Below are 56,821 nucleotides of genomic sequence, written 5' to 3' on the forward strand. Positions count from 1 at the left end.
GCTCAAGGCGGATCCAAGATCAAAGGCAGAAGCGGTCGCTCCGCTCGCCGGGCCCGGCCCGGCCCGGCACTACCAAACATCGTCGTGCAGCTGTGGCTCTTGACCTTGGGTCCGCCTTGAGCGAGCCGAGCATCGCAGGGGAATCAGGGGCGAAGAGGTGCCGATGTCTGAGCGCAGCGAGTTCCCGCGCCGTCCCTCGACGGGCCGAGGAGCGCAGGGTACCGGTGCGCAGCACCGGCTCGTGACTGGCGGAACGTTTCTTTTGGTTACTTTTCTTTGCGTACAAAGAAAAGTAACGCCCATGAACAGTGAAGCACCTTCAGCACGCGCCACGCGAAGAATCCGCGACGGCGTTACTTCACCGGCACCGGAATATTGCAGAGGTCGATATGCCCCGCCGGGCGCTTGTAGAAATCATCCACGCGATTGCGTCGCGCCTCCACCGTATCGGCAAAGGTCTTCGAGTCGGTACGCAGTACCTGGATCGGCGTGCGCTCGGCCGCCGGCACGTCGCTGGCGCGGCGGATCGATACGATCGGGGTACGCAGTTTCGGGTCGGTGTAGAAGCCCATCGGCGCCGGCCCACGCGGCGTCGCGCTGAGCAGCTCCATGCCCTTCAGCACGCGACCGACCAGGGTGATGTTGCGGTCCAGCTGGCGCGGCGACTGCCCGGTCACCACGTACAGTTCGGCGCCGATGCTGCTGTCTTCCTCGTTGCTGCGGCCGGCACCGAGCATGCCGTAGCAGTGCGCCAGCCAGGCCTTGCCGGCCTGCGGGTCCTGGCCGACCGGGAAGCCGTCGACGAAACCGGTCTGCGCGGCCCAGCCATCGCGATCCGGCAGCACGTTGACCTTCAGGCCGGCGCTGGCGCGCTCGAACTCGGCCGGCAGCTTGCGCGCGGCGCTGCCGAACGGCCTGGCCTTGGCTGCGTCATCGGCGTCGGCATCGCCGAACTGCACCACGAAGTTGTCCTGCGAGCGGTAGATGCTGGTGCCGTCCCAGAAGTGCTCGTGGGCGAAGGTCTGGATGTTGGCGACATGGCGGGGGGCGAACTGCGGTGCCAGCTCGATGATGACCCGACCGGCCGGCAGGTCCATGTACAGCAGGTTGGCCGGGTCCGGGGTGCGCCAGTCGCTGGCCGCCGAGGCGTCGAGGATCTGCTGAGGGCTGCGGTAGGGCGTGGCCGCGCTGGCAAGGGCGGGCAGCAGGCAGGACAGGGCGAGGGCGGTCAGGGCAAGGCAACGGCGGTGCGGCATGGGAACCCCGGAACATGAACGAGGCTTCGATTCTGCGCGAGCAATTCGGTCACGCCAACCGGCAGAGTGACTAACGACACATTCGCTATACCGAACTTCGCACTACTGTGGACTTCAACGTAGTGGAGGGCCGGTCATGTCCGAGGACGATGTCCACCTGAAGAAGTTCCAGAAGGAGCTCAGCGCCGGAACGGTGTCGCTGGCCCTGCTGGCGGTGCTGGCCCGGGCCGGGGAGCCGCTGTACGGCTACCTCATTGCCAAGGAGCTGGAGCGGGTGGGCGAGGGCGTGCTGAGCGGCAAGCAGAGCGCGCTGTACCCGGTGCTGCGCAACCTGGAGGGCGCCGGGCTGCTGGAAAGCCATGTGGAGCCATCCAGCAGTGGTCCGCCCCGGCGCTACTACCGCATCAATGAACGTGGCCGCGAGGTGCTGGCGCAGTGGCGCCAAGCTTGGAAGGCCACCCGTGATTCCGTCGATTCCGTGTTGGAGGGGGTACCGCAATGAACGACCCGAGCCTGGCAGGCCGAGCCCTGCCGACCACCATCCCGCAGTATCTGGCGCAGCTGCGCGCGGCGCTGGAAGGTGCCGATCCGGCGATGGTGCAGGACGCGTTGTACGACGCCGAGGAATACCTGCGCTCGGAGCTGGCGGCGCAGCCCGGCCGCAGCGAGGCCGAGGTGATCGCCGATGTGGCCGGCAGCTATGGCGCGCCGGACGAAGTGGCCGACATCTACCGCGAGACCGAAGTGACGGTGAACCGCGCGCTGCGTACGCCGCGTGCGGATACCGCGCCGGTATTGCGTGCCGCCGCCGAAGCCAGTGGCGTCGAACCGGCCGCGCCGCCGCCGGCGCCGGTGCAACGCTCGCTGCTGGCGCGCTTCTTCGGGGTGGTGGCCGATCCGCATACCTATGGCGCGCTGTTCTACATGCTGCTGTCGCTGGCCACCGGCATCTTCTTCTTCACCTGGGTGGTGACCGGCCTGTCGCTCTCGCTCGGCCTGTTGATCCTGATCGTCGGGATTCCGCTGACCGTGCTGTTCTTCGGCTCAGTGCGCGGGCTGGCGCTGCTGGAAGGGCGGCTGGTGGAAGCATTGCTGGGCGAGCGCATGCCGCGCCGTCCGCGCTACACCGACCGTAGCCGCACGTGGCTGCAGCGCATCGGCGACATGTTCACCGATGGCCGTACCTGGCTGACCCTGCTGTACTTCGTGCTGATGCTGCCCTTGGGCGTGGTCTACTTCACCATCGCGGTGACGTTGCTGTCGCTGTCACTGGGGTTCATCTGGGCGCCGGTGGCCGCGCTGTTCAGCGGTGACATTCCGGGTGTCTACGTCGATGGCGTGAACGTGCTGCCGATGGCCGCCTCGCCGCTGGTGGGCATCGTGATCGCAGCCGTGGGCGTGCTGCTGCTGCTGTTGACGATGCACCTGGCACGGGGCATCGGCAAGCTGCACGGGCTGATTGCCAAGAACCTGCTGGTGCGGTTGTAACAGGCCAGGGGTCGGATCCCTGTTCGCAGAACAGGGCTCTGACCCCGGATCCCATCATGCTGGGTCAGAGCCCTTTCCGTTGGAAAGGGATCCGACCCCACGGCGGGGAGTTACCCCGCCTTTCGCCGCAACGGAGTGACGTTGCTCTTCTTCTTCGTGGTCTTCGCCGCCGGTGCCTCGGCATGCGCGGCGAAGAAGTCGCGCACCTTCGGGTACACCACTTCGCGCCAGCGACGGCCGCTGAAGATGCCGTAGTGGCCGGCGCCTTCGACGATGAAATGCTCGCGGCGGTCAGCAGCAATGCCGGTGCACAGCGCCTGCGCTGCTTCGGTCTGGCCGAGTCCGGCGATGTCATCCAGTTCGCCCTCGATGCTCAGCAGCGCGGTATCGCGGATCGCCGACGGATCGACCTTCTCGCCATTGACCACCCACTCGCCACGCGGCAGCAGGAAGTCCTGGAACACCACGCGGATGGTATCCAGGTAGTACTTGGCCGGCATGTCCAGCACCGCGTTGTACTCGTCGTAGAAGCGACGGTGCGCGTCGGCGTCTTCCAGGTCGCCCTTGACCAGGTCGGTGTAGAAATCCCAGTGCGAACTGAAGTGGCGGCTGGGGTTCATCGACAGGAAGCCGGCGTGCTGCAGGAAGCCCGGATACACGCGGCGGCCGGCGCCGGGATAGCTGGCCGGCACGGTGTGGATGACGTTGTTCTCGAACCACGACAGCGGGTTCTGCGTGGCCAGGTTGTTCACTGCGGTCGGGCTGCAGCGTGCATCGATCGGGCCGCCCATCATCACCAGGGTGCGCGGTGTCGGCTCGCCACGACTGGCCATCAGTGAAACCGCGGCCAGCACCGGTACTGTCGGCTGGCACACGCTGACCACGTGCAGGCGTTCGACGCCCAGATGGCGGATGAACTCCTGGATGTAGGCGATGTAATCGTCCAGGCCGAACTCGCCTTCGTTGGCCGGCACCATGCGCGCGTCCACCCAGTCGGTGACGTACACACGGTGGTCGCGCAGCAGCGTGCGCACCGTATCGCGCAGCAACGTGGCGTGGTGCCCGGACAGCGGTGCCACGACCAGGACGAAAGGCTGGTTGAGCATGGTGTGCAGCTGTTCGGCTTCATTGCTGTGGCGCTTGAAGCGCAGCAGCTTGCAGAACGGCTTGCTCACTTCCTCGTGCACGACGATCGGCACGCGCTCGCCGTCGACCTCGATTTCGTTGATGCCCCAATCGGGCTTCTCGTAATCCTTGCCGATGCGATGGAACAGCTCATTGACCGCCGCCAGGCGATCGGCGCCGGGCATCTGCGACCACCAGTGGCCCGGGTTGGCGAAGAATCTGGCGTTGGCCTGGGCCTGGTGCACCCAGGGGGCGAGCAGGTTGCGGGTCAGTTCGTGCAGTTGATAGAGCATGACGACCGAATATGTATGGTCATATGTTGCCGCGCAGCATATCCCATCCGGGTGTCCCGCAGGTTAAGTTGGCTGAAAATAATGAATCCGGATTCACATCCGTTCCAGCGCGGCGGCATCGCCTGCCAGGGCGGGGCCGAGCCAGCAGTGCGACCCTACCGGCTGCAGGCCGTGCCGGGCCAGCGTCCGCCGATACCAGCGTGCTGGGCGGGCCTGGAAGCCGTCGTGGTCGCCTTCGAACGCGTCCTCGGCGGCGAAGGTCTCCAGGAAGGCCACACCGCCGGTCAGCTCGGCCACGCCGGACAGGCCGGCGCGCAGCTCGCGGTCGGGCACGTAGTGCATCACGTCCGAACACACCAGCAGGTCGACCGGCGCGCAGGGCCGCAGCCAGGCGAAGTCGCCGAAGCGGGCCAGGTGCAGGTTGCGGGTGCGGCCGTAGCGGCGCACAGCGTACTCGCTGCTGTCGAAGCCCAGGTATTCGACCTTCGGACGCAGCTTCAGCAGCGGCGCACGCCAGGCGCCTTCGCCGCAGCCGATGTCCAGCACACTGCGGATCGGTCGTTCCAGGTAGTACTCGGCACTGGCCACCGCCAGGACCACCTTGCGCGCCAGGCGGGCGCTGCCGCCGATGTCGGCGCGGCGGTACCAGCGTTGGAAGTAGGCGGCGTCGTAGGTCTTGTCCATGGGGCGGTGCGCGATCGGGGAGAACGGCGCCTATCGTACGGTGTTGCGCCCCCGGGTGTTGCGGACCCGCAGTAGAGCCACGCCATGCGTGGCTGTCCTGATGCGGCGATTGGACGCGGCAGCCACCCAGGAGGTGGCTCTACTGCGACAATGGGCGCCCATCTACGCCAGCCGCCGGAGCGAGCGCATGCAGAGCTACTACTGGGTCAAGACCTTCCACATCGTATTCGTGGTGGCGTGGATGGCCACGGTGTTCTACCTGCCGCGCATCCTGGTCAACCTGGCCGAGACCGCAGGCCAGCCGGCGGTGACCGAGCGCCTGCAGCTGATGGGCCTGCGCCTGTACCGTTTCGGCCACTCGATGTTCGGCTTGGCCTTTGTGCTGGGCCTGGTGCTGTGGCTGGGCTACAAGGTCATCCCGGATTTCCCGACCATGGTCGCGCCGGGCGGCGCTGGCTGGCTGCACGCCAAGCTGGGCCTGGTGGTGGTGCTGCTGGTGTATTTCAGCTGGATCGGCCGTCTGTTGAAGGGCGTGGCCAAGGGCAGGGCGCTGCCGTCGTCGCGCGCGCTGCGCTGGATCAACGAGATCCCGCTGCTGGCGTTCATTCCGATCGTGTGGCTGGTGCTGGCCAAGCCGTTCTGAACGGGGCGCGCAGCGCATCGCACAGATGCATCCACGCATGGCGTGGATCTACTGGGTGCAGCTGTGGCTTTTGATGTTCAGGTCCGCCATGAGCGAGCCGAGCATCGCAGGTGAAACAGGGGCGAAGAGGCGCCGATGTCTGAGCGCAGCGAGTTCGGCGCCGTCCCCTGATTCACCGAGAAGCGCAGGGAACCGGTGCATAGCACCGGCTCGCGTTCGGCGGCGTGTTCTTTGGTTACTTTCTTGCACGAGCAAGAAAGTAACAAGCCGATGAATCAGGCTGCTTCGTACGTGCCGTAACTGCGCAGGCGCGTGTAGCGCTGCTCCAGCAGTTGCTCGGTGGAGAGCTTTTCCAGCGCGTCCAGCTCGTTCAGCAGCACGGCCTTCAGGCGCTTGGCCATCTGCGTCGGGTTGCGGTGGGCGCCACCGGTTGGCTCGCGCACGACCTTGTCGACCAGGCCCAGGCTCTTCAGGCGCGGGGCGGTCAGGCCCAGTTGTTCGGCCGCTTCCTTGGCCTTGCCGGCGTCCTTCCACAGGATCGAGGCGCAGCCTTCCGGGGTGATGGTCGAGTACACCGCGTATTCCAGCATCACGGTGCGGTCGCCCACGCCCAGCGCCAGCGCGCCGCCGGAGCCGCCTTCACCGATCACGGTGCAGATGATCGGCACCTTCAGCTCGGCCATCTCGATCAGGTTGCGCGCGATCGCTTCGGACTGGCCGCGCGATTCGGCGTCGATACCCGGCCAGGCACCGGCGGTGTCGATCAGGGTCAGCACCGGCAGGCCGAAGCGCTCGGCCATCTTCATCAGGCGCAGCGCCTTGCGGTAGCCCTCCGGCTTGGGCATGCCGAAGTTGCGCTTGATCTTTTCCTTGGTATCGCGGCCCTTCTGGTGGCCGATCACCATTACCGCGCGGCCATTGATGCGGGCCAGGCCGCCCATGATCGCCTTGTCGTCGGCGAAGGCGCGGTCACCGGCCAGCTCCTGGAACTCATCGAACATGACGCGGATGTAGTCGGCGGTGTACGGACGCGACGGGTGCCGGGCCAGCTGCAGCACCTGCCACGAGGTCAGGTTGCGGAAGATCTGCGCGGTGCGCATGCGCAGCTTGTCCTGCAGCGCGTGCACTTCCGCCTCGACATTGACCGCCGGCCCGGCACTGGCGTTGCGCAGTTCCTGGATCTTGGCTTCCAGGTCGGCGATGGGTTGCTCGAAGTCGAGGTAGTTCGGATTCATCGGAAGCCGTCGTGTAAAGAAGGAGGCAATTCTAGCCGAATGCGTGCAAACCACCCGTACGCCTTCGTCTGGAAGGCGACGGTAGCGCAGCCGGGCAGGCGGCGCCAGTCAGCTCAGGGCACCACCAGGGCGCTGCGGCCCATCAACTGGCTGCGCCGGGAAACGAAGTCGTTGTAGGCCTCGTTGGCCTCCCGGCCCAGGCCGCTGCCCAGGGTGGCGGTAGCCGAGGTGAAGGCCATCTGCGCGTCGAAGTCCTGCTTGCGCAGGGCCTTCTGTTCATCGGCGGTGGTGGCTTTCAGCCAGCGCGCATAGACCTCGCGCAGCGGCGCGGCGTGCGCCTCGAAGGCGGGGTCGAGTGCCGGCAGGCTGGCCGGGGCCGGTTCCAGGCTGAACGCCGGGGCCACGTAGCCGGCCGGCTGTTCGCGCTTGAATGCACCGGGTTCGCCCATGCCTTCTTCGACGTAGGCGATGAAATCCGGTGCCGTGAACACCTTGGCCACGATCTGGCCGCCGCTGGCGTCGACGTGGGCCACCACCTTTTCCTTCGGGAAGGGTTCGCGCACGCCGTAGGTCCAGGTCTTGTCGATGAACAGTTCGTGGGTCTTCTCGAACGGGCCCTCGAAGTCGACGCCGCCCAGCTCGATGCCGGCCTTGCCGGTGCCGAAGTTCTTCAGCTTGCTCTCGTCGGTGACATAGACCTCGCGAGCGATCACGTACTCGCTCAGGGTCGGGTTGATCAGGCCGCCGCGGCCATCGACGTAGACGATGAAGCGCACATCGCCGAGCGTGTCGGTGTGCAGGCGATGCTCGCCCACAGCCAGCGAAACCGGGCGTGAGCCGTGCGCGGCGACCGGCAGGTCCTTGCCATCGATGCTCAGCGCCAGCGGCGTGTCGGTCGGATTGTCGATCTGGAACTCGATCTTCGACGGCGAGCAGGCGGCCAGCGCCAGTGCGGCAACGAACGGGAACAGCAGGGTCTTCATCGGCAATCGTCCTTGATGACTGGAACGGGAAAACAGGAACACGAAGCAGCCAGCCTCAGCTGGCCCACGGCGGGCTGTAGCGCACCTTCAGCGTGCGTACGGCCGGGTCGGCGCGCAGCGCCTCCATCAGCTTGGAATCGATGCGCACTGCGCTCTGCCCGGAGACATCCAGCATGCCGGCGACACCGCCGTGCGGGCCCTTCAGCAGCAGGTCCAGGCGCAGCGGCGTGCGCCCCGGGCGATGGCGGTCGAGCAGGGCATTGATGCGCTCCCAGACCGGGCGCTGCTGGCGCAGGTCCAGGCGCAGCGACAGCCGCGTGGCGTAGTTGGCGCACACTTCGTCGAAGTCCCAGCACTGGCGGATGCGCAACGCGAAGCCGCCGTTGAATTCGTCCTCACGCAGGCCACCCTTCACCACCAGGATGCGGTCCTTGGTCATCAGGTGGCCGAACTCGGCCATCGCATCGGAGAACGCGCTGCACTCCACCCGGCCGCGACCGTCCTCCAGCTGGATGAAGATCTGGCTTTCGCCCTTGCGGCGCACGCCGACCACCTGGCCGGCCAGCACGGTCTGCACTTCCGGGCGCCAGCGCTTCTCGCCGCCACCGCCGCCGCCGCTGTTGGCGCTCCAGATTTTCTCCACCGAACCCAGGTCGTTGCCTACCAGATCGCGCACATCGTCGCGCCAGGGATCGAACGGGTGGCCGCTGAGGTAGAAGCCCAGCGTGTCGCGCTCGCCGTTGAGGCGCTGCAGCAGCGGCCATTCTTCGGCTTCCGGCAGGTCCAGCTGGATCGAAACGGTGCTCGGATCGGGCCCGCCAAACAGCGAATTCTGCCCGGACGCACGCTCGCGTGCCATCTGGTCGGTGGCCTTGATCACTTCCGGCAGCTGCAGCATCAGCGAGGCACGGTTGCGGCCGAGTTCATCGAGCGCGCCACAGTTGATCATCGCTTCCAGCGTGCGCCGGTTGAGCTTGGCCGAGCCGACGCGGGTGCAGAAGTCCAGCAGATCCTTGAACGGTCCGCCCTTCAGTCGTTCCTCGACCACCGCTTCGCAGGCGCCCTGGCCGACGCCCTTGATCGCGCCCAGACCGTACTGGATCGTGTCCGGCGTGACCGCTTCGAACATGAAGGCCGACTGGTTCACCTTCGGCGGCAGCACGGTCAGGCCGAGGTTGCGCACCTCGTCGAGGAAGCCAACCACCTTGTCGGTGTTGTCCAGGTCCGAAGACAGCGTGGCCGCCATGAACTCGGCCGGGTAATGGCGCTTCAGCCAGGCGGTCTGGTAGCTGACCAGTGCGTATGCAGCGGCGTGCGACTTGTTGAAGCCATAGCCGGCGAACTTCTCCATCAGGTCGAAGATTTCGTCGGCCTTGGGGCCGTCGACGCCGCCCTTGGCTGCGCCTTCGCGGAAGATCTCGCGGTGCTTGGCCATTTCCGCCGGCACCTTCTTGCCCATCGCGCGTCGCAGCAGGTCAGCGCCGCCCAGCGAGTAGCCGCCGACGATCTGCGCCATCTGCATCACCTGCTCCTGGTACACCATGATGCCGTAGGTGTCCTTCAGGATCGCTTCGGTGCGCGGATCGGGATAGATGATCTCTTCCTGGCCGTGCTTGCGCGCGTTGAAGGAGGGAATCAGGTCCATCGGGCCGGGGCGATACAGCGACACCAGCGCGATCAGGTCTTCGAAGCGGTCGGGGCGCGCGTCCTTCAGCAGGCGGCGCATGCCCGAGGATTCGAACTGGAACACCGCGCCGGTGTTGCCGTTGGCGAAGATGTCCTTGTAGGTGGGCGCATCGTCGAGCGGGATCGCGGCAATGTCGACCGGCGGAATGCCCGCGCGTTCGTGGCGCTTGTTGATCGCCTTCACCGCCCAGTCGATGATGGTCAGCGTGCGCAGGCCGAGGAAGTCGAACTTCACCAGGCCCACTTCTTCCACGTCGTTCTTGTCGAACTGGGTGACCGGGTTCTTGCCCAGGCCGTTCTCGTCGTGTTCGGCGTACAGCGGGCAGAACTCGCTCAGCGGCTCGGGCCCGATCACCACGCCGCCGGCATGCTTGCCGGCGTTGCGGGTCAGGTCTTCCAGCTGCAGCGCCAGGTCGATCAGATCGCGGACATCGTCCTCGGTCTCATAGCGCTGGATCAGTTCCGGCGACGCCATTTCCGAACTGGGGCCTTCCTTGCCCTTGCCCAGCGCATCCTTCAGGTGGATGCCCAGGATGTTGGGAATCAGCTTGGAAACACCGTCGACCAGGCCATACGGGAAGCCGAGCACGCGGCCGGAGTCGCGCACCACCGCCTTTGCGGCCATGGTGCCGTAGGTGATGATCTGGCTGACGCGCTCGCGCCCGTACTTGCGCGCGACGTAGTCGATCACCTCGTCGCGGCGGTCCATGCAGAAGTCGATGTCGAAGTCGGGCATCGACACGCGTTCCGGGTTCAGGAATCGCTCGAACAGCAGGTTGTACGGCAGCGGGTCCAGGTCGGTGATCTTCAGCGCCCACGCCACCAGCGAGCCGGCACCCGAACCACGGCCGGGACCGATCGGGATGCCCTGGTTCTTGCCCCACTGGATAAAGTCGGCCACGATCAGGAAGTAGCCGGGGAAGCCCATCTTGATGATGGTGTTGAGCTCGAACTCCAGGCGCTCGAAGTACTCCTCACGGGTCTTGCCCGGCGCCAGCGGATTCTTCTCCAGGCGCTCTTCCAGGCCATCGCGCGACATCTTCTGGATCCAGGTGTCCAGGGTCTCGTCGTCGGGCACCGGGTAGTTGGGCAGGAAGTAGGTGCCCAGCCGCATCTCGATGTTGCAGCGCTCGGCCAGCGCCAGCGTGTTGTCGATCGCATCGGGGATGTCGGCGAACAGCGCGCACATCTCCTCGGCCGACTTCAGGTATTGCTGGTCGCTGTACTCGCGCGGTCGCTTGGGATCGTCCAGCACGCGGCCGGTGGAAATGCACACGCGCGCTTCGTGCGCGCTGAAATCCGACGGCGACAGGAAGCGCACGTCATTGCTGGCGACCACCGGCAGGCCGCGCTGGCCAGCGGCCATCAGCGCGAACTGGTTGAAGGTTTCCTCGCCCTCGCGGCCGGTACGGGTCAGCTCCAGGTGCAGGCCATCGCCGAACACGCGCTGCCAGTCGGCCAGCTGCTGCTCGGCCAGTTCATGCTTGCCGTCCAGTGCCAGGCGCCCGGCCAGGCTCTGCCGTCCGGCCAGCGCGAACAGGTTGGCGTTGCCGGCCTTCAGCCAGTCCGGGTGGATGGCCACACCGCCTTCCGGGCGATGGCCTTCCATCCAGGCGCGGGTCAGCAACCGCGACAGGCTCAGGTAGCCCTCGCGGTCGCGGCACAGCAGGGTCATCCGCCACGGGTCCTGGCCTTCCTCGGCGATCAGCACGTCGGCACCGGCAATCGGCTTGATGCCCACGCCTTCGGCGGCCTTGTAGAACTTGACCAGGGCGAACAGGTTGTTGAGATCGGTCACCGCCAGCGCGGGCAGGCCGAGCTCCACCGAGCGCGACAGCAGGTTGGCCTGCTTGGCCTTCTTCGGGTCCGCCTGGTCCGGCTTGGCCGGCACGCGGATGGTCGAGTCCGCCAGCGAGAACTCGGTGTGGACGTGGAGATGTACGAAGCGGGAGTTGGACATGCCGGACCAGGTTGGAGCGCGCGGGCCCCGGGTGCTGACGGAAGTTCGTCGCCGGGGTCGGGAAGCGCTGGAATGCCCGGTCAGGGTAGCGAGGGCAGGGGGTTGCCACAAGGCTTGACAGGGGCACGGCGTGGCGCCGGATTCAGGCGTGCGGGAGGCCGCCTTCTGTAGCGCCGAGCCCATGCTCGGCTGTCCACAGCTGCCGAGCATGAGCTCGGCGCTACAACGCCAGCAGGCTCAGGCGATGGCCGCGACAGCCGGCGCTTCCAGGCACTCGCGCACCGGGGCGAAGCTGCGCCGGTGCTCCACGCAGGGGCCGTGCTCGCGCAGGGCGGCCAGGTGGGCCGGAGTGCCATAGCCCTTGTGCTGCTCGAACCCATACTGGGGGTGGCGGGCGTGCACGTCCTGCATGTAGCGATCGCGCGAGACCTTGGCCAGGATCGAGGCGGCCATGATCGCGCGGTCGATGCCATCGCCGCCGACCAGCGCCTGCGCCGGCAGTACCAGGCCCTTGGGCACCACGTTGCCATCGATGCGGGCGAAGCCGGCCACGTGGGCGACCGCTGCAACGACGTCACGCATGCCCTGCAGGGTGGCCTGGTAGATGTTCAGGCGGTCGATGGTGTCCACGTCCACCAGCACCACATGCCAGGCCAGGGCGCGCTCGATGATGCGGTCATGCAGCTGCTCGCGGCGGGCAGCGGTCAACTGCTTGGAATCATCCAGGCCGTTGATCCGTGGCCGTGACGGATCGAATACCACCGCCGCCACCGCCACCGGCCCAGCCAGCGGGCCACGCCCGGCCTCGTCGACACCGGCGACCAGGCGCTCCGGCTCGATCACTGCCGTACCGTCGAACAGGGCCAGGCTGGCTGCTGCGGCGTGGCGGCGGCTCATGCCTGCGCCTGGTCGCGCATCAGCAGCTCGCCGACGGCATCGGCGGCACGCGCCGAGGCGTTGCGTCGCAGTCGCTGGTGCAGGCGCACGTAAGTGTCCTGCAGGTCGCTCACCCGCTGCGGGTGGTCGAACCACTGCTGGATGGCCGCGGCCAGCCTGTCCGGCGTGCAGTCGTGCTGCATCAGCTCCGGTGCCAGGTCCTGGCCGGCCAGGATGTTGGGCAGGGCGAAGCGGTCGACCTTGATCAGGCCAAGCGCCTTGACCAGTCGATAGGTCAGTTCGTTGACGCGGTAACCGACCACCATCGGCCGCTTCACCAGCATGGCTTCCAGGGTCGCGGTGCCGGAGGCCAGCACCACCACGTCGGCGGCGATCATCGCGTTGCGCGCCTGGCCGTCAAGCACGTGCGAGTAGGCCACCGGCAGCGCCGAGCGCGACAGCTGTTCTTCGATCAGCTGCCTGCAGGCCGGGTTGGCGGCAGGCACCACCACATGCAGGCCCGGAATGCGTTCGGAAACCTGCCAGGCGGCTTCGAAGAACGGTTCGCCCAGGCGCGAGATCTCGCCGAGGCGGCTGCCCGGCAACACCGCCAGCACCTTGGCCGCGGCCGGCAGGCCGAGCGCGGCGCGTGCTTCCTCGCGGTTGCCTTGCAGCGGAATGTCATCGGCCATCGGGTGGCCGACGAAGCGCGCGTCGATGCCGTGCCGGGCATAGATCGGCGGCTCCATCGGGAACAGGCACAGCACCAGGTCGGCGCTGCTGCCGATTTTCTCGGCGCGCTTTTCGCGCCAGGCCCAGACCGACGGGCTGACGTAATGCACGGTGCGCACGCCACGCTGCCTCAGCCAGCGCTCGATGCCCAGGTTGAAGTCGGGGGCGTCGATGCCGATGAACACGTCCGGCTGCCAGTCCAGCGCACGCTGGCGGAACGCCGAGCGCAGCTTGAGCAGGCGCGGCAGGTGGCGCAGCACTTCGGTCAGGCCCATCACCGCCAGCTCGCTGGCATCGTGCCAGGTCTGGCAGCCGGCGCTGCGCATGGCATCGCCGCCGATACCGGCGAACTCGGCATTCGGGAAGCGTGCCTTCAGTTCACGCACCAGGCCCGCACCGAGCAGGTCGCCGGAGGCTTCGCCGGCAACCAGCGCGATCCGCAACGGGCGCTCGCTGAGCACCCGCTGAGCGGGAACGCTGCCGGCCATCGAGGCCAGCGGGATCACCGCGGTGCCGGCCGGCGCCTGGCCGGTCGAGCTGCTCATCGCAGCAGGGGCCTCTCGGCGTGCTCGATGAAGTCCAGCATCGCCTTCACGTCGTCGCTGTCACGCGCCTGTTCGGTCAGCTGCACCTTGGCCTCTGCCAGCGGCAGGCCCGCGACATACAGCGTGCGGTACGCACGCTTGATGGCCGAAATGCGGTCAGCGTCAAAGCCGCGCCGCTTCAGGCCTTCGCTGTTGATGCCGCGCGGGCGTCCCAGCGAATCGGTGCCGACCATGGTGAACGGCGGTACGTCACCATTGGTCAGCGCGCCCATGCCGAGGAAGGCATGCGCGCCGATGCGGCAGAACTGGTGGGCACCGGCGAAGCCGCTGATGATCACGTAGTCGCCCACGGTCACATGGCCGGCCAGGGTGGTGTTGTTGGAGAACACGCAGAAGTTGCCGACATGGCAGTCGTGTGCCACGTGCGTGTAGGCCAGCATCCAGTTGTCGTTGCCGATGGTGGTGATGCCGCCGCCGCCGCCGGTGCCACGGTTGAGCGTGACGAACTCGCGGAACACGTTGCGATCGCCGATCACCAGTTCGGTGCGCTCGCCGCCGAACTTCTTGTCCTGCGGCTCGCCACCGATCGCGGCATGGCCGACGAAGCGGTTGTCGCGGCCGATCCGGGTCGGGCCGTGGATGCTGCAATGGGGGCCCACCACCGTGCCGGCACCGATTTCAACGTCGGGGCCGATCAGGGTGAAGGCGCCCACCTGGACATCGTCAGCCAGGCGTGCGGCCGGGTCGATGACGGCGGTGGGGTGGATCCGCGGTGCGTTGTCAGTCATTGCTGCCTCCAGTGGATCAGCCCTTGGCGCCGGCACACATGACCTCGGCCGACGCGACGACTTCGCCGTTGACCTTGGCTTCGCCGTAGTACCAGCCCATGTTGCGGATCAGGCGCTTCATCTGCACGTCCAGCATCAGCACGTCACCGGGCACGACCTGCTTGTTGAAGCGGGCGTTTTCCACCTTGACCATGTAGAACAGCTTGGACTGCGCATCGCGGCCGAGCGTGAGCTGGGTCATGACGCCGCCAGCCTGCGCCAGCGCTTCGATGATCAGCACCCCGGGCATGATCGGGCGGCCCGGGAAGTGGCCCTGGAAGAACGGCTCGTTGATGCTCACGTTCTTCTGCGCCAGGATCCGCTTGGCCTCGACGTCGAGTTCAAGCACCCGGTCCACCAGCAGGAACGGGTAGCGGTGCGGAAGCAGTTCCTGGATCTGGCAGACGTCGATCGGAAGCTGCAGCGAATCGTTCATTCTTTCTCCTTGCCAGCAGCCAGAACGCGGCGAGCCAATGCGTCCAGCTGCTTGAAGCGCGCGGCGTTCTTGCGCCACGTGCGGTTGTCGGTCAATGGGGTGCCGGACGAATACTCGCCCGGCTCATGGATGGAGTTGCGGACCACCGACTTGCCGGTGATCACGACCTTGTCGCAGATCTCGAGGTGGCCGACCACGCCAACGTGGCCGCCGAGCAGGCAGTAACGGCCGATCTTGGCGCTGCCGGCGATGCCGGTGCAGCCGGCAATGGCCGAGTGGGCGCCGATCTGCACGTTGTGGGCAATCTGCACCAGGTTGTCCAGGCGAACGTCCTCGGCAAGGACGGTGTCTTCCAGCGCGCCACGATCAACACAGGTATTGGCGCCGATCTCGCAATCATCGCCGATGCGGACACCGCCGAGCTGCGGCACCTTGATCCACTTGCCAGCGTCCATCGCCAGGCCGAAGCCATCGGCGCCGAGTACGGCACCGGGATGCACGCGCACGCGCTTGCCCAGCGTGACCCGGGTGACCAGGGTCACGCGGGCGATCAGCTCACAGCCGGTATCCAGGCTGCAGTCCTCGCCGATCACGCTGCCGGTGCCGATGATGCAGTTCTCGCCGACCACGCTGCGCGCACCGACCGAGACGAACGGGCCGATGTGGGCGCTGGCGGCCACCTGGGCGCTGGGGTCGATGACGGCGCTGGGATGGATGCCCGGCGGGCGGGTCGGCGCGATGTCGAACAGCGCGGCGATCTTGGCGAACGCGGTGTAAGGGTCCTTGGCGACGAGCGCGGCGCCGGGGGCAGCCTCGGCGTCATCGGCACGCAGGACCACCAGCGAGGCCCGGCTGTCGGCCAGCTGGACGCGATAGCGGGGGTTGGCAAGGAAGGTCAGCTGGCCAGGACCGGCATGGGCGAGGGTAGCCACGCCATGGATGGCGGTAGCGGGATCGCCATGGACCTGCAGGCCGAACTGCTCGGCGAGTTGCTGGGCGGTGTAGGTGGGAGTATTCACGGCGGGAGTTTAACGTGTGGCGCCATTTCGGTCATGCAGGGTCAAAAGCGGCGCCTGCCTGATGTCCCGGGGGGATGGCGCAGGGGGCTGCCCAGGACACGCCGTAAACCCATCCCTGGGGGCTCGATGGCGCCATCCATGGCGCCAACGGTCCTGGTCAGCCCCCTGCGCCATCACCAGATGATTTCACGCGAGCGCGGGAAGTAACGGCGGCGAGCAAGTAAAACGGAAACGCCGGGCAATGCCCGGCGCTTCGCACCCCGTCTGGTGGAGAGCCCCCCTTTGTTAAGGGGGGCGCGCCAGCGGCGCGGGGGATAGGTGGAATGCGGGGGCAGTTCTGGCGAACCGCCTCGCGGTTCGTCAGAACTGCCCACCGAACGTGAATTGCAGGCGTTCGATCTTGTCATCGTCTTCCTTCTTCAGCGGGAAGGCGTAGCTGATCGAGATCGGGCCGACCGGGGCGCGCCACAGCAGGGCCACACCGGTGGATACACGCAGCTCGTTGGCCTTGAAGTTGTCCACGCCGGTATACACGTTGCCGAAGTCGACGAAGGCCGATACGCGCGCCGACGGGCTGTCGAACAGGCGCGGGAAGTAGGCTTCCACCGAACCGACGGTCTTCAGCGAACCACCCAGCGGCTGGCCTTCCGGATAGCCGTCGGTTCTTTCGCGCGGTCCCAAGGTGTTGTCCTCGAAGCCGCGTACCGAGTTGGTGCCACCGGCGTAGAAGTTCTCGAAGAACGGCAGGCCGCTGGCGGTGACGGTGCGGACGGTGCCATCGGATTCAGTCAGCGTGCGGCTGTAATCCTTGCCGTAGGAATCGCCGTAGCCGATTTCGGCGCGGGTGTTGATCACCAGCGACGGCATGATCGGCCAGTACTTGCTGATCTGGTAGTTCAGCTTGTAGTACTCGATGGTCGAACCCGGCAGCGTGGTTTCCAGGCCGATGCGCTGGTAGGTACCGCGGGTCGGCATGAAGTAGTCGTTGCGCGAGTCGCGCGCCCAGCCCAGCTCGGTGCGCCAGGCATGGAAGGTCCGGCGACCGACTGCATTGATGTAGTCGATGATCGACGATGGGGTCGAACCCCGGTACGTGGTGATCTGGTTGCTGTCTATGCCGAACATCAGCGAGACGGTGTCGGTCTCGGTCAGCGGCACGCCGAACACCACCTGCGCGGCACCGTTGGTGCTGTTGTACTGCGCGGTGTTGAAGTCGGAGTAATCCAGTTCGCGCCAGGACAGGTTGTAGCCCAGCGACACGCCGTCATCGGTGAAGTACGGGTTGGTGTAGCTGAAACCGTAGCGCTGCAGGTAGCTGCTGCGCGAGGCTTCGACCGACACGCGGTTGCCGCCGCCGAGGAAGTTGTTCTGCGACAGCTGCACCGACGTGGTCATGCCGTAGGACTGCGAGTAGCCCAGGCCGAACACGAAGCTGCCCGAGGTGGTTTCCTTGACGTTGTAGACGACGTCGACCTGGTCGTTGCTGCCGCTGACGGCCGGGGTCTCCACTTCCACCGATTCGAAGTAGCCCAGGCGCTGCAGGCGGATCTTGGAGCGGTCGATCGCGGCCTGCGAGTACCAGCTGTTCTCGAACTGGCGCATTTCGCGACGCATCACTTCATCGGACGTGCGGGTGTTGCCGCGGAACAGGATGCGGCGCACCGACACGCGCGGGCCGGGCACGACCTGCATGTTGATGGCCACGGTCTGCTCGGCGCGGTTGGTGGTCGGGATCGGGTTCACCTTGGCGAACGCGTAGCCGATGTTGGACAGCGAATTGGTGATGGTGTCCGAGCTGAACTCCAGCAGGGCACGCGAGAACGTGTCGCCGGACTTCTGGATCACCATGCGCTCGACGTCCTCCTGCGGGAGGATGGTGTCGCCGCTGACCTTGATCTCGGAGATCTTGTACTGCGCACCCTCGGTCACGCCCGCGGTCAGGAACATGTCGCGCTTGTCGGGGCTGATCGAGACCTGGGTGGAATCGATGCTGAAATCGACGTAGCCGCGATCCAGGTACCAGGAGTTGAGCTTTTCCAGGTCGCCGGACAGCTTTTCCTTGGAGTACTGGTCGTCACGACGGTACCACGACGCCCAGTTGTGCTCCTTGGACTCCCAGGTCTCCAGGATGTCCTTGCTCTCGAACTTTTCGGTGCCCACCAGGTTGACGTGGCGGATCTTGGCGGCCTTGCCTTCCTTGATGGCGATGGCGATGTCCACGCGGTTGCGGTCCAGCGGGCTCACCGTCGGGGTGATGTCGACGTTGTACTTGCCACGGTCGTTGTACTGGCGGCGCAGTTCCTGGGTCACGCGGTCCAGGCTCAGGCGATCGAAGGTGCCGCCCTCGGTCAGGCCGATGTCGGACAGGCCCTTGAGCAGCTGGTCGGACTTGATGTCCTTGTTGCCGGTCACGGTCAGCTTGTTGATCGCCGGGCGTTCCTTGACGGTCACCACCAGGATCGTGCCCTGGCGGTCCAGCTGCACGTCTTCGAAGAAGCCGGTCTTGTACAGGGCGCGGATCGTCTCGCCGACCTTGTTGTCGGTGATCGTCTCGCCGCGTTCCACCGGCAGGTAGGTGAACACCGTGCCCGAGCTGATGCGCTGCAGGCCATCGACGCGGATGTCGCTGACAGTGAAGGGCTCGGCTGCCTGGGCCAGGGCGGGAGCGCCGGTGACGGCGGCGAGGGCGAGGGCCAGCAGGCGGCGATTGGGGAGTCGCGTCATGTCACGTCCGGTAGGAAGGTCGATTTCATTGGTGCGGGATGCCGACGCTGTAGACGGCAACAACGTGGAAAAGTTCATCGCGGGACCAGGCCGAGGATGTCGTTGTAGAACGCCAACCCCATCAGCCCGGCCAGCAACGCCAGGCCGATGTATTGGCCGGCGGCGATGGCACGCTCGCTCAGCGGGCTGCCCTTGACCAACTCGATAAGGTAATACAGCAGGTGGCCGCCGTCCAAGATCGGGATCGGCAGCAGGTTGATGATGCACAGGCTGAGCGACAGCAGGGCAAGGAACTGCAGGAACCAGTCGAGGCCGCGCTTGGCCGAGACATTGGCCACGCGGGCGATGGTGACCGGCCCGGAAACGTTCTGCAGCGAGGCCTTGCCGGTCACGATGCGACCCATCATGCCCAGCGAGTCGGCGGCCAGGCGGCCGGTCTCGCGCACCGCCACGGTCACCGCATCCAGCGGGCCATAGCGCAGCAGGGTGTCATAGGCGGGGCTGTAGCTGGTGGGGAAGCCGACGCCGATCTGCCAGACCGGATTGCCCTTGCCGTCCTTGCCCTGGCGCGGGGTGACTTCCAGCGCCAGGCGCTCGCCGCCACGCAGGACCTCGATCATTCCCGGCCCGCCGGCACGGCCCAGGGCCTGGATCTCGCCGATCACCTGGTCGACGCTGTCGATGCGCTGGCCGTCGATGGCCACGATCAGGTCGCCTGGCTGCAGTTGCCCTGCCACCACGGAGTCCGCAGTCAGCGACTCCACTTGCGCCGGCTGCAGCCACGACTGCCAGTGCAGGCCAGCCAGGATCGGCACCCGCCGCTCATCGAAACCCGCCGGCAGCTGCGACAGCGGCAGGGTGCGCGTGCGTACCTGATCGGCCGTATCCAGCACTTCCAGCTTCACGTCGCGGCGGTCCATCGCGGCTGCGGTCAGCGCCATGCTGGCCTCGCCGAGGGTGACCACCTGGCGGTCGTCCACGCGCAGCACGCGGTCGCCGCTGGCCAGGCCGGCACTGGCGGCGATGCCGCTGACACGGCCGATGGTGGGCGAGTAATCCTGCTTGCCGATCACGAACATCGCCCACAGCAGCAGGATGCACAGCAGCAGATTGGCGATCGGGCCGGCGGCAACGATCGCGATACGCTGCCAGACGGTCTTGTGGTTGAAGGCCTGGCCGCGCTCGTGCGGGTGGACTTCGACCTCGCGTTCGTCGAGGAACTTCACGTAACCGCCCAGCGGGATGGCGGCGATGGCGAACTCGGTGCCGTGCCGGTCGCGGCGCGACCACAGCGGCCGGCCGAAGCCGACCGAGAAACGCAGGATCTTGACCCCGCACAGGCGCCCGACCCAGTAATGCCCGAACTCGTGAAAGGTGACCAGCAGCCCGAGGCTGACGATCATCCACCAGACCGATCCGATGAAGTCAGTCATGCAGGCTCACAGTGGTGGGCAAGGGCGGCGGCGTCATGCTGGGCGAGGCGGTCGTTCAGGCGGCGTCGATGGCGTTCAGGGTGAGCTGGCGTGCCCGCTGGTCGGCGGACAACAGGACCTCCAGTGTATCGGCTGGCTGGGTCGGCAGTGTTGAAAGAGCGTTAGCAACCAGCTCCGGGATCGTCAGGAAACCGATCCGGCCCTGAAGAAACGCTGAAACCGCCTCTTCATTGGCGGCGTTCAGCACCGCCGGCGCGGTGCCGCCGGCCTGCATCGCCTGCCAGGCCAGCGCCAGGCAGGGGAAGGCGTCGGTATCCGGGGCCTCGAAATCCAGGCGGCCCTGGGCCAGCAGGTCCAGCCCGGCCACGCCCGATTCGATGCGCTGCGGCCAGCCCAGGCCAACGGCGAGGGTGGTGCGCATGTCCGGCAGGCCCATCTGGGCCAAGGTCGAGCCATCGACGAACTCGACCAGCGAATGGACCAGGCTCTGCGGGTGCACCAGCACCTCGATACGCTCGCCGGGCACGCCGAACAGGTGGTGGGCCTCGATGACTTCCAGGCCCTTGTTCATCAACGTCGCCGAATCGACCGAGATCTTCGGTCCCATCGACCACTTGGGGTGGGCAACGGCCTGGGCGGGGGTGACCTGGGCCAGTTCGGCGCGGCTGCGGCCACGGAACGGGCCGCCGGAGGCGGTCAGCAGGATCCGGCGCACGCCGGCGCCGTCGACACTGGCATCGCGCGAGCGCAGGCACTGGAAGATCGCGCTGTGCTCGCTGTCGATCGGGATGATTTCGGCACCGGCACGTTCGGCCGTACGGGTCAGCAGTTCGCCGGCCAGCACCAGCGATTCCTTGTTGGCCAGCAGGATGCGCTTGCCGGCGGCGGCGGCAGCCAGGGTCGAGGACAGGCCGGCCGCGCCGACGATGGCCGCGACCACGGTATCGCAGGCATCGCTGGCGGCCAGCTGGTCCAGCGCGGCCTGCCCGGCATGGGCCTCGGTGGCCAGTCCGGCCTCGCGCAGGCCGTCACGCAGCTCGGCGAACAGCGATGCGTCGGCGATCACCGCGTGCGCGGGTCTGTGCTGGCGGCACAGTGCCAGCAGCGCCTGCACCTGGCGGCCGGCAGCGAGCACCGTGGCCTGGTAGCGGTGCGGGTGGCGGGCGATCACGTCCAGCGTGGAGGCGCCGATCGAGCCGGTAGCGCCGAACACGGCGACCCGGCGCAGGTCTGCAGCTGCATTCATGGTCAGAACCCGAAGATTTCCTTGCCCAGCGCGAACACCGGCACGGCGGCGAGGACGCCGTCGACCCGGTCGAGCACGCCACCGTGGCCCGGGATCAGGTGGCCCGAGTCCTTGGCGCCGGCATGGCGCTTGATCAGGCTCTCGAACAGGTCGCCCAGGACCGAGGCGAACACCGCCACCACCGCGGTGATCAACAGGCCGGGCAGGTGTGCGGCATCGATGCCAGCCAGCCAGCCCAGGCCGAGGGCCACGGCGACACCGGCCAGCAGGCCGCCGAACAGGCCTTCCCAGGTCTTGTTGGGGCTGATCCGCGGCGCCAGCTTGTGCTTGCCGAAATGGCGGCCAGCGAAATAGGCGCCCGAGTCGGCCGCCCACACCAGCGCCAGCGCAGCCAGCAGCCACAGGTGGCCCTGCTGGCCCGGCGGATCGCCGCCGGCATGGATCAGCACCAGCGCGGCCCACGCCGGCACGATGGCCAGGGTACCGGCCAGCATCTTCAGGATCCGCGAGGGTGCCGACGGCTGCGCACCGAAGTTGAAGAAGCGCAACCAGACCAGCGCGGCCAGCCACCAGGCAACGCCGGCCAGCGTGGTTATCTGGAACAGGACCAGGGTGCTGCCATCGGCCCAGACCAGCAGCACCATCAGCAGCAGGTTCAGCACCAGCAGCACAGTGCGCGCCAGGGTGTCTTCGATACCGGCCAGCTTCAGCCATTCCCACAGGCCGATCAGCAGCACGGCGGCGGCGGCGGCGGCCAGCCATTGCGTAGGCAGCAGCAGGATCGCCGCAATGGCTAGCGGCGCCATGATCAGCGCGGCAAGGACTCGGGTCTTGGTCATGGGCTGGAAGTCTCGGTGGCCAGTGCGGCAATCTGGGCGCTGGTCAGGCCGAAACGACGCTCGCGACCGGCATAGGCGTCGAGCGCCTGCTGCAGCTGCCCGGCGTCGAAGTCCGGCCACAGGGCCTCGGTGAACCACAGTTCGGTATAGGCGAGCTGCCACAGCAGGAAGTTGCTGATGCGGGTGTCGCCGCCGGTGCGGATGAACAGGTCCGGCGGCGGCAGGTCGGCCAGGGCCACCTGGCTGCCCAGCAGCGATTCATCGATCTGCTCGGGCAGAAGGCGACCGGCCGCCACTTCGATGGCCAGGGCGCGCGCGGCGCGGGCGATGTCCTGGCGGCCACCGTAGCTGGCGGCGATCGACAGGGTCAGGGTGGTGTTGTCGGCGGTGCGCTGCTCGGCCAGCTGCATGCGGCTGACCAGCCCGGCGCCGAAGCGCTCGCGTTCGCCGATGAAGCGCACGCGCACGCCACGCCGGTGCAGCTCGTCCACTTCGCGGTCGAGTGCACCGAGGAACAGCTTCATCAGCGCGTCCACTTCCTCCTGCGGCCGGCCCCAGTTCTCGCTGGAGAAGGCGAACAGGGTCAGCGCCGGAACGCCCAGTTCAAGGCAGCGCTCGATGGTGCGGTTGACCGCGCGCGCGCCGGCACGGTGGCCGATCACGCGGGGGCGACGGCGCTGCTGTGCCCAACGCCCATTGCCATCCATGATGATGGCAATGTGGCGGGGCAGGGAGGCAGGCAACGGAGGCGGGACTGAAGGCATCGACTTCAGACCGACAGCAGTTCTTTTTCCTTGTCGGAAACGACCTTGTCGACGTCCTTGATGTTGGCGTCGGTCAGCTTCTGGATGTCGTCTTCGCCGCGCTTCTTCTCGTCTTCGCTGATCGCCTTGTCCTTGACCAGCTTGGCGATTTCCTTGTTCGCGTCCTGACGGATGTTGCGGATCGCGATCTTGGCGCCTTCCCCTTCCTTCTGCACCTGCTTGACCAGCTCCTTGCGGCGCTCTTCGGTCGGCGGCGGCATGTTGATGCGGATCGCGGTGCCCAGCGTGTTCGGAGTGAACTCGGCGTTGTAGAGACCCTTTTCGATCTCCTTGATCATGCCTTTGTCGAACGGGGTGACCAGCAGCGAGTGGGCGTCGGCGTTGGAGATCGACGCGACCTGGTTCAGCGGGGTGCTGGCGTTGCCATAGGCGCTGACCGTCACGCGGTCCAGCAGGGCCGGGGTGGCACGGCCGGTCCGGATGGAGGTGAGGGTGTGCTTCAGAGCGTCAATGCTCTTGGCCATGCGCGTCTGCGCGTTGTTCTTGATGTCGTTGAGCATCGCCCGGTCCTGGATGTATCTGGAATCGGGCGATTATAGGCGAATACGGGACGCTGCCGGGCCTGAATCGGCCCGGTTGTCGCTTTGCGCTCAGGCTCAGGCCGGGTCGCGGCCCTGGACCAGGGTGCCGATGTTCGCGCCGTTGAGGATCTTCAGCAGTTCGCCCGGCTGGCCCATGTCGAACACGCGCATCGGCAGGTCGCTGTCGCGGGCCAGAGCGAAGGCCGCCGTGTCCATCACTTCCAGGCCGCGGCGGATCACTTCGTCGTAGCTCAGGCTGTCGAAGCGGACCGCATCGCTGTGCTTGTTCGGGTCCTTGTCGTACACGCCATCGACCTTGGTAGCCTTCAGCAGCAGGTCGGCGCCGATCTCGATCGCGCGCAGCGCGGCGCCGGAGTCGGTGGTGAAGAACGGGCTGCCGACGCCGGCAGCGAAGATCACCAGGCGGCCCTTTTCCAGGTGGCGGATGGCGCGGCGGCGGATGTAGTCCTCGCACACGTCGTTGATCTTGATCGCGCTCATCACCCGGGCCTTGGCACCCAGCTTCTCGAGGGCGTCCTGCATGGCCAGGGCGTTGATGACGGTGGCCAGCATGCCCATCTGGTCGCCGGTTACGCGGTCCATGCCGCCGGCGGCCAGACCGGCGCCGCGGAAGATGTTGCCACCTCCGATCACCAGCGCGACCTCGGCACCGGCCTGCTGGGCTTCGATGACCTCACGGGCGAGGCGATTGATGATCTTCGGGTCGATGCCGTAGTCCTCGTCTCCCATCAGCGCCTCCCCGGACAGTTTCAGAAGGATGCGGCGATAGGCGAGCTTGGACATGGGGACCTCGGGTGCGTGGAAATCGCGGGCGATTCTACGCGCATGCGGCGTTGTGCCAAAGTGTTTTGTGCACTGCGGCGCAGAATCCGGTGGTTCGCCCGGTCGGCCGGGGCGCCCCGTTCAGCCCAGTTCGGCGCTGGCCGTGGCCGACAGCTCGTCATGGCCCAGCGCCCCCGGCGAGCGGGCGATCACCCGGTTGCGGCCCAGGTTCTTGGAGCGGTACAGCACGTCGTCGGCGGCGCGCAGCAGGTCCTGGACGTCGGCGAAGCGCTCGTAGCCGCCCTGGGTGGCCACGCCGGCGGAGAAGGTGACGAACAGCGGACCACCCTCCAGCTCGGCCATCGGCGTGGCGACGATGTTGGCCAGCACCCGGCGGATCACGTCCAGAGCCACGCTTTCGCTGGTGTTGGGCAGCAGCGCGACGAACTCCTCGCCGCCGAAGCGGGCCACGGTGTCGCTGTTGCGCAACTGGCCCTGCAGCTTGCCGGCGAAGGCGCGCAGCACCTCGTCGCCGGTCAGGTGGCCGTGGGCGTCGTTGATCTTCTTGAAGTCGTCCAGGTCGATGAAGGCCACCGACAGTGGCCAGCCCTGGCGGCCGGCACGCAGGAATTCCTGCTCCAGCACCGCTTCCAGCTGGCGGCGGTTGAGCACGCCTGTCAATGCATCACGATGGGCCTGGTCGGCCAGGCGCTTGGCGCGCGCCTCGAATTCGTCGGCACGGCGGCGTGCCTGGTCGGCATCCTGCAGTTCGCGCAGGTTGCGCAGCGTGGCCAGTTCCTGCGCGTGATCGATCAGCTCGCGCACCCGCGCCGGCGAATTGAGGCCGGCATCGAACAGGCTGGCGATGTCGGGCAGGGCCTCGCTGATGCGGGCCAGCACCTGGTCGAAGCGCGCGCTGTCCAGCTCCAGGCGGTCGTGCACCTGCTGCAGGGCGCGCTCGCGCGCGGCATCGGCATCGTTATCCAGCCAGATGTCGGCCACTGCGCCGGACAGTTGCACGCAGGCCTGGAATGGCGATTCGGCGGCGTCCTCGTCCTCGCTGTGGCTGATGCTCTCCACCAGGTAACGTGGCAGGCCCCATTGCTCGGCCACCCAGGCGCCGACGTCGGCGTGGCTGCAGCCCAGCGCCTCGCGCTCGCGGGAAACCAGGTCGATGTTGTCGCGTGCCTCGCGCAGCAGTGGCAGGTAGCGCTCCGACTCGGCCTGGGCCAGGCACAGCACGCCCAGGTCCTGCAGCAGTCCGGCCAGCATCAGCTCCTCCAGCCGGCGCAGGCCGCGCGCCTGGCCCAGCTGGCTGGCGGCCAGGGCACTGAGGATGCTGCGCTTCCACGCGCGCTGGCGCAGGTCATGATCGGCGCCACCGCCGGTCAGGCCCTGGGTGACGGTGAAGCCGAGGGCGAGGCTGATCGTGGCGTTCAGGCCCAGCATGGTCAGCGCCTGGCCGAGGTTCTCGATGCGGCGGCGGCTGGCATACAGCGGCGAATTGGCGATGCGCAGCATGCGAGCGCTCAGCGCCATGTCGATGGCGATGATGTCGGCGGCGGTGGCGATGTCCGCTTCCGGGTCCTGAGCCAGTTCGATGATGCGCAGGGCAATACCGGGTGGCGAAGGCAGGTTGCGGCAGAGCGCCAGGGCAGCTGTCAGCTCGGGAGGCATGTCGGGTCGTTCAATTCCATTGGGGCAAGAATACCTAGGAATGCATCACAGTCCGCGATTTTCGTTCCTGCTAAGTGACTGAGGATTCCCTGCGACTGAGTATCGGCTTGATTCGAGCGCAACGCAAAGGTGCCGGTTGTGCGCACCAACGGTGTGCACCCACCGATGGGCCATGGGTTAATCCCTGGGCCCATGCATAAAAAAAGAGCCGCGGTTTCCCGCGGCTCCTTCTGGTCGCTTCACAGCCGGAGGGCTGGAATCAGACCTGCATCGCCTTGGCAACTTCGGCGGCGTAGTCTTCCACCACCTTTTCGATGCCTTCGCCGACGATCAGCAGCTTGAAGCCTGCCACGTCCGCGCCAGCGGCCTTGACCACCTGCTCGACGGTGGTGTCGCCCAGCACGTAGGTCTGGCCGTACAGGGTCACGTCGCTGACGATCTTGTTGATCTTGCCGCTGATGATCTTTTCCAGGATGTCGGCCGGCTTGGCCTTGTCCTTCTCGGTCATCTTGGCCAGCTCGATTTCCTTTTCCTTTTCGACGAACTCGGCCGGAACGTCCGCAGCCTTGTTGTGCGGCGGCTTCAGCGCGGCCACGTGCATCGCCAGGCCACGGGCCAGCTCGACGTCGCCGCCGATCAGGTCGACCAGCACGCCGACCTTGCCGTTGGTGTGGACGTAGGCACCGATGTTGCCGGTGGTGTCGACCTTGACCATGCGGCGGATCTGGATGTTCTCGCCCAGGGTCTGCACGGCGGTGGCGCGGGCTTCTTCAACGGTGCGGCCGTCGGCCAGCGTGGCGGCCTTCACGGCTTCGACGTCATTGGCGCCCGATGCCAGGGCAGCGGCGGCGACGGCGTTGACGAAGGACTTGAAGTTGTCATCGTTGGCAACGAAGTCGGTTTCCGAGTTGACTTCGACCAGCACGGCCTTGCCGCCGTCCTGGGCCAGGCCCAGACGGCCTTCGGCGGCCACGCGGTCAGCCTTCTTGTCGGCCTTGGCAGCGCCGGACTTGCGCATGGCTTCAGCAGCGGCGTTGATGTCGCCGTTGGCTTCGGTAAGCGCCTTCTTGCATTCCATCATGCCGGCGCCGGTGCGCTCGCGCAGTTCCTTGACCAGGGAAGCAGTGATTTCCACGGGATTACCTCACGAAAGAAAGGGGTTGGGCCGGCATGGTGGCCGGCCCGTGTGACACGGTCCTGTCACGCGCCAGGGGCTGCGGCAGGGAGGGTGGACGCCGGGCGTCCACCCGGGGCCTGGATCAGGCCTGGGCGTCGTCGCCCTTCTTGGCAGCCTTCTTGGCCGGAGCGCGGCGGGCCGGCTTCTCTTCGCCTTCAGCAGCGGCTTCCGCGAACTCTTCCTCGCGCACCGAAGCGGCGTGCGGCGCAGCGGCCTTGCCTTCCAGCACGGCGTCGGCAGCGGCGCGGGCGTACAGCTGCACAGCGCGGATGGCGTCGTCGTTGCCCGGGATGGCGTAGTCCACCAGTTCCGGGTTGTAGTTGGTGTCGACCACGGCGATGACCGGAATGCCCAGCTTCTTGGCTTCCTTGATCGCGATGTCTTCGTGGCCGATGTCGATCACGAAGATGGCGTCCGGCAGGCGGTTCATGTCCTTGATGCCGCCCAGCGAGGCTTCCAGCTTGTCGCGCTCGCGACGCAGGCCCAGCACTTCGTGCTTGACCAGCTTCTCGAAGGTGCCGTCGGTTTCACCGGCTTCCAGTTCCTTCAGGCGGGCAACCGACTGCTTGACGGTACGGAAGTTGGTCAGGGTGCCGCCCAGCCAGCGCTGGTTCATGAACGGCATGCCGCAACGCTCGGCTTCTTCCTTGATGGTTTCGCGGGCGCTGCGCTTGGTGCCCAGGAACAGGACGGTGCCGCGCTTCTGGGCAACCGACGAGATGAAGTTCATCGCATCGTTGAACAGCGGGACGGTCTTTTCCAGGTTGATGATGTGGATCTTGCCGCGGGCGCCGAAGATGTACGGAGCCATCTTCGGGTTCCAGTAGCGGGTCTGGTGGCCGAAGTGGACGCCGGCTTCCAGCATCTGACGCATGGTGACCTGGGGCATTGCAATACTCCTGATATGGAACCAGCGATTCCGCCCGCGGGATAGGTATGCGGGACGCGTGGAAGCGCGATCGGTTCCGGGGTTGGGCTTCCCTGTTGCCTCCGTGGCCGAACTCCTCGCGGAGCACCCCGGCACGGATGGGGGCAGCAGGTGTGGATTCACCGGTGACGTCCGGTGTCGACGGGCTCCCGCGCACGCAGGTGGCAGGAATCCGGTCAATTATAGCCCGCTGGGGGCGTCCGCTGCAATTGCAGGGTCAGATGCGGCCAGATCGACCTCGCGGCCGTCCTGCAGGCGGGCCCGGAAGTGGCCGCCCACATAGCCATCGGTGCGGGCAGGCAGGGGCCAGCGGCGTTCATGGCCTGCGAGGATATAGCCGGCCAGCCCGGCCACCAGCAGCGACGATTGGCCGTCGGCCGCTATGAATCGCAGATCGTGCAGGCGGCCATGCAGCGTACTGGAATTGCTGAGTCGCAGCATGGCCTGAGGCCCATGTGCCTCGACGCGGGCCTGCAGCCGGGCATGCAGCGCTGGCGCCGCTGGGCCGCGGAACAACGGCAGCGAGTAGCGGGGCAATCCCGGCAAGGCCGGCGCCAGTACGATCCGATAGGCCTGTTCACCCACGGATGCTGGCGGACCGCCTGGCAGCAGCCAGACGCGCTGGGTGCTGCCAGGGGGCAGGTCCAGCCGCGCAGGGCTGACCCGGATCCGGTCGCTGGGCTGCAGTCGTTCGGCGTCCAGTTGCTGCTCCCAGGCCAGCACCTGCACCTGGCCCTGCCAGCGGCCGGGCCCCGGATTACGCAGCCACAGTTCGGCGCGGCCGCCTTCGGCGGGTAGCTGCAGGGTGGTCGGCAACAGCTCCAGCGCCGCCGAGGGCTGCGCCAGCAGCAGTCCAAGCAGGATCAGCAGCGCGCGCATCAGTAGATGAGGGTCACGGAGGGCATTGCGCTGTCGTCTGTCGTCGGTGGTGCGAGGTCGCGGACCTGGGGCGGCACCTTGGGGGCGTCACTGCGCTGGTGTGGCGCCGCGCAACGGGGAGCGCCGGCATCGTCGCTGCAGGATTCGACCACGGTCAGCCGGATCTGCAGCGTGCTGCTGCGCGGTTCGGCGCGGGCCGGCGTGCTGGCGACCAGCATCGCCCCGATCAGAAATGCGCGAACCACCTGCCACCCACCGTGCTGAAAGACTCGCTGCGCGGTATCGGCCGGATGCGCCGCAACTGTAGCGCCGAGCCCGCGCTCGGCACGGCCTTCGTCCGGTGGGTGCCGACCGTTGGTCGGCACGCACGTCAGTAGGTGATCGTCACCGTCACCAGGTCGTTGTAGGTGCCGGCCGGGGGCTGGCCGGTGACCGGCGGTACCCGGCCGTAGATGGTCAGCTGCTGTGCGCTTCCGGTGCCGGTGCTGCTGGCCGTGTCGACCGTCAGGGTGTTGCCCCAGCGCTGGCTTCGTGCCGGATCCCGGTACAGCTCGTAGGGGAGGTAGTAGGTGCCGCTGCCGATGGTGGTGGCCATGCGCCGGGTGGTGGTGGCGGCAGGATTGTTCTGGCCGTTGTTCAGGCCGACCTGGAAGGCGGTGTTCTTCAGGCAGGTCAGGGTCAGGGTGGCGGTCTGGTCGATGTTGGCCGGGATGCCGCCGGTGACGTTGCCGAAATTCATGTTGGTGGTGACGTAGCTGCCGCATTGCGGCAGCACGTTGGCGGTAGCGGTGAAACTGAAGGCCGCACTCGCGCTGTTGGTACCGGTGGCACCGCCGTTGCAGGTGGCGGGGACGGTGGCGCTACCGGCCAGCACCTCGTTCCAGGCCCAGGTCAGCACCACGCTGGCACCGCTGAAAGTGCTGCTGTACGCGCCGGAGGCGAGGACCTGGTTGGCCGGAATCTGACCGAACAGCTGCACAGTCTGCGCACCACTGCCGCCGGTCAGCAGCGGTACGTTGTAGCTCATGGTCAGCTCCTGCGCTGGCGGCGTGCCGCGCGGGACCAGGCCAGTGACCTGGCCGAAGCTGGCGTTGTTGTACAGCTGGAAATTCATCGTGTCGCTGGTGGAGGTGGCCATCGTGCGGAACGTGGAACTGCTGCCGCCGCCACTGCCTGCGCCGATGCCCACGCAGACGCGCACGCCGGTGGTGGCCAGCAGGCTCAGCGCGGCGGTGGTGCAGGTCACCGTGATGTTGAGGTTGGCCGTGCTCGGGCCGGGTGCATTGCTGTTGATGTTGCCGAACGGCAGGGTCGGATTGGCGACCGCCGTGCAGACCGCTGTGGCACCGGCCGGCGCCGCTGCCAGCAGGCCGGCCCACAGCAGCAGGACGAGCAGCAGCACCCTCATGGCGCCACCTCCGGGATGCACTGCTGCGGCGCCGGCTTCGGCCGCGCGCCGGACGCCACCACCTTGGGCAGGTCCGGTACCTTCACCCGGCACGGGCCATGGCTGGTGGTGACGTACAGCACGCTGCCGGCGGCGACGTCTTCCAGATAGAGCAGGCCGTCGTAGCCGACCGTGGCCTGGCGACCGTCAGGCAGCTGCACCTCGCTGCCCACCTCCAGAGGCTGGCCGTCCATCGCCAGCAGGGTCAGGCTCAGTGACGACCGCGAACGCAGCTGGAAGGTCACGCGGGTGCCGGCGCGCTGGCGCGGCGTGACCCAGTCCTCGATGCGGTCGGCACGCATGTCTTCGGGCAGGTCCAGGGTGTCGATCGAGACCCGGTTGCGCTGCCAGGACAGCAACGGACTGACCAGCAGCAGGCCGCGATCGTCGGTGACACCGATCAAGCGGTTCTCCAGCCGCACCGGGACGCCGCCGACGCCATTGGTGCTGATCACCGCGAATGCATCGGATACCTCGCGCGTGGCGAAGGTGTGCCCGCCCATCCACACCAGGCTGCCGCTGGCACTGGCGTAGGCATGGTTGAGCCCGCCCTGGCGCGAGGCACCGAATGAATAGCGGCCGACATCGTTGAGGATGCCGACCTCGGCCAGGCCGCCGTTGCCGTCCTCGCCGTGGCGCAGCTGCGCGCGCCAGCCGACGCCGCCGGCGCTGCCATCGCCGGGCACCGGCTGGGTCACGTCCGCGACCCAGCTCTGGCTGTCGCCGTTGCGCTGGCTGGAGAGGCTGGCCTGGCGATTGTTGCCCAGGCTGGCAGTCATCGACAGGTAGATGCTGCGGTCATCGCTGCGGTCGAGGTTCTGGTTCACTGACAGGTAGGCCGACCAGCGTTGGCTCCAGGTGCGCGACCAGAACAGGCTGGCATAGCGGTTGTCGTCGCCGTCGGGGTAGCGCAGGCGCAGATAGCTGGCGCTGAGCGTGCCCAGCCGCAGCAGGTCCAGGCCGACCGTGGCCTGCTCGCTGATGCTTGGTGGCAGGTTGCCCTGCAGCGCGCCCAGGTCGCGATAGTCGCCGTGGCTGCGCACGCTGCGCAGATTGACGTTGAAGCGACGGTTGTTCCAGCTGTAGCCCAGCGCCCATTGCCCACCCTGCAGGCCGTGGTAGTCACTGTGCGCATAGGCGGCATTGAACACGCCGGCGGCGCCGAGCAACCACCAGCCGCCAATGCCGCCCTGGGCCAGGCCGCCGCCGCCTTCGGCATGCGCCTCGCCGGTGAACGTGTCGGTGACACCGCCGCGCCAGCTGGCGCTGGCCACCGTGCGATCGTCATAGGCGAAGGAGCGCTCGCCGAAATCCCGGCGCAGGTGGCCGACGCCGACCGACCAGTCCGACAGGCCCTTGGCCAGCAGCTGCTGGGTGCCGTAGAAACTGAAGTCCAGCGTCTGCATGCGGCCGAATGCGTCGGTCACCACCACCTGCGCGTTGCCGGTGCCGCTGATGCCGGGCTGTGCTGCGAGCTGGAAGGGGCCGACCGGCACCTGCCCGCTGTACTGGCGCAGGCCATCGACATACAGCTCGACCGTGGAGGGCACCACGGCCTGGCCGAGGAAGCTCGGCGTGGGCGTCAGCACGCGGTAGGGCTGCAGGCCATAGTTGCGGCCGATCTGCAGGCCACCCAGGCGCACGGGGCGGGTCCAGTCGACGAACCCGCTGTAGAAATCGCCGATCTCCAGGGTCGTTGCGCTATCGGGGAAATCCAGGCTCCAGCGCGTGTCCAGGCGCACGCTCTCGCCGCGCCAATGGCGGTCGCCGAGTTGCTGGTAGCGGCGGCTGATGGCGGTGTTCTCGAAAGTGCCATTGCCGATACCGAATACGCGCAGCTCCGAGCTCAGGCTGAGGTTGCCGAGCGTGTCCACCCGGCTGCCGTAGACGTCGTAGTTGAGCAGCACGCCGGGCGAGGCGCTGCCGGTGGGGGCGCGCGTCTGCGGGCGGCTGAGCACGGTGGTGGGCAGTGTCAGCTGGTCCAGCGGCACGTCCAGCGCCAAGGTCTGCATGTGGGCGTCGTAGCGCACCACCGCACCGCTGATCTGGTCCAGGTAGACCGGTGCATCGCCGCTGGCGTTGAAGCCGAGCTGGCGCAGCACTTCGGGGCTGGCCTGCAGCCGGCCACGGTTCTCGGTGAACGGCAGCAGGCCGCGCGGCGTGCTGTTGAGCGACACATCCAGGTACAGCGTCTGGCTGGTGGTCAGCGGGGTGGGGGGTGGCAGGATCGCATCGGCCGACACGCCGGATACATCAGCCGCCGTGGCCACGCCGGACACATCGGCAGCCTCGGTCGCCGCGGGAACCAGGGCAGCCAGCAACGCGCCCATCATGGCCTCAGCGAGCCGGTGGGGGCGACAGTGGCGTCTGTTCCGACTCGCCATTGAGCTTGGCCGTGATCTGGTCGTTGTCGCGGTCGATCGCCGTGCGTTCGATCGGCCAGCGCATCACCTGACCGGGCAGTACGTAGCCCAGCAGCCCAGGATGGACGATGCGTGGGCGCGTGGCGCTGCCCAGCGCGAGATCGGCGATCTGAGCGTAACTGTTGCCCGAATTGGCTACTTCGACGCCGTTGCGGCCGTCCGCCAGCTTTACCAGCCGGGCCTGCAGCTGCGGCGCCAGCGTGCCGGCCGAGGGCTGCACGAACACCGGGATCGAATAGCGCAGGACGAACTGCATGCCACCCGCGCGGGTGGCCAGGTCGGGCACCTCGTCAACGATCAGGCGGTAATGTTGCTGTGCCGCTGGCGGTTCCTTGTCCGCACGCATGACCCGCACCAGCTGCTGCTGTCCGGCGGCCAGTTCCTGCATCGGCGGGGTGGCCATCAACGCATCGGTGGGCAGCAGCTGTTCCTGGCCGTCCTGCTGCACCCAGCGGAACACGCGTACCTGCAGCTTCACCGGCGAGGTGCCGCTGTTGGTCAGCCACAATTCGCCGGCACGCTGGCGGGCTTCCAGCTGCAGGCTGGTCGGGGCCACCTGCAGGCTGGTGGCGCCGGCGGCCGCGATGGCAAGCAGGTACAGGGCGAGCAGCGCCACGCCGGTGGCGCGCCACGGGCGGGATCCGGCCATGCGGGCGTGCTCCATCAATAGGTGATCGTGGCGGTAACCGTATCCAGGTAGCTACCGGCGGCCGGGTTGTTGGTGCTCAGGTTCAGGATCTGGCCGTAGACGATGTAGGGCACGGCCAGGCCGGTGCCGATGCCGGCCTGGGTGTTGGTGCCGGTCGTGGCGCCCCAGACCAGGGTATGTGCGGCATCCTGGTAGAGCTGGTAGCCAACATAGTTGTTGGCGGTCACCGCTGCATTGGTGTTCTTCATCCGCCGGGTGGTGACGTCATTGGCGGTGCTGGCATTGGCGCCCGCATTCAGCGAGATCGTGTACGGGGTCAGTGCCGAGCACTGGGCGGTCACCGTGCCCTGGCCCAGGGTGGGCGTGGTGGTGGTCGAGGCCGCGGTGCCGAAGTCCACGTTGGTCGCGGCCGCCGCCGTGATGGTGCAGGCCTTGGTGACCACCAGGGTGACATTGAAGGCGGTGGTATCGGCGGCCAGTGCCGGGCTGGACAGCAGGAACCCGGCCACGGCCCATGCCAGCGGGGATCGAACTGGGGATCGCATGAACAACCTCCCTGACCCGAAGGTCCGTTGAACAAGGCGAAGACGGCACGTTCGGTGCCGCTTTGACGACGGTGAGTCCACCTTAGGAGGCGTAAGTGTCTGTAATCCGTGATAATTAGGCAGGCGAAAGAGCGGAGACCATCACGCTTTCACTTTCCTTGCCGGAACCGTGCATGACCCGGATCGGCAGTTGGGTGGCGTTCGTTCAGATTGCGGCCGGATCGGCGATAATGGGTGCCATGAGCGTGAATCTGAAAACCCCGCAGGAAATCGAGATGATGCGCATCGCCGGCCGCCTGGCCAGCGAAGTGCTCGACATCGTCACCCCCCACGTCAAGCCCGGTGTCACCACCGAGGAACTGGACCGCATCTGCCACGACCACATCGTGAACGTGCAGGGCGCCATTCCGGCCAACGTCGGCTACCGCGGCTTCCCCAAGACCGTGTGTACCTCGGTCAACAATGTCATCTGCCACGGCATCCCCAGCGAAGGGAAGGTGCTCAAGGATGGCGACATCATCAACATCGACGTCACCGTCATCAAGGACGGCTGGCACGGCGACACCAGCCGCATGTACTTCGTCGGCACCCCGTCGGTGATGGCCCGCCGCCTGGTGGAAACCACGTACGAAGCCATGTGGCGCGGCATCCGCGCGGTGCGCCCGGGCGCCACCCTGGGCGACATCGGCCATGCCATCCAGAGCTATGCCGAAGGCGAGCGTTTCAGCGTGGTGCGCGAGTACTGCGGCCACGGCATCGGCAAGGTCTACCACGACGAGCCGCAGGTGGTGCATTACGGCCGCCCGGGCCAGGGCCTGGTGCTGCAGCCGGGCATGACCTTCACCATCGAGCCGATGATCAACGAGGGTACCCGCTACAACAAGGTGCTGCCGGATGGTTGGACCGTGGTGACCAAGGACCGCAAGCTGTCGGCACAGTGGGAGCACATGGTCGCGGTCACCGAGACCGGCGTCGACGTGCTGACCCTGTCGCCGGGCGAGTCGCAGGTCTCCTGACGATGCTGCCGGCGAGTTCGCTGCTGGACACGCCGGCCGCGTCGCTCAACGACCCGGACTGGGCTGCTGCCGCGCGCCAGGCGCTGCAGCAGGCCGACGCGCGCCTGTATCGCCGCTTCGACCAGGGCGACAACATCGAGCGCCTGCTGGCGCTGCGGGCGCGCGCGGCCGACCATCTGATCCGCCTGGCCTGGCAGCGTTGCCTGCCGGCCGACAGCGGCCTGTCGCTGTTCGCGGTCGGTGGCTATGGCCGGGGGGAACTGTTTCCGCGTTCGGACATCGACCTGCTGGTGTTCGGCGACCCGCCCGCACAACTGGCGCATGAAGCGGCATTGGCACGCCTGTTCGCGCTGCTGTGGGACTGCGGATTGGCGGTCAGCCATGCGGTGCGTTCTGCATTGCAGTGCCGCGAGGCGGCGGCTGACCAGACCGTGCTGACCGCGCTGATCGAGGCGCGTCCGATCCTGGCCGATGATGCGGCGCGCCGTGCGCTGCGCGAGGCCATCGACGACCGTGAGCTGTGGCCGGCGCGTGCCTTCTTCCTGGCCAAGCTGGAAGAGCTGCGCAACCGCCACCAGCGCTTCGGCGACACTGCCGACAACCTGGAGCCGGATCTCAAGGATGGTCCCGGCGGCCTGCGCGATCTCAACACGCTGGGCTGGATGGCGCTGCGCGCCTTCGGCGTACGCGACCTGGAAGCACTGGTGGGCCTGGGCCACCTGGGTGCCGACGAAGCGACCGCGCTGAAGCGCGAGCGTGCGGTGCTGGCGCGGCTGCGCTTCGGCCTGCACCTGGTCGCGCGCCGCCCGGAAGAGCGCCTGCGTTTCGATTACCAGAAGACCCTGGCCGCGCGCTTGGGCTTCGAGGACGATGCCGAGAATCTCGGCGTCGAGAAAATGATGCAGGGCTTCTACCGCGCCGCGCTGGTGGTGCGCCGGATCAGCGACCGCCTGCTGCAGCGCTTCGAGGAACAGTTCGATGGCGAGGCCCAGCCGGAACCGCTGACCGTGGGCTTCTCCCTGCGCCGCGGCTACCTGGCCGCCAACGAGGCCGACTGGCCGCGCGGTGACATCGGCCAGGTGTTCGCCCTGTTTTCCAGCTGGGCCAACAATCCACAGGTGCGAGGCCTGCATTCGCTGACCGCGCGCGCGCTGGCCGAAGCGCTGCCGTTGTTGCCGGCCTACGACCAGGCCGATGCCGATGCACGCGAGCAGTTCCTGTCCCTGCTGCGCGGCCAGCGTCCGGTCGACACGCTTTCGCGCATGGCGCGGCTGGGCGTGCTTGGCCAGTGGATCCCCGCGTTTGCCCAGGTCAGCGGGCGCATGCAGTTCGACCTGTTCCATGTCTATACGGTCGACCAGCACACGCTGATGGTCCTGCGCAACATCGGCCAGTTCGCCAGCAGCCGTGCCGACGAACGCTTCTCGATCGCGCACGAAGTGTGGCCCCGCCTGCGCAAGCCGGAACTACTGCTGCTGGCCGGCCTGTTCCATGACATCGCCAAGGGCCGCGGCGGCGACCACTCGGAGCTGGGTGCGGTGGACGCGCGTGCGTTCTGCCAGGCGCATGCGCTCAGTGGCACCGATACCGAGCTGGTGGCATGGCTGGTCGAACAGCATCTGCGCATGTCGGTGACCGCGCAGAAGCAGGACATCGCCGATCCGGTAGTGATCCATCGCTTCGCCACCCTGGTCGGCAGCCGCGACCGCCTGGACTACCTGTACCTGCTGACCTGTGCCGACATCGCCGGCACCAGCCCGAAGCTGTGGAATGCCTGGAAGGACCGCCTGTTGGCCGACCTGTACTTCGCCACCCGGCGCGCGCTGCGCGAGGGGCTGGAGCATCCGGTACCGGCCGCCGAACGCGTGGCCGAGGCACGTGACAGCGTGCGCGCACTGGTGCGCGAGCAGGGTTACGACGACGCCACCATCGATCGCCAGTTCGCGGTGATGCCGGATGAGGGCTTCATTCGTCTGCGCCCCGAGCAGCTGGCCTGGCAGGCAGCCGCGCTGGTACCGGTGAAGCAGGGCCAGGCGCTGGTGAAGGTGCGCCGGATCAGTGTGGATGACCCGGCGCTGGAAGTGTTCGTGCACTCGCCCGACCGCGACGGCCTGTTCGCCGCGATCGTGATGACCCTGGACCGCAAGGGCTATGGCATTCACCGCGCACGCGTGCTGGACGGTCCGGCCGATACCATCTTCGATACCTTCGAAGTGAACCCGGCCGACACGTTTGCCGATGGCAGCAGTGCCAACCTGGAGGCGGCGCTGCGCGAGGCACTCAGTGGTGACCTGTCGCGCCTGCGGCCGTCGCGCCGTGTGGTACCGCGGCAACTGCGGCACTTCCGCTTCGCCCCGCGCATCGAGTTCCGCGATGAACCGGGCGCAACCCGTTTTGCCCTGGTCGCTCCCGACCGTCCCGGCCTGCTGGCCGACGTGGCGTTCGTGCTGCGCAACCAGGGCCTGCGCGTGCATGATGCGCGCATTGCCACGTTCGGCGAGCGCGCCGAAGACACCTTCGTGATCAGTGACGAACACGACCTCCCCCTGACTGAACCTGCCCGGCAGCAGCTGCATGACGCAATGCTGGCCTGCCTGGACCCTGATCGAAACGCCGGAGACCCCGCCTGATGGCCACCAAACCCGCCAAGAAGACCGCCGCGCCCCCCAAGAGCGCAGCGGCCCGGAAACCTGCTGCAGCCGCACCGGCCGCAAAGAAGGCCACTGCGCCGAAGAAGGCCGCTGCGGTGAAGGCCCCGGCGAAGAAAACGGCTGCGGTCAAGCGTGCTGTGAAGAAGCCAGCCCCGGCCAAGAGCGCCGAAGCCGTCCGCGCCGAAACCATCGCCCGCAAGTCGCTGCGCAAGCCGTCGGCACCCGGCGTGGAAGAACTCAAGTTCGGCATCGAAAGCGCCTTCGAGCGCCGCGCCACGTTGACCCTGCATGAGCTGGAAGGCTCGACCAGGCCGCTGGTCAACCGCGTGATCGACGGTCTCGAGAGCGGTGAATTCCGCGTCGCCGAGCCGGACGGCCAGGGCGGCTGGAAGGTCAACGAGTGGCTGAAGAAGGCCGTGCTGCTGTATTTCCGCGTCAACGACATGGCGGTGGTCGATGCACGGCCGGCACCGTTCTGGGACAAGGTCGAATCGCGCTTCGCCGGCTATGACGAAGCGAAGTTCCGCCGTGGCGGCGTGCGCGTTGTGCCCGGTGCGATCGCCCGCCGCGGCACGTACTTCGGCAAGGACGTAGTGCTGATGCCGAGCTTCACCAACATCGGCGCCTACGTCGGCGAAGGCACCATGGTCGATACCTGGGCCACCGTCGGTTCCTGCGCGCAGATCGGCCAGCACTGCCACCTGTCCGGCGGCGCCGGCATCGGCGGCGTACTGGAGCCGCTGCAGGCCAGCCCGACCATCATCGAGGACCACTGCTTCATCGGTGCGCGTTCGGAAGTGGTGGAGGGCGTGGTGGTGGGCCACCACAGTGTGATCGGCATGGGCGTGTTCCTCAGCCAGAGCACCCGCATCTACAACCGCGCCACCGGCGAGATCAGCTACGGCTACATCCCGCCGTACAGCGTGGTGGTGTCCGGCTCGCTGCCGAGCAAGGACGGCACCCACTCGCTGTACTGCGCGGTGATCGTCAAGCAGGTTGATGCCAAGACCCGCAGCAAGACCAGCGTCAACGACCTGCTGCGCGGCCTGGCCGACTGAAGGTGAGTGCGCCGGAGGACCTGGCGCAGTCCGCGATCTACCGGCATCCGTCCGACAACGCGTTCGGACGGATGCTGCCGCGCCTGCTGCACGCTCCGCGCTGGACCCGGTTGCGCCGGGCACTGTCGCGGCGCTGGCCGATGCCGGTGCTGGTCAGCGACGTGCGCGACGTGGTCTACGCGAGCTGGTGGGTCGATGTGCGCCATGCCCCGCCAGCGCCACCTGGCCATCACTACGTGGTCCATGCAGGACGCACGCCTTACACCGTTCTCAGCTATCGCCATGGCCACTTCGGGCCGGCGCTGGCGGGACCGCTGCGCTGCCTGATGCCGTCGCCAGGGCAGAGCAACTGGCGCTGGTACCTGCGCCGTGACGATGATCCGGGCGGGACCCCGGTCGTGCTGTTCGATCGCAACGTGATGGACCAGCTGGCCTTCGTCGCCGGCGCGCGCGCTTTCAGCGATGCCATGCAGCCACACCTGTCCACGCGCTTCGAGCATGTGGTGCGCGTCGATGGCGATGGGCACACCCTGATCGAAGGCGGGCAGGGGAGTGCGCCTGCGCTGCACCTGCAGTGGCGGGCCGCTGCGGGCTGGGAGGACGGGGCGTGGCGGGGGGCCTTCGGTGGCCATCAGGCCCTGCTGCGCTTCCTGACCTGCCAGGACGAGGCCATTGCGCGCACCTGTGACCGGCGCTGGGCCAGCACCCGCATCGCACTGCAGGTGGATGTCGACAGCCTGCAGCCGCTGCAGCTGGAAGGCGAACTGCAGTGCCCGCGCCTGCAGGCGATGGACGTGGCGCTGCACGAGGGGCTGGCCTTCCGGCTGCCAAGGGTACCGTTCCGGGTCGTGTCCGAGCGCCTGTTGTGAGATTCTGGGCCTCTGTTTTCCAGCATCACAGATGGCCATGAGTACCACTGTCTACGGTTTGAAGAACTGCGATACCTGCAAGAAGGCGAGCAAGTGGCTGGACCGCTTCGGCGTGCCGTACACCTTCGTCGACTACCGCGACAACAAGCCGAGCCCGGAAACACTGCTGGCGTGGGCTGAGCAGCTGGGTGGCCTGGCCGCGATGGTCAACAGGTCCTCCACCACCTGGCGGCAGCTGCCGGACAACCGCAAGGCCGCAGATTCCGAGGCGGAATGGAAGCTGCTGCTGCGCGAGTACCCGCAGCTGATCAAGCGCCCGCTGGTGGTCACCGCCGACGGCACGGTCAGCCAGGGTTTCAGTGACAATGGCTTCAAGGCCCGCTTCGGCGTGGGTGACGCATGAGCGCGGTCCTCGACCTGACCTGCGAACTTATCGCACGGCCCTCGGTGACGCCGGACGATGCCGGCTGCCAGGCACTGCTGGCGGCACGCCTGAAGCAGGCCGGGTTCCAGTGCGATCACCTGCGGCTGGGCGAGGTCGACAACCTGTGGGCGACCCATGGTCAGGGCGCGCCGGTGCTGGTGCTGCTGGGCCACACCGACGTGGTGCCGGCGGGCCCGCGCGAGGCCTGGGCCAGCGACCCGTTCACGCCGCAGATCCGTGACGGCGTGCTGTACGGCCGTGGCACCGCCGACATGAAGGGCAGCGTGGCGGCGTTCGTGGTGGCCGCCGAGCAGTTCGTGGCCGCGCATCCCGATCATCCCGGCACGCTGGCGGTGCTGCTGACCAGCGACGAGGAGGGCGATGCCATCGATGGCGTGCGCCACGTCGCACGGCTGTTCGCCGAGCGCGGCCAACGCATCGACTGGTGCATCACCGGCGAGCCGTCGTCGACGGCGACGCTCGGTGACCTGCTGCGCGTGGGCCGTCGTGGCAGCCTGTCGGCCAAGCTGCGGGTGCAGGGCGTACAGGGCCATGTGGCGTACCCGGAGAAGGCACGCAACCCGATCCACCAGGCGGCGCCCGCCCTGGCCGAGCTGAGCGCACGGCGCTGGGATGACGGCTACGAGAGTTTCCCGCCGACCAGCCTGCAGGTCTCCAACATCCATGCCGGTACGGGCGCCAACAATGTGATTCCCGGCGAGCTCGAGGTGGATTTCAACATCCGCTACAACCCGCACTGGGATGCGCCGAAACTGGAAGCGGAGATCACCGCGCTGCTGGATCGGCATGCCCTGCAGTACACTCTGAAGTGGCATCGCAGCGGCGAACCGTTCTACACCCCGGAAGGCACGCTGCGCGCCACCGCGCGCGCGGTGCTGGCCGAGCACATCGGTCGTGCCCCTGAGGAGAGCACTGGTGGCGGCACCTCCGATGCGCGCTTCATCGCGCCGTTGGGCGCGCAGTGCATCGAAGTGGGGCCGGTCAACGCCAGCATCCACCAGGTGGACGAGAACGTGCGTGTGGACGATCTGGAAGCACTGCCGGGGCTGTACCAGCGGCTGGTGGAGCGGCTGCTCGTGTGAGGCATGGCACCGGGCACGGCCCGGCGCTACCCCTGTGGGTGCCGACTGCTGGGTGCCGACCGTTGGTCGGCACACCTTCACCTGGTTGCCAACGCAACGGTTGCGCCGTGCCGGAAACCGGGGTAGGGTCGATGCCATGTCGATCCGCCTGGCCACCGCCGTCAATAACAACAACCGCAATAATCTGCGCGCGAATAATCGTGCGCGGCCGATGCGGGACTGCGCCCTGGGTAGATAGACAGCAACACACGCCCGGACACCAGAAAACCCGCATCGGTCGATGCGGGTTTTTTTGTGCCCGGGCGCAGCCCCACCCGGGCCTGGATGGCCGGTCGAACACCCTCCCACCCGTGAAATTCCCCCAACAGGAGCTCCCCCATGTGTTCGATCTTCGGAATCTTCGGCCTGCAGGCCGGTGACGATCTTCCGGCCCTGCGCCGCCATGCGCTGGAACTGTCGCAGCGCCAGCGCCACCGCGGCCCGGACTGGAGCGGCGTGTATCTTGACGAAGGTGCGCTGCTGGTCCACGAGCGGCTGGCCATCGTCGACCCGGCCGGCGGCTCGCAACCGCTGCTGTCGGCCGACGGCCAGCTGGCGCTGGCGGTCAACGGCGAGATCTACAACCACCAGCAACTGAAGGCCGCACTGACCACCGCCTATGACTTCCAGACCGGTTCGGACTGTGAAGTGATCAATGCGCTGTACCGCCAGGGCGCTTCGCCGGCGCAGTGGCTGGAGCAGCTCAATGGCATCTTCGCGTTCGCGCTGTGGGACCGTGGTGCCGGTCGTGTGCTGGTGGCGCGCGACCCGGTCGGCGTGGTGCCGCTGTACTGGGGCCACGATGCCCAGGGACGCCTGCGCGTCGCCTCGGAAATGAAGGCACTGGTCGATACCTGTGCCGACGTCGCCCAGTTCCCGCCGGGTCACTATTTCGACAGTGCCAGCGGTGAGCTGGTGCGCTACTACCAGCAGCCGTGGCGCGACTACGCTGACGTGCAGGGTCGCCAGGCCGATCTGGCCGAACTGCGCCAGGCCTTCGAGCATGCGGTGGAACGCCAGCTGATGAGCGATGTGCCGTACGGCGTGCTGCTGTCTGGTGGCCTGGACTCGTCGCTGGTGGCGGCGGTGGCCGCGCGCTATGCACGCCGTCGCATCGAGGATGGGGGGCAGACCGAAGCCTGGTGGCCGCGCCTGCACTCGTTCGCGATCGGCTTGAAGGGCTCTCCCGATCTGGCCGCCGCTGCAATCGCCGCCGAAGCGCTGGGCACCGTGCATCACGGCTTCGAGTACACGTTCGAGGAGGGCCTTGATGCACTGCCGGAAGTGATCCGCCATATCGAAACCTACGACGTCACCACCATCCGCGCATCGACGCCGATGTTCCTGCTGGCACGGCGGATCAAGGCCATGGGGGTGAAGATGGTGCTTTCCGGCGAGGGCAGCGACGAGATCTTTGGTGGCTACCTGTATTTCCACAAGGCGCCGGATGCGCGTGAATTCCACGACGAACTGGTACGCAAGCTCGACGCGCTGCACAACTACGATTGCCTGCGCGCGAACAAGTCGATGATGGCCTGGGGCGTGGAGCCGCGTGTGCCGTTCCTGGATCGCGAATTTCTCGATGTGGCGATGCGCTTCGACGCCGCGCACAAGATGGTCGGTGCGGGCTTTGGTGGCCGCCGCATCGAGAAGGCGGTGCTGCGCGAGGCGTTCGAAGGCTACCTGCCGGACAGCATCCTGTGGCGGCAGAAGGAGCAGTTCAGCGATGGCGTTGGCTATGGCTGGATCGACGGGCTGAAGGCGCATGCCGAAGCTCAGGTGAGCGACCGTGTGCTGGCAGCGGCCGACAAGCGCTTCCCGCACAACCCGCCGCAGACCAAGGAGGCCTACTACTATCGTCATCTGTTCGAGCAGTTCTTCCCGAGCCGTGCGGCCGCCGAGACCGTGCCGGGTGGCAAGTCCATCGCCTGCTCGTCGCCGGCGGCGATCGCGTGGGATGCCAGCTTCGCCGCAGCTGCAGATCCGTCGGGGCGCGCGATCGCTGGCGTGCACGAGCAGGCACTGGCGTAAGCCCCGAAAAAGGGACGGAGGGGGGCCGGGGCGCTTGTGCCACTAACGACTTAATCCCCTCCGTCCCCTTTTTGTATGATCGCCCCCCTGCACATTGGGGAATGTTCATGGAAGTACACAGCGGGGGCCCGGCGCCACCGACGAAGTGGGGATGGCGCTATCTGGCCTGGGTCGGGGTCCCGCTGCTGGCTGGCGTGCTGCTGGCCCGTTATGCCGGGCCGGCGGCGCCCGAGGCTGTTGCCCGTGCCACGGCCACGGCCACGGCCGAAGCCACCTGGGTGCAGCATCTGGCGTCGCCGCTGGGCCTGTTCCTGCTGCAGCTGCTGGTGCTGCTGCTGGTGGCCAAGGGCGCAGGCGCGCTGCTCAAGCACTTTGGACAACCGGCGGTGATCGGCGAGATGGCCGCCGGCCTGATGATGGGCCCATTGATGCTCGGCAGCCTGGTACCGCCGCTGCATGGAGCCCTGTTCCCGCCCAGCTCGCTGGGCCCGCTGGGCATGCTCAGCCAGTTGGGTGTGCTGATGTTCCTGCTGGTGGCCGGTGCCGAGCTGGACCTGGCGGCGCTGCGTGGACGCCGGCGTTTTGCCTTTACGGTCAGCCATGCCGGCATCGCGGTGCCGTTCGTGCTTGGCGTCGCCCTGGCGATCTGGCTGTACCCGCAGCACGGTCCGCAGGGCGTGGGCTTCACCGCATTCGCACTTTTCGTTGGCATATCGATGAGCATCACGGCCTTCCCTGTGTTGCTGCGCATCCTTGCCGACCGCGGTATCACGCAGGCGCCACTGGGGCAGACCGCGATTGCCTGCGCTGCATTGGGTGATGCCACCGCGTGGTGCCTGCTGGCGCTGATCGTGGCGGCTGCACAGGCCAGCGGATGGCTGCCGGCCAGCCTCAACCTGCTGTGCGTAGTCGCCTTCGTGGCGCTGATGCTGGGGCTGGTGAAGCCGTGGTTCGCCCGCCAGCAGATCGCGCCGGGTCGTGAGGGACGCTGGCTGCTCGGCATCCTGCTGCTGTCGCTGGCCAGTGCCCTGGTCACCGAGATGCTCGGCATCCATGCGCTGTTCGGTGCGTTCGCGGCTGGCGTGGCGGTGTCGTCAAATGTGCAGTTGCGCGAGCTGCTGATGGCGCGCGTCGAACCGTTCGCGGTGACGCTGCTGCTGCCGCTGTTCTTCGCCATGACCGGCCTGCGCATGCGCGCCGATACGCTGCAGGCCAGCGATGTCCTGTTGTGCGTGGTGGTGATCGCGGTAGCCACGACGGGCAAGCTGCTGGGTACCTTCAGTGCCGCACGCAGTGCCGGTATGCCCACCCGTGAGGCGTGGCGGCTGGGTGCACTGATGAACACCCGTGGCCTGATGGAGCTGATCGTGCTCAACCTGGGTTACGAACTTGGCCTGCTCGGTGACCGGCTGTTCGCGGTGCTGGTGATCATGGCGCTGGTGACAACGGCGATGACCGGGCCACTGTTGAACCTGATCGAGCGGCGTAGGGGCTGAGCGTTGAACGGTAGTGCCGGCCGCTGGCCGGCAACCTCATGATGCTGGATGCACCTGCATGGATGCCGGCCAGCGGCCGGCACTACCGCGCCGGCACCAGCGTCATCGTGTGCTGCGGCTTGCCCGGCAGGAACGGCGTCGGCCGGCCATGCACCCAGTCTTCGTGGCCGGCACCCCAGTAGGGCGACAGTGGATGGCCACTCTGGCCGCCGGGCATGTGCACGATGCCGTCGGCCTCGTGGCCCGGCGAAACCACCATGCGCTCGGAAGCGCCGAAGTTCGGCGTCTGCACGCGCGGCATGTCGCGGTCGCCGGGCAGGTGGTCGGCCGGCATGCACAGCCAGCGTTTGGCGATGTCCGGCAGCGCCCGTGCGATGGGATGGCAGATCGCCGCGGTATTGCGTTCGCCCCAGCTGCGTTTGGCCAGCGGTCCCTGCCTGGTCAGCTCACTTTCGGTACGGCGTGCGGCGTCGATCAGCAGTGCATCCCAGCTGTCGAAGGCCGGTGGCAGAAGATTGGCCGGCCGCTGCTGCAGCATCGGCCAGGCCACCCCTTCCAGCTGCGCCAGGCGCGGCTCCAGATAGTCATCGCCCAGCTGCGCATTGGCCGGTGCCAGCAGTGCATCGGACAGTGTCTTCATCACCTGCGTACGGAACTCACGCACCACCCGGTAGCTGACAGAGCTGGCCGAGGCACGGCCGCCCCATTGATGGCTGGCCTCCTTCAAGCGCTTCAGTGCAGGGTCGTCACTGCGTTCGATGACGTCGTGCAGCAGCGCCCACCAGCGCTGCAGGAACACCGCGCGATCGTCGAGCTGGATCGCCAGCAGGTCGTGTTCGTCGAAGCGCTCCTGGATCGCCAACAGGTCGCGGATCTGCCGCGCACGGGCGCCAAGGTCATAACCACCGTTGCCGACATTGGCCAGTGCCTCGCCGTCGAGGACGCGGCCGTTGGCGGTCCACAGGCGATGGTTCGGTGGGTCGATCAATGCCGGCGAGGCGTCGCTGCGGATCGGCCAGGGGGCGCAGTCCTGGTTGTGGGCGGCGTTGAAGCCGGCAGGCGCGCAGCCCGGACCGCGATCCGGGCGGGCGCCGATCAGGCGCCAGGCGATGCGTCCGGTGCGGTCGCCGACCACCAGGTTCTGTGCGGGAATGCCGGCGTGGTCGGCGAACTGCAGGGCCGCGTCCAGGTCACCGGCGCGGGCCAGGTCACCGAAGTCCAGGCGCACCGCGCCGGGCAGCTGGGCGACCCAGCGCAGCGCGTCGCCGCTGCCATCGGCATGCGTGTGCAGGATCGGCCCCCAGGCGGATTCGCGCACCGGGAACAGCACGTCGGCCTGGCCGGCCACCGCAATCCGCTCTTCATGCACGGTCACTGCGGCGTTGGCTGGTTCAGTGCGGTAATCGGCAGTGTCTATGTAACTGTTGGTGAAGCCCCAGGCGACGTGGCCGTTGCTGCCGACGATCACCGCCGGCAGGCCAGGCAGCGAGAAGCCGGTGACGTCGACCTGTCCGCCCGCGGCCTGCGGGTCGGGGTAGCGCAGGCGCACGCGGAACCACAGACCCGGCGCGCGCAGGCCGAGATGCATGTCGTCGGCGACGATCGCGCGACCGTCGGCGGTGAGCGCGCCGGCCACGGCGAAGTTGTTGCTGCCGATGACATCGGCCTCTTCCTGCCCGGTGCCCGGCTTTCCCTTCAGCGTGCGCAGGTCCAGCTGGCTGGCATCGGGCAGCGTGGCGTTGCCAGTGGGTTCGCCGAACAGCGGCGCATCCCATTCGGTGCCATCGTGGGCAATCAGCGCATACAGCGCCGGCGGCACCACCGCGCGGATGCGGCTCAGCGCAAGCTCGGTCTGGTTGCCGGGGTCCTGCAGGTCGGCGTACATGGCCAGCCCGGTCAGCACGCTGTCGCTGGCCTGCCACGGTTGCGGCGACTGCCGCAGCAGCAGGTAGGCCCATGGCCGCACGGAGAGGTCGGCCAGGCCCTCATTGACCCCACCGACATAGGCGCTCACGGCGTCGACGTTGTCGCCCAGCGCAGCCTGCATGTTCGCCTCGGTGCGCGCGCGCAGCCGATGCACGCGCATGCGCTTGTCGGCATCGATCGCCTTCGGGCCAAACAGTGCGGACAGTTCGCCGGCGGCGCTACGGCGCATCAGGTCCATCTCGAAGTAGCGTTCCTGCGCGTGTACGCGGCCGAGTGCGCGCATCGCGTCGGCCTGGCTGCCGGCCGTGATGGTGACCACGCCCAGCGCATCGCGTTCGAGGGTGACCGGCTTCGCCAGTCCCGGCAACGCATGCTCGCCGTCCAGATCGGCCAGGCTGCCGCGCAGCAGCAGCCACAGCACCAGGGCGGTGACCAGGACGATGGCGATCAATACGCCCAGCACCCAACGCCATGTACGTCGCATCGCACGTCCTTTCCGAACTCGTGGGCCGATTGTAGCCGCAGGCGCAACTGCGACTGATTCCGATTAGATCACCGTATTTTGAAATGCGGCACCCTATGCCGCATCGATTCACAGGAGCCCTCCTCATGAAAGGCAACCCGGACGTCATCGCCTGCCTGAAGGAACTGCTGCGCGGCGAGCTTGCTGCGCGCGACCAGTACTTCATCCATTCCCGCCGCTACGAGGACCAGGGCCTGTTCGCGCTGTACGAACGCCTGAACCACGAGATGGAAGAGGAAACCCAGCATGCCGATGCGCTGCTGCGCCGGATCCTGTTCCTGGGGGGCGACCCGGACATGCGCCCGCATGCCACCGAGCCGGGCAAGACCGTGGAGGAGATGCTGCAGAAGGATCTCGACACTGAATACGCGGTTCGGAACAATCTGGCCGCCGGCATGAAGCTGTGCGAGGAGAAGGGCGACTACGTGAGCCGCGACATCCTGCTGGCGCAGCTGAAGGACACCGAAGAAGACCACGCCTGGTGGCTGGAACAGCAGCTGGGCCTGATCAAGCGCATCGGCCTGGAGCTGTACCAGCTGAGCAAGATTGATGGCACCGGCGCCCCGGCGCACTGAGCCGGCACCGCGCTTCGGTAGAGCCGACCGCTGGTCGGCTGCTTTTTGCAGAGCAGCCTACCAGCGGTCGGCTCTACCAGGCGCACAAAGCAATGTCGCCCGCCAGCACCGGAGCACCGCCAGCCAGCCTTCGCCCGCCAGCTGCTCCACCGCCCGCCAGCCGACAACGAAAAAGCCGGGGAATCCCCGGCTTTTTCGTGTCTGGGGTCAGATCCGTTTTCGACGAAAACGGCTCTGACCCCTCGCTCGGGATGCATGGCACGACGACGGAGATTCAAGTCAGAGACGGGGTTTCATATCTCCTCTGCATCGGAGAGATCCTGGTATCCCACGGGAGTCAGTCCAATGAAGTCGACCAGAACTCCGTAGGGGTAGCAGATGGGTAGTCGTCCCTCTGCAAAGAGCATCGACCACCTTTCCTGTTCCCAGAACGTAAGTTCTGGCTCGGATGCCAGCGGGCCTTCCCCCGAAGAGGCCTCGGTCGGGAAGTGAACGGCGAGATGTTCCAAGGCTTGTTGTTGCAGGGCTGCGAGCTTCGAGAGCTGTTCCATCACGAAGCCGACTCCAGCCATCAGCTGACCATCTTCCGACATCTGGATCGAGAAGAAGGTGCCGTCCCCGGCAGGCAGGCGTCCTTGGGCGAACCAGCCTGTATCGCGATCGCCAACGATGTGCAGTTCGCCAAGGTCTTGAACCTGAATTGTTGAAGGCATCATTCGGCAGTTGGTCGTGGCGTCAATTATTTGATTGTGATGCAGAAACGCAAATAGCCGGGACTTCCCCGGCTATTTGCGTTCAGCTGGTCAACAATTGTCGCTTATGCCCTGTTCGTCGATCGGCGCCAACCGAGGTTGGCGTCTACCGGGGCAAGGCGTGTCAACCAATGTTGACACCTGCCAGGGGCGTTGTCCGGGGTCAGAGCCCTTTCCGGTGGAAAGGGATCCGACCCCGGTGCTCCTCACTCCACCGACAACCCTTCCACCTTCTGCCAGCCGCGCGGCAGCAGGTGGCCGCGGGTGGCGCGGGCGCCGAGGTAGGCGTCGAGCTCGTTGAACTTCAGCCCCATCGTGCGCTGGCCACTGCGCACCTGCAGGGTCTGCCCCGGGCTGATCGCCACGATGGCGACCACGCGTTCGGTGGCGAGCTTGGCCTTCGGGATCTCGATGATCTTGTTGCCCTTGCCCTTGTCCAGTTCCGGCAGGTCGTTGGCGGCGATCGCCAGCAGGTTGCCGGAGCTGGTCACTGCCACGATGCGGTCGGTGGCGACGTTGGCCACTGCCGACGGGGTCAGCACCGACGAACCGGCCGACAGGTTCAGCATCGCCTTGCCGGCCTTGTTGCGGCCGATCAGGTTCTCGAAGCGGGTGACGAAGCCATAACCGTGGCTGGAGGCCAGCACGAAGCGGGTGTCCGGCTCGGCGCTGGCCAGGGTCACGAAGCTGGTGCCCGGTGCCGGCGAGAAGCGGCCGGTCAGCGGTTCACCATTGCCACGCGCGGAGGGCAGGGTGTGCACCGGCGTCGAGTAGGCGCGGCCCTCGCTGTCGAGGAACGCGACCTGCTGGGTGCTGCGTGCGCGCACCGCGCCCTGCAGTCCGTCGCCTTCACGGTAGGACAGGGCAGATGCATCGACGTCGTGGCCCTTGGCGGCACGGATCCAGCCCTTCTCCGACAGCACCACGGTCATCGGTTCGCTCGGCACCAGCTCGGTCTCGTCGATGGCCTGCGCCGCCTGGCGCTGCACCAGCGGCGAGCGGCGTGCGTCGCCGAACTTCCTGGCATCTGCGGTCAGTTCGTCGCGGATCAGCTTCTTCAGCTTGGCCTTGCTGTCGAGGATGCCGAGGATCTTCTCGCGCTCCTTGGCCAGCTCTTCCTGCTCGCCGCGGATCTTCATCTCTTCCAGGCGGGCCAGCTGCTTCAGCTTGGTTTCCAGGATGTACTCGGCCTGTTCCTCGGACAGTCCGAAGCGCGCGATCAGCGCCGCCTTCGGTTCGTCCTCGGTACGGATGATGTGGATCACCTCGTCCAGGTTGAGGAAGGCGACCAGCAGGCCTTCCAGCAGGTGCAGGCGGCGCTCGACCTTCTGCAGGCGGTGCTGCAGGCGGCGGGTGACGGTGTTGCTGCGGAAGGTCAGCCATTCGCTGAGCAGCGTCTTCAGGTTCTTCACCTGCGGACGGCCGTCCAGCCCGATCACGTTGAGGTTGACGCGGTAGCTGCGCTCCAGGTCCGTAGTGGCGAACAGGTGGCCCATCAGCTGGTCGGCGTCGACCCTGTTCGAACGCGGCACCAGCACCACGCGCACCGGGTTGGCGTGGTCGGATTCATCGCGGATGTCTTCCAGCCACGGCAGCTTCTTGGCGCGCATCTGTGCGGCGATCTGCTCGATCACCTTCGACGGCGACACCTGGAACGGCAGCGCCGTGATCACGATGTTGCTGGCTTCCTTGGTGAAGGTCGCGCGTGCACGCACGCTGCCGTTGCCAGTCTCGTAGATGTTGCGCAGGTCATTGGCCGCAGTGATGATCTCGGCGCTGGACGGGTAGTCCGGGCCCTGCACGTGTTCGCACAGGTCGCGCACGGTGGCGTCGGGGTTGTCCAGCAGGTGCAGCAGCGCGCTGACGATCTCGTTGAGATTGTGCGGCGGCACGTCGGTGGCCATGCCCACGGCGATGCCGGTGGTGCCGTTGAGCAGCAGGTGCGGCAGCCGCGCCGGCATCCAGGTCGGCTCCTGCAGGGTGCCGTCGAAGTTCGGTGCCCAGTCGGTGGTGCCCTGGCCCAGTTCGCCCAGCAGCACTTCGGCGATCGGGGTCAGCTTGGATTCGGTGTAACGCATCGCCGCGAACGACTTCGGGTCGTCGCTGGAGCCGAAGTTGCCCTGGCCCTCGATCAGCGGGTAGCGGTACGAGAACGGCTGCGCCATCAGCACCAGCGCCTCGTAGCACGCGCTGTCGCCGTGTGGGTGGTATTTACCGATGACGTCGCCGACGGTGCGCGCGGACTTCTTCGGCTTGGACGCGGCATTCAGGCCCAGCTCGCTCATCGAATAGATGATGCGGCGCTGCACCGGCTTCAGGCCGTCGCCGATGAACGGCAGGGCACGGTCCAGGACCACGTACATCGAGTAGTCGAGGTAGGCGCGTTCGGCGTACTCGCGCAGCGGCAGTTGTTCGAATCCGTGGAACACGGGGCGGGCAAGTTCGGTCATGCGGCGTTGTTACCTATGTCGGGAGGCGGCGACGGCGGTCGCCGCTCGCAATCCTGTGATTATCCGGATGCGGCGGGGGATGCCAAGCCGCGCGCAGGGTCCAGCCCGGTTTCCAGGCCGTGGCCGGCCCGCGCCAGGTAGCGCCCCGGTGGCAGCCCGAAGTGGCGGCGGAACACGGTGACGAAGGCGCTGGCGCTGCTGAAGCCCAGTGCGTGGGCGATGTCGGCGACGCTGCGGCCATCGGTCAACTGGCGCAGGGCTTCGGAGAGCCGGGCCTGCTGCCGCCACTGGGCGAAGCTGAGCGTGGTCTCGTCGCGGAAGTGGCGGGTCAGGCTGCGCGGTGACAGGCCGGCCCAGTGCGCCCATTCGGCCAGGCTGCGTTCGTCGGACGGGTCGGCCAGCAGCTGCGAGGCGATCTTCAGCAGGCGCCGGTCATGCGGCATCGGCAAGTGCATGCGCTGGCGTGGCGCTGTGCGGATCTCGTCCACCAGCACCTCGATGATGTGCTGGCGTTCGGAGGTGGTGTCGTAGCCCGGTGGCCAGTCACAGATGCGCTCGGCCAGCGCCTGCGCCAGCTTGGACAGGCCCAGCACGCAGGGATCGGAGGGCAGGGTGGCACAGACCGGAGCCGCCAGCGCCATGCCCCAGCCACGCAGGGGGCCGTCGAGGGTGACCGTGTGCGGCTCCAGCGGTGGCATCCAGCCGGCCGAGCCCGGCGCCAGCGACCAGGTGCCGTGCGAGGTACGGGTGGTCAGCAGGCCGCGCTCGACGCAGATCAGCTGCGCGCGCTGGTGATGATGCCAATCCACTTCACGGACCAGCCCTTGCGGGCTGTCGAAACGGAAACCGACCACCGGGGGGCCGTCGTTGCGCTCGAACCAGTCCAGCGCTTCGTCCCTGAGCAGGCGTTTGGGAGTAGGGATTTCTGCCTTGTTCATCATGTCTGCTGGCTGAAATGTGTCATCCATTGGCTGGATTGTACTACCGGGCCACATGACCAGGTCATTAAGGTAGGCGCCTTCACTGATCCAGCCCACTGCTGCAACACAGCATTCGATGCCAGATCAAATATTTCCATTGAGAAATATTTTTTTTGGAAGAGAATGCTCCCCCATGATCTGTCCTGCAACCACTCCCCCCAGCTTCGGCCTGCTGCTGCGCCAGGTGCGCGACGGCCTGGTCCGCCAACTCGACGCGTCCATGGCTGAAGAAGATCTGGGCATCGGCTTCACCCACTACATCGGGTTGAAGGTGCTTTCGAACATGGCGCCGTGCACCGCCAACGAACTGGCCCAGGCCATCGATCAGGTGCCCAGCGCGGTGACCCGGCTGCTGGACAAGCTCGAAGCGCTGGGCTGCGTCCGCCGCGAACCGCATGCGCAGGACCGGCGGGCATTGCAGATCGTGCTGACCGACGAAGGCCGCGCGCTGTGGGCGCGCTTGAAGCTGCGTGGCGACGCGGTGATGGATTACGCCCTGCGTGATCTTTCCGCCGACGAGCGCACGCTGCTGCTGTCCCTCCTTACCCGAATCCGCGATTCACTGACGACCCCATGAACCCGATCCCGCATTCCACTTTCCGCCGGTCCGGGCGCGCGCTGCTGGTGTCAGCGCTGGCCCTGGCCCTGGCCGCCTGCGCCAGCAGTCGTGGCCTCAACCCGCAGGGCCACGTGCTTGACCTGGACAGCCTGCACAGCGAACGCACCCTGGCCGACACTGACCTGAGCGCCACCGGCTTCCCGGCGCAGGACTGGTGGAAGGCACTGGGTGATGCGCAGTTGGACGCGCTGGTCGCCGAGGGCCTGGCCGGCCACCCGAGCCTTGACGCCGCCGATGCCCGCCTGCGCCAGGCCCAAGCCCAGGTCGGCACCGCACGTGCCGACGAACTGCCGAGCCTGTCGGTGTCCGGTGGCTACACCGGCCTGCGCCTGCCCGAATCGATGGTCGGCAGCGAGATGGGTGGCCGTTACGGCGGCAGCAGCCAGGTCGCCTTCGACTTCAGTTATGGCGTGGACCTGTGGGGCGGCAAGCGCGCCGCCTGGGAAGCCGCCGTGGACGGTGCGCACGCCGCCACCGTTGAAGCGCAGGCTGCACGCCTGAACCTGTCCACTGGCATCACCCAGGCCTATGCCGACCTGGCCTACGCGTGGCAGCTCAACGACGTGGCCGAGGAAGAGCTGACCCGTTCGCAGAAGTCACTTGAACTGACCCGCCAGCGCCGCAGCGCCGGCATCGACAGTGATCTGCAGGTGCGCCAGGCCGAGGCCCGTGTGCCGGCCGCGCAGCAGCAGGTGCAGGCCGCCCAGCAGCGTATCGACGCGGCCCGCACCGCACTGGCCGCGCTGGTCGGCAAGGGCCCGGACCGTGGCCTGTCGATCCAGCGCCCGCAGCCGTTGAACCCAATGGCGCTGCAGCTGCCGGGCGTGCTGCCCAGCGAACTGCTCGGCCGTCGCCCCGACGTCGTCGCCGCACGCTGGCGCGTGGAAGCGGCCGACAAGCAGATCAAGGTCGCCAAGACCAAGTTCTACCCGAGCTTCAACTTGACCGCGCTGGCCGGCGTGGTCGCCCCGAACGTGGGCGACCTGCTGAAGAGCAGCTCCACCTTTGCCTATATCGGCCCGGCGCTGAGCCTGCCGATCTTCGAGGGCGGCAAGCTGCGCGCCAACCTGGCCAATACCGATGCGCAGTACGACCTGGCGGTGGCCAACTACAACCAGACCGTGCTCGACGCACTGCGGGACGTCGCCGACCAGGTCAACGCGGTGCGCTCGCTGGCACAGCAGGCGCAGTCGCAACAGCAGGCGGTGGACACCGCACGCGCTGCCTTCGACCTGGCCCAGCAGCGCTACCGTGCCGGCATCGGCAGCTACCTGGACGTGCTGACCGCGCAGTCCACCCTGTTGCAGTCGCAGCAGCAGCTGGCCGGCCTGCAGTCGCAGCAGGTGCAGTCCTCGGTGCGCCTGAGCAAGGCGCTGGGCGGTGGTTTCCAACCCACTGACGCCGACCGCGCACCGATCGCCTCCCATTCCGATTCCTCGTATTCCTGAAGATCTCCGACATGAGCCAGACCCAAGACACCGCGGCCCCGGCCGCCCCCAACCGCCGCGGCAACCTGCTGCGCGGCCTGTTCGTGATCGTCGTGCTGCTGCTTGCCGCTTTGGCGCTGTGGTACTTCATGTTCGGCCGTTGGTTCGAAGAGACCGACGATGCCTACGTGCAGGGCAACCAGGTGCAGATCACCCCGCTGGTGGCCGGTACCGTGGTCGCCATCAACGCCGATGACGGCATGCGCGTGGAGCGCGGCCAGCTGCTGGTGCAGCTGGACCCGTCCGACACCGCAGTGGCGCTGCAGCAGGCCGAAGCCAACCTGGCCAAGACCGTGCGCCAGACCCGCGGCCTGTACCGCAGCGTGGAAGGCGCGCAGGCGGACCTGAACGCCCGCCAGGTGACCCTGAAGCGCGTGCGCGAAGACTACGCCCGCCGCAAGGACCTGGCCGCCACCGGCGCCATCTCCAACGAAGAACTGGCCCACGCCCGCGACGAGCTGGCCGCGGCCGAAGCGGCCGTGGCCGGTTCGCGCGAAACCGTCGAGCGCAACCGCGCGCTGGTCGACGACACCGTGATCGCCACCCAGCCGGACGTGCAGGCCGCCGCCGCACAGCTGCGCCAGGCCTTCCTCAACAACGCCCGCGCCGGCATCGTCGCGCCGGTCTCCGGCTACGTCGCCCGTCGTTCGGTGCAGGTCGGCCAGCGCGTGCAGCCGGGCAATGCCCTGATGGCCGTGGTGCCGACCGAGCAGATGTGGGTCGAGGCCAACTTCAAGGAAACCCAGCTGCGCCACATGCGCCTGGGCCAGGAAGTGGAGCTGAAGTCGGACCTGTACGCTGGCGACGTGAAGTACAAGGGTCGCATCCAGAGCCTGGGCCTGGGCACCGGCTCGGCGTTCTCGCTGCTGCCGGCACAGAACGCCAGCGGCAACTGGATCAAGATCGTGCAGCGCGTGCCGGTGCGCATCGCCATCGATGCCAAGCAGCTGGCCGAGCACCCGCTGCGCATCGGCCTGTCGATGAAGGCCGAAGTGAGCCTGCGCGACCAGAAGGGCGAAGTGCTGCCGAGCACCCCGGCCAAGGGCACGGTGTTCGACACCGACGTGTATGCCAAGCAGCTGCATGATGCCGACGAGGTGATCCACACGATCATCCAGGGCAACCTGTCGCAGCAGCAGGCGAAGGTGGGCTGAGGTCGCCATGTCCGCACAAGCTCCAGCCGCGCCCGGCGCTCCGGGCGCACCGGCGGCGCCGGCTGCGGCCTCCGGGTTCCTGCCGCCCAGCGTCGCCCTGTGCACCGTAGGCCTGGCGATGGCGTCGTTCATGCAGGTGCTCGACACCACCATCGCCAACGTCTCGCTGCCGACCATCGCCGGCAACCTCGGCGCCAGTTCGCAGCAGGCGACCTGGGTCATCACCTCGTTTGCGGTCAGCACCGCCATCGCGCTGCCGCTGACCGGCTGGCTCAGCCGCCGTTTCGGCGAACGCAGACTGTTCGTCTGGGCGACCCTGGCCTTCGTCATCACCTCGCTGCTGTGCGGCCTTGCGCAGAGCATGGGCATGCTGGTGGTGTCGCGTGCGCTGCAGGGCTTCGTGGCCGGCCCGATGTACCCGATCACGCAGTCGCTGCTGGTCTCGATCTATCCGCGTGAGAAGCGCGGGCAGGCATTGGCGCTGCTGGCGATGATCACGGTGGTGGCGCCGATCTGCGGCCCGATCCTCGGTGGCTGGATCACCGACAACTACAGCTGGGAATGGATCTTCCTGATCAACGTGCCACTGGGCATCTTCGCCGCGCTGGTGGTGGGCAACCAGCTGAAGGGACGCCCGGAGCAGATCGAGAAGCCGAAGATGGACTACGTCGGCCTGATCACGCTGGTGATCGGTGTCGGCGCGCTGCAGCTGGTGCTCGACCTGGGCAACGACGAGGACTGGTTCTCGTCGATGAAGATCGTGGTGCTGGCCTGCGTGGCGGTGGTGACGCTGACGGTGTTCCTGATCTGGGAACTGACCGACAAGGATCCTATCGTCGACCTGAAGCTGTTCCGGCACCGCAACTTCCGTGCCGGCACGCTGGCGATGGTGGTGGCCTATGCGGCGTTCTTCAGCGTGGCGTTGCTGATTCCGCAGTGGCTGCAGCGTGACATGGGCTATACCGCGATCTGGGCAGGCCTGGCGACCGCACCGATCGGCATCCTGCCGGTGATCATGACGCCGTTCGTGGGCAAGTATGCGTCGCGCTTCGATATGCGGATGCTGGCCACCGTGGCCTTCATCGTGCTGTCGATGACCAGCTTCCTGCGCTCGAACTTCAACCTGCAGGTGGACTACATGCACGTGGCCGGCGTGCAGCTGATCATGGGCATTGGCGTGGCGCTGTTCTTCATGCCGGTGCTGCAGATCCTGCTGTCGGACCTGGATGGGCGCGAGATCGCGGCGGGCTCCGGCCTGGCGACGTTCCTGCGCACGCTGGGCGGCAGCTTCGCGGCCTCGCTGACGACGTGGCTGTGGGCGCGGCGTACCCAGGTGCACCATGCCGACCTGACCGAGCACATCTCGGCCTATCAGCCGGGCATGCAGGAGCAGGTCACGGCAATGGGGCAGGGCGACCTGCAACATGGCGCGGCGGTACTGAACAACATGATCAACCACCAGGCATCGCAGATGGGTTTCAACGACATCTTCTTCCTGCTGGGCTGGATCTTCCTGGCGATCATCACCTTCCTGTGGCTGGCCAAGCCGCCGTTCGGCGCAGGCGCGGGTGCGGCGTCCGCGGGCGGTGGGCATTGATCGACCATTGGCGTTGAAACGCACAAAACCCCGCCGCTAGGCGGGGTTTTTCTTTTGGTAGATCCACGCCATGCGTGGATGGATCCCGGGGTCGTGTGGGTTCCCGAATCCCGGAAACGAAAAAACCCGCTTTCGCGGGTTTGATCATCTTGAGTCGTGGTGCCCAGGAGAGGACTCGAACCTCCACG

At 67.2% G+C, this 56,821-nt stretch carries 47 protein-coding genes and 1 tRNA gene (1 of these 48 cut by a window edge); 16 read left to right on the forward strand and 32 right to left on the reverse strand.

What is annotated here, in order from left to right:
• Positions 1-353: 353 nt before the first annotated feature.
• Positions 354-1,256, reverse strand: a complete 903-nt coding sequence (locus tag ACM0PY_RS06760) for a peptidylprolyl isomerase (protein ID WP_134971268.1) — start codon at positions 1,254-1,256, stop codon at positions 354-356.
• Positions 1,257-1,392: 136 nt separating this feature from the next.
• Here ACM0PY_RS06760 and ACM0PY_RS06765 point away from each other — a divergent pair, with 136 nt between their 5' ends.
• Positions 1,393-1,758, forward strand: a complete 366-nt coding sequence (locus tag ACM0PY_RS06765) for a PadR family transcriptional regulator (protein ID WP_180884645.1) — start codon at positions 1,393-1,395, stop codon at positions 1,756-1,758.
• Positions 1,755-2,744 carry a sensor domain-containing protein gene (locus tag ACM0PY_RS06770; protein WP_061480675.1) on the forward strand — a complete coding sequence of 330 codons (990 nt, stop codon included), beginning with the start codon at positions 1,755-1,757 and terminating at the stop codon, positions 2,742-2,744. Before ACM0PY_RS06765 ends, ACM0PY_RS06770 begins: the two co-directional genes overlap by 4 nt.
• A 110-nt stretch (positions 2,745-2,854) precedes the next feature.
• Here the strand turns inward: ACM0PY_RS06770 and ACM0PY_RS06775 are convergent, their stop codons facing one another.
• Positions 2,855-4,162, reverse strand: a complete 1,308-nt coding sequence (locus ACM0PY_RS06775) for a polyhydroxyalkanoate depolymerase (protein ID WP_134971270.1) — start codon at positions 4,160-4,162, stop codon at positions 2,855-2,857.
• A 93-nt stretch (positions 4,163-4,255) separates the two neighbouring features.
• Positions 4,256-4,846: a class I SAM-dependent DNA methyltransferase gene (locus tag ACM0PY_RS06780; RefSeq protein WP_134971272.1), complete on the reverse strand. Its 591-nt coding sequence runs from the start codon at positions 4,844-4,846 to the stop codon at positions 4,256-4,258.
• A 187-nt stretch (positions 4,847-5,033) separates the two neighbouring features.
• Here ACM0PY_RS06780 and ACM0PY_RS06785 point away from each other — a divergent pair, with 187 nt between their 5' ends.
• Positions 5,034-5,489: a CopD family protein gene (locus ACM0PY_RS06785; protein WP_053497082.1), complete on the forward strand. Its 456-nt coding sequence runs from the start codon at positions 5,034-5,036 to the stop codon at positions 5,487-5,489.
• A 275-nt stretch (positions 5,490-5,764) separates the two neighbouring features.
• On the opposite strand, the gene ACM0PY_RS06790 is transcribed toward ACM0PY_RS06785, so the two are convergent.
• From ACM0PY_RS06790 to ACM0PY_RS06905, 24 genes are all read right to left on the reverse strand, one after another.
• Positions 5,765-6,724 (reverse strand): acetyl-CoA carboxylase carboxyltransferase subunit alpha, encoded by a 960-nt coding sequence (locus tag ACM0PY_RS06790; protein WP_005415839.1) that lies wholly within the window; start codon positions 6,722-6,724, stop codon positions 5,765-5,767.
• A 113-nt stretch (positions 6,725-6,837) separates the two neighbouring features.
• Positions 6,838-7,707 (reverse strand): hypothetical protein, encoded by an 870-nt coding sequence (locus ACM0PY_RS06795; protein WP_111201422.1) that lies wholly within the window; start codon positions 7,705-7,707, stop codon positions 6,838-6,840.
• A 55-nt stretch (positions 7,708-7,762) separates the two neighbouring features.
• Positions 7,763-11,353, reverse strand: a complete 3,591-nt coding sequence (dnaE, locus tag ACM0PY_RS06800; protein ID WP_180884643.1) for a DNA polymerase III subunit alpha — start codon at positions 11,351-11,353, stop codon at positions 7,763-7,765.
• A 237-nt stretch (positions 11,354-11,590) separates the two neighbouring features.
• Positions 11,591-12,250 carry a ribonuclease HII gene (gene rnhB / locus ACM0PY_RS06805; RefSeq protein ID WP_180884641.1) on the reverse strand — a complete coding sequence of 220 codons (660 nt, stop codon included), beginning with the start codon at positions 12,248-12,250 and terminating at the stop codon, positions 11,591-11,593.
• On the reverse strand, positions 12,247-13,449 hold the full coding sequence (lpxB, locus tag ACM0PY_RS06810; RefSeq protein ID WP_235646677.1) for a lipid-A-disaccharide synthase: 1,203 nt from the start codon (positions 13,447-13,449) through the stop codon (positions 12,247-12,249). Before lpxB ends, rnhB begins: the two co-directional genes overlap by 4 nt.
• Before the next feature lie 53 nt (positions 13,450-13,502).
• Entirely contained in the window at positions 13,503-14,294 is a 792-nt protein-coding gene (gene lpxA, locus ACM0PY_RS06815) for an acyl-ACP--UDP-N-acetylglucosamine O-acyltransferase (RefSeq protein WP_005415844.1), read from the reverse strand.
• A gap of 16 nt (positions 14,295-14,310) precedes the next feature.
• Positions 14,311-14,769, reverse strand: coding sequence for a 3-hydroxyacyl-ACP dehydratase FabZ (fabZ, locus tag ACM0PY_RS06820; protein ID WP_005415845.1), 459 nt, complete (start codon positions 14,767-14,769; stop codon positions 14,311-14,313).
• Positions 14,766-15,788, reverse strand: a complete 1,023-nt coding sequence (gene lpxD, locus ACM0PY_RS06825; RefSeq protein ID WP_180884637.1) for a UDP-3-O-(3-hydroxymyristoyl)glucosamine N-acyltransferase — start codon at positions 15,786-15,788, stop codon at positions 14,766-14,768. The genes fabZ and lpxD overlap by 4 nt, the downstream gene beginning before the upstream one ends.
• Positions 15,789-16,148: 360 nt before the next feature.
• Positions 16,149-18,512 (reverse strand): outer membrane protein assembly factor BamA, encoded by a 2,364-nt coding sequence (gene bamA, locus ACM0PY_RS06830; protein WP_069137995.1) that lies wholly within the window; start codon positions 18,510-18,512, stop codon positions 16,149-16,151.
• Positions 18,513-18,586: 74 nt separating this feature from the next.
• On the reverse strand, positions 18,587-19,945 hold the full coding sequence (rseP, locus tag ACM0PY_RS06835) for an RIP metalloprotease RseP (protein WP_061480177.1): 1,359 nt from the start codon (positions 19,943-19,945) through the stop codon (positions 18,587-18,589).
• A 55-nt stretch (positions 19,946-20,000) separates the two neighbouring features.
• Positions 20,001-21,191 (reverse strand): 1-deoxy-D-xylulose-5-phosphate reductoisomerase, encoded by a 1,191-nt coding sequence (locus tag ACM0PY_RS06840; RefSeq protein WP_065197094.1) that lies wholly within the window; start codon positions 21,189-21,191, stop codon positions 20,001-20,003.
• A gap of 2 nt (positions 21,192-21,193) precedes the next feature.
• On the reverse strand, positions 21,194-22,030 hold the full coding sequence (locus ACM0PY_RS06845; protein ID WP_061480179.1) for a phosphatidate cytidylyltransferase: 837 nt from the start codon (positions 22,028-22,030) through the stop codon (positions 21,194-21,196).
• Positions 22,027-22,794 carry a polyprenyl diphosphate synthase gene (uppS, locus tag ACM0PY_RS06850; protein WP_111201414.1) on the reverse strand — a complete coding sequence of 256 codons (768 nt, stop codon included), beginning with the start codon at positions 22,792-22,794 and terminating at the stop codon, positions 22,027-22,029. Before uppS ends, ACM0PY_RS06845 begins: the two co-directional genes overlap by 4 nt.
• A 5-nt stretch (positions 22,795-22,799) precedes the next feature.
• Complete coding sequence (gene frr / locus ACM0PY_RS06855; RefSeq protein ID WP_061480180.1) at positions 22,800-23,354, reverse strand: ribosome recycling factor; 555 nt, start codon at positions 23,352-23,354, stop codon at positions 22,800-22,802.
• 96 nt (positions 23,355-23,450) lie between these two features.
• A complete protein-coding gene (pyrH, locus tag ACM0PY_RS06860) occupies positions 23,451-24,179 on the reverse strand; it encodes a UMP kinase (RefSeq protein ID WP_005415854.1) in 729 nt (242 codons plus the stop codon).
• Between the two features lie 120 nt (positions 24,180-24,299).
• The gene (locus ACM0PY_RS06865) at positions 24,300-25,835 is read right to left on the reverse strand and encodes a GGDEF domain-containing protein (RefSeq protein WP_005415855.1); all 1,536 of its coding nucleotides are present in this window, start codon (positions 25,833-25,835) and stop codon (positions 24,300-24,302) included.
• Positions 25,836-26,094: 259 nt separating this feature from the next.
• Positions 26,095-26,970 carry a translation elongation factor Ts gene (tsf, locus tag ACM0PY_RS06870; protein WP_053463562.1) on the reverse strand — a complete coding sequence of 292 codons (876 nt, stop codon included), beginning with the start codon at positions 26,968-26,970 and terminating at the stop codon, positions 26,095-26,097.
• 124 nt (positions 26,971-27,094) lie between these two features.
• Entirely contained in the window at positions 27,095-27,901 is an 807-nt protein-coding gene (gene rpsB, locus ACM0PY_RS06875) for a 30S ribosomal protein S2 (RefSeq protein ID WP_005408748.1), read from the reverse strand.
• Between the two features lie 219 nt (positions 27,902-28,120).
• Complete coding sequence (locus tag ACM0PY_RS06880) at positions 28,121-28,819, reverse strand: fimbrial biogenesis chaperone (protein WP_134971284.1); 699 nt, start codon at positions 28,817-28,819, stop codon at positions 28,121-28,123.
• Positions 28,819-29,037, reverse strand: a complete 219-nt coding sequence (locus tag ACM0PY_RS06885) for a hypothetical protein (protein ID WP_088496939.1) — start codon at positions 29,035-29,037, stop codon at positions 28,819-28,821. The genes ACM0PY_RS06880 and ACM0PY_RS06885 overlap by 1 nt, the downstream gene beginning before the upstream one ends.
• A gap of 152 nt (positions 29,038-29,189) precedes the next feature.
• Positions 29,190-30,227, reverse strand: a complete 1,038-nt coding sequence (locus ACM0PY_RS06890) for a Csu type fimbrial protein (protein ID WP_180884635.1) — start codon at positions 30,225-30,227, stop codon at positions 29,190-29,192.
• Positions 30,224-32,596 (reverse strand): fimbria/pilus outer membrane usher protein, encoded by a 2,373-nt coding sequence (locus ACM0PY_RS06895; protein ID WP_180884633.1) that lies wholly within the window; start codon positions 32,594-32,596, stop codon positions 30,224-30,226. Before ACM0PY_RS06895 ends, ACM0PY_RS06890 begins: the two co-directional genes overlap by 4 nt.
• Before the next feature lie 7 nt (positions 32,597-32,603).
• Positions 32,604-33,353 carry a fimbrial biogenesis chaperone gene (locus tag ACM0PY_RS06900; RefSeq protein ID WP_053497108.1) on the reverse strand — a complete coding sequence of 250 codons (750 nt, stop codon included), beginning with the start codon at positions 33,351-33,353 and terminating at the stop codon, positions 32,604-32,606.
• Complete coding sequence (locus ACM0PY_RS06905; RefSeq protein WP_180884631.1) at positions 33,353-33,883, reverse strand: Csu type fimbrial protein; 531 nt, start codon at positions 33,881-33,883, stop codon at positions 33,353-33,355. Before ACM0PY_RS06905 ends, ACM0PY_RS06900 begins: the two co-directional genes overlap by 1 nt.
• A 173-nt stretch (positions 33,884-34,056) precedes the next feature.
• On the opposite strand from ACM0PY_RS06905, the gene map reads away from it, so the two are divergent.
• The 8 genes from map (at position 34,057) to ACM0PY_RS06945 (ending at position 44,570) form a co-directional block, all read left to right on the forward strand.
• On the forward strand, positions 34,057-34,899 hold the full coding sequence (map, locus tag ACM0PY_RS06910; RefSeq protein WP_032954052.1) for a type I methionyl aminopeptidase: 843 nt from the start codon (positions 34,057-34,059) through the stop codon (positions 34,897-34,899).
• A gap of 20 nt (positions 34,900-34,919) precedes the next feature.
• Complete coding sequence (locus tag ACM0PY_RS06915; RefSeq protein WP_456115899.1) at positions 34,920-37,529, forward strand: [protein-PII] uridylyltransferase; 2,610 nt, start codon at positions 34,920-34,922, stop codon at positions 37,527-37,529.
• Positions 37,529-38,608, forward strand: coding sequence for a 2,3,4,5-tetrahydropyridine-2,6-dicarboxylate N-succinyltransferase (dapD, locus tag ACM0PY_RS06920; RefSeq protein WP_180884627.1), 1,080 nt, complete (start codon positions 37,529-37,531; stop codon positions 38,606-38,608). Before ACM0PY_RS06915 ends, dapD begins: the two co-directional genes overlap by 1 nt.
• Before the next feature lie 2 nt (positions 38,609-38,610).
• Positions 38,611-39,477, forward strand: coding sequence for a hypothetical protein (locus tag ACM0PY_RS06925; protein WP_053497114.1), 867 nt, complete (start codon positions 38,611-38,613; stop codon positions 39,475-39,477).
• 31 nt (positions 39,478-39,508) lie between these two features.
• Positions 39,509-39,880: an arsenate reductase gene (locus ACM0PY_RS06930; protein ID WP_170944942.1), complete on the forward strand. Its 372-nt coding sequence runs from the start codon at positions 39,509-39,511 to the stop codon at positions 39,878-39,880.
• A complete protein-coding gene (gene dapE, locus ACM0PY_RS06935; protein WP_065177428.1) occupies positions 39,877-41,004 on the forward strand; it encodes a succinyl-diaminopimelate desuccinylase in 1,128 nt (375 codons plus the stop codon). Before ACM0PY_RS06930 ends, dapE begins: the two co-directional genes overlap by 4 nt.
• A gap of 378 nt (positions 41,005-41,382) precedes the next feature.
• Positions 41,383-43,074: an asparagine synthase B gene (gene asnB / locus ACM0PY_RS06940; protein ID WP_072166802.1), complete on the forward strand. Its 1,692-nt coding sequence runs from the start codon at positions 41,383-41,385 to the stop codon at positions 43,072-43,074.
• Positions 43,075-43,181: 107 nt separating this feature from the next.
• Positions 43,182-44,570 (forward strand): cation:proton antiporter domain-containing protein, encoded by a 1,389-nt coding sequence (locus ACM0PY_RS06945; protein ID WP_414609408.1) that lies wholly within the window; start codon positions 43,182-43,184, stop codon positions 44,568-44,570.
• Positions 44,571-44,652: 82 nt separating this feature from the next.
• Here ACM0PY_RS06945 and ACM0PY_RS06950 read toward each other — a convergent pair whose 3' ends face one another.
• Positions 44,653-46,980, reverse strand: a complete 2,328-nt coding sequence (locus tag ACM0PY_RS06950; RefSeq protein WP_235646580.1) for a penicillin acylase family protein — start codon at positions 46,978-46,980, stop codon at positions 44,653-44,655.
• A 125-nt stretch (positions 46,981-47,105) separates the two neighbouring features.
• On the opposite strand from ACM0PY_RS06950, the gene bfr reads away from it, so the two are divergent.
• Positions 47,106-47,594 carry a bacterioferritin gene (gene bfr / locus ACM0PY_RS06955; RefSeq protein WP_072166798.1) on the forward strand — a complete coding sequence of 163 codons (489 nt, stop codon included), beginning with the start codon at positions 47,106-47,108 and terminating at the stop codon, positions 47,592-47,594.
• A gap of 293 nt (positions 47,595-47,887) precedes the next feature.
• On the opposite strand, the gene ACM0PY_RS06960 is transcribed toward bfr, so the two are convergent.
• From ACM0PY_RS06960 to ACM0PY_RS06970, 3 genes are all read right to left on the reverse strand, one after another.
• A complete protein-coding gene (locus ACM0PY_RS06960; RefSeq protein ID WP_180884624.1) occupies positions 47,888-48,310 on the reverse strand; it encodes a hypothetical protein in 423 nt (140 codons plus the stop codon).
• A gap of 242 nt (positions 48,311-48,552) precedes the next feature.
• Positions 48,553-50,796 carry a DNA topoisomerase IV subunit A gene (gene parC / locus ACM0PY_RS06965; protein ID WP_180884622.1) on the reverse strand — a complete coding sequence of 748 codons (2,244 nt, stop codon included), beginning with the start codon at positions 50,794-50,796 and terminating at the stop codon, positions 48,553-48,555.
• 59 nt (positions 50,797-50,855) lie between these two features.
• Positions 50,856-51,737 carry a helix-turn-helix domain-containing protein gene (locus ACM0PY_RS06970; RefSeq protein WP_180884620.1) on the reverse strand — a complete coding sequence of 294 codons (882 nt, stop codon included), beginning with the start codon at positions 51,735-51,737 and terminating at the stop codon, positions 50,856-50,858.
• A gap of 172 nt (positions 51,738-51,909) precedes the next feature.
• Here ACM0PY_RS06970 and emrR point away from each other — a divergent pair, with 172 nt between their 5' ends.
• From emrR to emrB, 4 genes are read left to right on the forward strand one after another with little or no spacing between them, the layout of a single operon-like run.
• Positions 51,910-52,353 (forward strand): multidrug efflux system transcriptional regulator EmrR, encoded by a 444-nt coding sequence (emrR, locus tag ACM0PY_RS06975; protein WP_005415875.1) that lies wholly within the window; start codon positions 51,910-51,912, stop codon positions 52,351-52,353.
• Positions 52,350-53,843: a multidrug efflux transporter outer membrane subunit EmrC gene (gene emrC, locus ACM0PY_RS06980; RefSeq protein WP_180884618.1), complete on the forward strand. Its 1,494-nt coding sequence runs from the start codon at positions 52,350-52,352 to the stop codon at positions 53,841-53,843. The genes emrR and emrC overlap by 4 nt, the downstream gene beginning before the upstream one ends.
• Positions 53,844-53,854: 11 nt before the next feature.
• A complete protein-coding gene (gene emrA / locus ACM0PY_RS06985) occupies positions 53,855-55,036 on the forward strand; it encodes a multidrug efflux MFS transporter periplasmic adaptor subunit EmrA (RefSeq protein ID WP_414609409.1) in 1,182 nt (393 codons plus the stop codon).
• Between the two features lie 7 nt (positions 55,037-55,043).
• Complete coding sequence (emrB, locus tag ACM0PY_RS06990; RefSeq protein ID WP_065177423.1) at positions 55,044-56,633, forward strand: multidrug efflux MFS transporter permease subunit EmrB; 1,590 nt, start codon at positions 55,044-55,046, stop codon at positions 56,631-56,633.
• Positions 56,634-56,790: 157 nt separating this feature from the next.
• Here emrB and ACM0PY_RS06995 read toward each other — a convergent pair.
• Positions 56,791-56,821 (reverse strand) — tRNA-Leu (locus tag ACM0PY_RS06995); it runs 54 nt beyond the window's last position.

The sequence above is a fragment of the Stenotrophomonas sp. BR163 genome (genome assembly GCF_047520985.2).
Lineage (GTDB): Bacteria > Pseudomonadota > Gammaproteobacteria > Xanthomonadales > Xanthomonadaceae > Stenotrophomonas > Stenotrophomonas sepilia.

Excerpts from the sequence above, each read along its gene's own strand:
- ACM0PY_RS06760 (WP_134971268.1), bottom strand. The coding sequence starts at position 1,256 with ATGCCGCACCGCCGTTGCCTTGCCCTGACCGCCCTCGCCCTGTCCTGC.
- ACM0PY_RS06765 (WP_180884645.1), top strand. The coding sequence starts at position 1,393 with ATGTCCGAGGACGATGTCCACCTGAAGAAGTTCCAGAAGGAGCTCAGC.
- ACM0PY_RS06770 (WP_061480675.1), top strand. The coding sequence starts at position 1,755 with ATGAACGACCCGAGCCTGGCAGGCCGAGCCCTGCCGACCACCATCCCG.
- ACM0PY_RS06775 (WP_134971270.1), bottom strand. The coding sequence starts at position 4,162 with ATGCTCTATCAACTGCACGAACTGACCCGCAACCTGCTCGCCCCCTGG.
- ACM0PY_RS06780 (WP_134971272.1), bottom strand. The coding sequence starts at position 4,846 with ATGGACAAGACCTACGACGCCGCCTACTTCCAACGCTGGTACCGCCGC.
- ACM0PY_RS06785 (WP_053497082.1), top strand. The coding sequence starts at position 5,034 with ATGCAGAGCTACTACTGGGTCAAGACCTTCCACATCGTATTCGTGGTG.
- ACM0PY_RS06790 (WP_005415839.1), bottom strand. The coding sequence starts at position 6,724 with ATGAATCCGAACTACCTCGACTTCGAGCAACCCATCGCCGACCTGGAA.
- ACM0PY_RS06795 (WP_111201422.1), bottom strand. The coding sequence starts at position 7,707 with ATGAAGACCCTGCTGTTCCCGTTCGTTGCCGCACTGGCGCTGGCCGCC.
- dnaE (WP_180884643.1), bottom strand. The coding sequence starts at position 11,353 with ATGTCCAACTCCCGCTTCGTACATCTCCACGTCCACACCGAGTTCTCG.
- rnhB (WP_180884641.1), bottom strand. The coding sequence starts at position 12,250 with ATGAGCCGCCGCCACGCCGCAGCAGCCAGCCTGGCCCTGTTCGACGGT.
- lpxB (WP_235646677.1), bottom strand. The coding sequence starts at position 13,449 with ATGGCCGGCAGCGTTCCCGCTCAGCGGGTGCTCAGCGAGCGCCCGTTG.
- lpxA (WP_005415844.1), bottom strand. The coding sequence starts at position 14,294 with ATGACTGACAACGCACCGCGGATCCACCCCACCGCCGTCATCGACCCG.
- fabZ (WP_005415845.1), bottom strand. The coding sequence starts at position 14,769 with ATGAACGATTCGCTGCAGCTTCCGATCGACGTCTGCCAGATCCAGGAA.
- bamA (WP_069137995.1), bottom strand. The coding sequence starts at position 18,512 with ATGACGCGACTCCCCAATCGCCGCCTGCTGGCCCTCGCCCTCGCCGCC.
- rseP (WP_061480177.1), bottom strand. The coding sequence starts at position 19,945 with ATGACTGACTTCATCGGATCGGTCTGGTGGATGATCGTCAGCCTCGGG.
- ACM0PY_RS06840 (WP_065197094.1), bottom strand. The coding sequence starts at position 21,191 with ATGAATGCAGCTGCAGACCTGCGCCGGGTCGCCGTGTTCGGCGCTACC.
- ACM0PY_RS06845 (WP_061480179.1), bottom strand. The coding sequence starts at position 22,030 with ATGACCAAGACCCGAGTCCTTGCCGCGCTGATCATGGCGCCGCTAGCC.
- uppS (WP_111201414.1), bottom strand. The coding sequence starts at position 22,794 with ATGCCTTCAGTCCCGCCTCCGTTGCCTGCCTCCCTGCCCCGCCACATT.
- frr (WP_061480180.1), bottom strand. The coding sequence starts at position 23,354 with ATGCTCAACGACATCAAGAACAACGCGCAGACGCGCATGGCCAAGAGC.
- pyrH (WP_005415854.1), bottom strand. The coding sequence starts at position 24,179 with ATGTCCAAGCTCGCCTATCGCCGCATCCTTCTGAAACTGTCCGGGGAG.
- ACM0PY_RS06865 (WP_005415855.1), bottom strand. The coding sequence starts at position 25,835 with ATGCCTCCCGAGCTGACAGCTGCCCTGGCGCTCTGCCGCAACCTGCCT.
- rpsB (WP_005408748.1), bottom strand. The coding sequence starts at position 27,901 with ATGCCCCAGGTCACCATGCGTCAGATGCTGGAAGCCGGCGTCCACTTC.
- ACM0PY_RS06880 (WP_134971284.1), bottom strand. The coding sequence starts at position 28,819 with ATGCGCGCGCTGCTGATCCTGCTTGGACTGCTGCTGGCGCAGCCCTCG.
- ACM0PY_RS06885 (WP_088496939.1), bottom strand. The coding sequence starts at position 29,037 with ATGCTGGTCGCCAGCACGCCGGCCCGCGCCGAACCGCGCAGCAGCACG.
- ACM0PY_RS06890 (WP_180884635.1), bottom strand. The coding sequence starts at position 30,227 with ATGAGGGTGCTGCTGCTCGTCCTGCTGCTGTGGGCCGGCCTGCTGGCA.
- ACM0PY_RS06895 (WP_180884633.1), bottom strand. The coding sequence starts at position 32,596 with ATGGGCGCGTTGCTGGCTGCCCTGGTTCCCGCGGCGACCGAGGCTGCC.
- ACM0PY_RS06900 (WP_053497108.1), bottom strand. The coding sequence starts at position 33,353 with ATGGAGCACGCCCGCATGGCCGGATCCCGCCCGTGGCGCGCCACCGGC.
- ACM0PY_RS06905 (WP_180884631.1), bottom strand. The coding sequence starts at position 33,883 with ATGCGATCCCCAGTTCGATCCCCGCTGGCATGGGCCGTGGCCGGGTTC.
- map (WP_032954052.1), top strand. The coding sequence starts at position 34,057 with ATGACCCGGATCGGCAGTTGGGTGGCGTTCGTTCAGATTGCGGCCGGA.
- dapD (WP_180884627.1), top strand. The coding sequence starts at position 37,529 with ATGGCCACCAAACCCGCCAAGAAGACCGCCGCGCCCCCCAAGAGCGCA.
- ACM0PY_RS06930 (WP_170944942.1), top strand. The coding sequence starts at position 39,509 with ATGGCCATGAGTACCACTGTCTACGGTTTGAAGAACTGCGATACCTGC.
- dapE (WP_065177428.1), top strand. The coding sequence starts at position 39,877 with ATGAGCGCGGTCCTCGACCTGACCTGCGAACTTATCGCACGGCCCTCG.
- asnB (WP_072166802.1), top strand. The coding sequence starts at position 41,383 with ATGTGTTCGATCTTCGGAATCTTCGGCCTGCAGGCCGGTGACGATCTT.
- ACM0PY_RS06945 (WP_414609408.1), top strand. The coding sequence starts at position 43,182 with ATGGAAGTACACAGCGGGGGCCCGGCGCCACCGACGAAGTGGGGATGG.
- ACM0PY_RS06950 (WP_235646580.1), bottom strand. The coding sequence starts at position 46,980 with ATGCGACGTACATGGCGTTGGGTGCTGGGCGTATTGATCGCCATCGTC.
- bfr (WP_072166798.1), top strand. The coding sequence starts at position 47,106 with ATGAAAGGCAACCCGGACGTCATCGCCTGCCTGAAGGAACTGCTGCGC.
- ACM0PY_RS06960 (WP_180884624.1), bottom strand. The coding sequence starts at position 48,310 with ATGATGCCTTCAACAATTCAGGTTCAAGACCTTGGCGAACTGCACATC.
- parC (WP_180884622.1), bottom strand. The coding sequence starts at position 50,796 with ATGACCGAACTTGCCCGCCCCGTGTTCCACGGATTCGAACAACTGCCG.
- ACM0PY_RS06970 (WP_180884620.1), bottom strand. The coding sequence starts at position 51,737 with ATGATGAACAAGGCAGAAATCCCTACTCCCAAACGCCTGCTCAGGGAC.
- emrR (WP_005415875.1), top strand. The coding sequence starts at position 51,910 with ATGATCTGTCCTGCAACCACTCCCCCCAGCTTCGGCCTGCTGCTGCGC.
- emrC (WP_180884618.1), top strand. The coding sequence starts at position 52,350 with ATGAACCCGATCCCGCATTCCACTTTCCGCCGGTCCGGGCGCGCGCTG.
- emrA (WP_414609409.1), top strand. The coding sequence starts at position 53,855 with ATGAGCCAGACCCAAGACACCGCGGCCCCGGCCGCCCCCAACCGCCGC.
- emrB (WP_065177423.1), top strand. The coding sequence starts at position 55,044 with ATGTCCGCACAAGCTCCAGCCGCGCCCGGCGCTCCGGGCGCACCGGCG.